This window comes from Geodermatophilus sp. SYSU D00879 (genome assembly GCF_054050375.1).
Genome location: NZ_JBJGZF010000004.1, coordinates 112,234 through 167,622, shown reverse-complemented (window position 1 = coordinate 167,622; position 55,389 = coordinate 112,234). Strand labels below are relative to the sequence as shown.

Genomic DNA, 55,389 nt, shown 5'->3' with positions numbered 1-55,389 from the left:
CCGCGGCCGGGCAGCGGCGTCCCGCCGGTTCGAGGAGGCCGTCGCCGGGGACTCGCCGCTGTACGCGCGGGTCGCCGTCGCGCTGGGCGGGTCCGACGAGGCGCTGCGCGCCGTCGGGACCCTGCCGGCGCGCCGGCGGAGCCCCGCCGTCGTCCTCGCCGCTCTGCACGACCTCGCCCTGGCCGGGCGCGCCCCGGTGCTCGCCGCGGCCTTCGCCGCCGGGGACGCCGACGCCGCCGCCGACGCGGCGGTCGACACCCTGTTACGGGCGACCGACGCGGTCGCCGCCGTCGCCGCGCGCCGGCCGGTGCGCGCCGACGAGACCGGGCACGGCGCCGTGCTGTACCCGCTGGTCGCCGAGGCGGCGCACCGGGTGGGCGCGGCCGCGGTCGGGCTGGTCGACCTGGACTGCGGGGCCGGGTTCGACCTGTTCCTCGACCGCGTCGGCATCACCTTCGGCGACGGGCGGACGCTGGGCGACCCGTCGTCCCCGGTGCAGACGGCGTGCCGGGTCGTGGGGGACCGGCCGGTCCCGGCGCGGGCGGTGCCCGGGGTCGTCGCCCGGATCGGCGTCGACCGCGACCCGGTGGACGTGACCGACCCCGCCGACGCCCGGTGGCTGCGCGCCTGCCTGCCGCCGGACCGGACCGGGCGGAGGGCGCTGCTCGAGGCGGAGATCGCGCTGGCGGCGACGGACCCTCCCCTGCTGCTGCGCGGCGACGCCGTCGAGGTGCTGCCCGACGCCCTCGCCCGGGTGCCCGCGGACGCGCTGCCGGTGGTCACGACGACCTGGGCGCTGTCGCGCCTCCCGCCCGAGGCCCGGCTGCGCTTCCTGCAGAGCCTCGGCGAGGCGGCGGCCGGCCGGGCGGTGGCGTGGGTGTCCGCGGAGGGGGTCGGCGTCGCGCCCGCCGTCCCGACGTTCGGCGACCGCCGCGCCTCCGGCCACAGCATCCTGGGCGTGGCCGTGTTCGACGGCTCGACCCTGCACGCCGAGGCCGTCGGCCGGTGCTGGTCGCGGGGCCGCATCCTGGCGTGGCTGGCGGACTCCTGACCCGGCGCGGTCAGCGCGGTCGCCGGGCGGTGAGCGCCACCTGGGGGTGCCCGGACGCGTCCGCCGGCAGCCGCAGCTCGGACACCGGCTCCAGCCCCGCGTCGGCGAGCATCGCGGGGACCTGCTCAGGCAGCCAGGTGCGTCGTCCAGGCCACCGGCACGCCGCCGTAGGCCTCGGTGCGCACCAGGTCCCCTTCCCCGACGCGCGTCCTCCAGGGTCGGCTCGGTGGCCGAGGCGACGTCGAACCGCAGCTCCGGGTGCAGCCGGCGGGCCTGCGCCACCATCCCCCGGCGACAGGTCCACCCCGGCGACGTCGACGCCCAGGCCCGCGAGGTGCGCCGTCACGTGCCCCGGGCCGCAGCCGACGTCCAGGACCGGCCCACGCTCCCGCACCGTCTCGGCGAACGCGGCCAGGACCACGCGCAACCACGGGCGCGCACCGAGCTCGCCGCCCGGACGACGTCGAGGTCCGCGGGCCGGGCGGTGCTACGTCGCACCCCGGGACCGCCCCGTCACGCCCAGTCGGCCGCGGTGAGACCGACGGCGTGGCCGGCGGGCCACTGGACCAGCTCGATCCGGTTGCCGTCGGGGTCCGTGATCCAGGTGGTCAGGAAGTCCGCCGAGCCGTCGGGCGACCCGGGCTCCGCGACGTCGATGCCCTTCGTCCGCAGGTCGGTGACCGTGACGTCCATGGAGTCCACCTGGACGACGAGGTGGCTGAGGCCGGTGCCCCGGTCCCGGCCGGCGTCGCCGGGGTAGAAGACGAGCTCGATGCTCACCACGTCGTCGCCGGGCAGCTTGAGCATCGTCAGCTGTCCGATCGGGGTCTCCGGCACCCGCCCGACAACCTCGTAACCGACGGCCGTGTAGAAGGCGACCGCCCGCTCGAGGTCGGCGACCCGGAGGCCGACGTGCAGGGTCCTCATCGGCCCGCTCCGCCGTCCTGGCCGGCCGACGGCCGCCGTACGCGGTAGCGCAGGTGCAGAACCCGGTGCTCGAGGTCGGTGTCCGAGGCGTCCAGTTCGCGGACCAGCTCGAGCTCGGTCCGCTCGGCGGGCAGGTGGTCGAACAGCCGCCGTCCTCGCCCGAGGAGCACGGGGACGACGTGCAATTCCATCTCGTCGAGCTCGCCCGCCCGGAGCAGCGCCTGGCCGGCCCCGGCGCCCAGGACCAGCACGTCGGCGTCGCCGGCGGCCGCGCGGGCCCGCGCGGCGCAGTCGCGGACGTCGGTGATGAACCGAACGCTGCCCGGCGGGGACTCCTCCGGCACCTGGTGGGTGAGCACGAAGACCGGGACGCCGTCGTGGTGGTCGCCGTTCCAGCGGTTCGCGTGCTCGTAGGTGCGGCGGCCCGCGATGACGGCCCGGGTCGCGGTCGCCTCGGCGACCACCTGACCGTTCGGCCCCGGGTCGAGGCGGTGGTCCAGCCAGTTGAACAGCCGGAACCCGCCGAGGCCCATCGGCTCCTCGGGGCCGTCCTCCGGCCCGACGACGAACCCGTCGAGGGACATCGTCATGTCCAGCCGGATCGCCGGCTCCGCGGTTCCCATGCAGTCCTGACGCACGACGGGCGCCGAACTCATCGGCGCTCCGCAGCACGCCGCCGTGACAGCCGGTCGCGCCGGCACGGTGGGCCCCGTGGGGATCGAACCCACAACCCGCGGATTAAAAGTCCCGATCAGGGCGTGCCGGGTAGTGCTACATGATGCCGTCCCTGCAGGTCAGGGGCGAACGTGCTGCCGCGCGATGCCACCTCTGTCCGCCCGCTGTCCAGCAGTCCGCGACCACACCGCGACCACGACCGGGGGCGCCTCGAGGGCCTGGTGCCTGTTCGTGTCGTCGCGGTCGACGTCGGTTGCGTGAATAGCGACTACGCGTGAGCCGGCTTGGACCTACCTGGCCGCCGACCTGTTGGCCAGGGTGGCCGTCACCCTGAGGGGACTGCCTTGGCCATCCTTGAGGCGCTCGAGGACGGGATACCTGTGGCGCTCGGATTTGAGGCGCCGCTGATGGTGCCGGTCAGCCCGGTTGGGCCAGTCAATGGGTGGACGACGCTCTAGGTCTACCGCACTCGGCCGGCCCTGTTGCAGGTCACCGCCTGCGGACACGGCTCCTCCTGGACCTCCATGTCGAACAGCACGATCCGGTTTCCCGCCCTCCTGCCCGCACGAAGGTCGAGAGACCGGGCCACGCCATCGACACGTCCTACTGGTCGTTGGGTTCTGGGGCTCCCCTGCCAACTGCTGAGCCATCTCCGTCCGCCTGCGCGGCGTCAAGAGCCTCATGGGCGCGTGCCAGCTCAATCTCACTACCCGACTCGACGATTTGCTTGAGACGGGCTTCAAGCTGGGCAGCGAGCACCGATCGCTCAGCCTTCTCACGCCCCCACAGATAGGCGCCGGCACCCATGGCTGAGCCCACCATCGCCCCACCCGACAGCAGCGCACCTATGGGGGACGCGGTTGCAGCGCGCATACCCGCCCGAGCACTGGCGAGCGTGACGGCTCTCAATACCGCCGAGGAGGCGCCTGCTGCTAGCGCGGCCTCCCACTCTGCAGCACGGCCAGCGAGGTCTTGCGGCTCCACGCCTAAGCCATTGGCGAGCTTGCGTAAGGTCCGCGCGCTCGGCGCCTTTCGGCCCTGCTCAATCTTCGCCAGCATCTCGAGGCTCACTCGATCTTCTGCCTTGTCCGCCGTGCGTTCGACGAGCTCTTGCCGACTAAGTCCCTGAGCCGATCGCAACGTTCGAACGACCGCTCCGATGCTTTGGCGCTCCGCATCGTCCATGGTCCAACACAGTACCAGCCTGGTACTTGACAAGGTCGTGGACGACAGGCACTCTTCGGTACCCGTCCAGTACCCAAGCAGTCCAAGGAGTCGTCCAGATGATCATGGAAGTCGTGATACCAGCCCGCCTCGCAGCTCAGTTCGCCTCAGGCGCGGTGACGCTGATGAACAGCTCGGCAGGGGCAACAACCGCGCTCGTTAACTCCTCCACAGGCACCATCGTCGGGACCGCGGCGCTCGTACCGGCCGGAGGGGGCGCTAGCGCCGCGGCCGGAGTGGCGGTGACTGCGGGCGCGGCAAGCATCGCGCCGCTGGCCTTCGCGGCGGCCGGAGTCGCAGTCGTTGGCACGGCCGCAGTGCTCGTCTACCGCAAGCGGACCCGAGATCGCGCCGAGCGGCACGCGCCTCTTGTCGACAGAGTCGTCCAGCTCCACCCGGAGGAAGCGCCGTCAGCCGGCATACGCCGGCTACCCCGCGCCGCCTAGCTGCCTTCCAGCCCCACACACTCTGGAGAAGTTGCCATGTCGCAGCTCTCGGACGCCCTGCACGAGGCCATCGTCACCGCCGCCAAGCCCTTCGTCGGAAGCATCGGCGCGGCCCTCATCGGCACCGCCATGGACATCATGGGGTCGATCGTCTCCAGCTCAAACGATTCGCCCACAGAGAAGTAGGCGGCCGTGACAAGGCGGCGGCCGGGGCGATCGTCGTCCCGGCCGCCGTTGTCTTGTTGCGGCTGGCTTGGAGCCGGGCGTCTTAACCCGTTGTCAGGTCGGCCACTGCCTCGACGGTGTCAAGCATCAGCCGGCCTGACCCGTCAAGGATGAGCCGAGCTCTCACACCAGCACGGTGGGCCCCGTGGGGATCGAACCCATAACCCGCGGACCCAAGCAAGGCGTACCGGGCGGTGACCTGTGATGCCATTGCTGTTCACGGATGCAGCGCCTGCCATCCGCTGCCGCCGCCTCTCTCTGGCTGGCGCGCGGTTCGCGACCACAGCGGGACCACATCAGGAGTACCTGTCCAGCATCTGCTGGCACGTGCGGCGCTCGGCGTTGGAGCTGAGCGGTGAACTTCGACGCGACACCCACAGCACCCGCCAGCGCCCAGAGGCCACGATTGCATTGAAGGAGGCCCAGGTGTCGTACATCGTCGAGGGCTACATCGACATGGTGAGTTACGCATTGCAAGTGGGATTGCCCGACTCCCTGCTCCCCCATTACAAACTCGCAGCCGGCTCTCCGAACGCCTTAGCCCTCCTACGGAAGCATGACGGCGAGCCTGTTCTGATCACCCCACTGGGCCCACCGTGTGGGGGGACTGCGCAACACCCCGGGGTGTCCTGGCGATCCTCACTGCCCACACGGAGATCACTAAGCTTTCGCGGGTCGGGGGCGGAAGGGTGCCCCGACTGTGCGGTCCTATTCGTCCAGATGTCATCTATTGATCCGGAGGAACGTTGCCGCCAGGTGCACCTTGGAGCGGTGCAACGTCATACGTCCCAACCACGGCGAAGGAGTCGACGCCGTGCTCGTCCCGCTCCCTGCGCGGACCAGCGAAGACACGGAACGCAGCAGGACAGCGCGCAGTACTAGCGCCGTGACCTGTCTTTGCCGGACTAAAAAAGCAGGCGGAGCTGCCCAAGTGCCACGGAATACCGGGCATACCGGGCGGACGCCTATCGCGCGTACGCGCGAGGGTCGGCTCCTGAAGCTCGCTCACAGTCCCAGTTTCGTTTGAGCGAACCCCGTTGTCTCCATACACGCGAATCCGGGCAAGGCCACGCCGAATCAGCCCATGTGCCTCCAAGCACGTGTGCGGGGCGCCACCTAGCTCACCCGCGCGTCATCGATGGCTTCAGCCGAGTGCATACCGCACTCGGTACGTGTCCTCCTCCTTCGTGAGGCGCTTGCTCTCCACGAGCGCAACGGGGTCGCGGAGCAGGTCGAGCCGGGCCGGGGCGGCGCCTCCGGCACCGCGACGTACGACGAGCACGGCGTACGCGTCGCCTTCAGTGCCGTCGGCGAATCGCTCGGCCATAGCCCATTCGTTCCGGCTCAGCAGAAAGCCGCCATCCGCGCTGCTCTTAACCTCGAGAGCGACCGCCCGCGGCCGGGCACCTTCCTCCGGCGGCAGCCAGCCCAGTAGGTCGTAGCCGAAGCCGTCCCCGTGCCGGCTCACGTGCAGCAGTCCCGCGAGATCGGCGACCAAGTCCTCCTCGTCAGCGTCGGGCGATGCTGCCGCCGCCCGGTGAGCCAGTGCGGCCTCGACCGCCGACCCCTGCGCATACCGGCACAGGAGCGCGATGACCTCGTCCAGCGCCTCCGCCCGTGCCGTCGGGGCCAGTGCTAGCAGTGGGCTGACGACGCCCGCGAACGCCCAGGCCTCAGCCTCGTCGCCGAGCTGCCTCTTGCGCCGGTCGACCGACACGTCGACGGTGACGCGCGCGACCGTGCGTGGCCCAGCCGGGCGCGCACGCCGCTCCGGCGGCGCCACGAGGCCCGCGGGCGCCACGGGCGCGAGACCGGCCTCGGCCAGGCGTACGACGCGGTCGCGCACTTGGCGCACCAGTTCCTTGACCGGCTGCGCGACCGCCGCCTGCACGTCGTCCGCCAGCTGCGTGGGGAGCCATCCCGCGAGCGCCTCCAGCAACTCGCCGCGGTCAGGCAAGGCGACGGTCACGCTGTCGACGAGCCGGTGCTCAAGCAGCTCCTGCGCGCCCGGGAGTCCGGGTAGCAGGTCCGGCAGGCAGGCGCGCAGGCCGCTGGGAAGCCTTATCGACGACGGGACGAGCTGCAGCACCGACTCGTGATGGGCCCGCGTTACGGCCCGGGTCTCGCTCGGCGTCGCGAGGGCCAGCGTGCCGACGAACGCGAGCTCGCGCCGCCAGGCCGCCGCCACCCGCTCGAGCACTCGTCGGCGCTCGTCGTCGACATAGAGGGCCTCCACGCGCCCGGCCAGTTCCTCCGGCCCGGAGGCTCCGGCCAGCCGCACGAGTTCTGCCCGCGGGTTGGCCGCAAGCGCGACCGGGTCGGGGTCCAGACCAGCCACCTGCAGCAGGTGTACGGCCCCGGCCAGCACCTGCGCCGGGTCGGGGTCGAGCACGAGGGCGAGTTCGGGCGGCGGGCCCAGGGCCTCGACTCCAGCGTGCGCGGTGTCCTCGGGCGTGCCGGCGACCGCCAGCACCGCCACTAACCAGCGCTCGTGTTGGTTCCTCCAGCCGCGCAGGTATTCAGCAGCAGCCCGCACGTTCAGACCGGGGTCGCCGTCCTCGCGCAGGACCTGATGCAGCGCCGGGAGGTCGACACCCTCGCCGTGCAGCAGGCGCAGGACCGGACCGCTATCGCTACGCGCCGCCTGCCCGCCGCCCGCCGCGGCCACCTGCTCGGCCACTTCCGAGGGCAACCCGGCTCCGCGCAAGTCCGCCGCCAGGTCCGGCCCCGGCTCGGCGGGGGCGCCGGGGAGGACGCGCAGCAGGGCTCGACGCCACGCGCGCTCGGCCCGCCGGTCCAGCTCGGTCACCGCCCCGAGCCGATTCCGCACCTCCTGCACGTTGTCGTGGCTAATGCTGAGGTCGTGCAGCACGCGCTCGCGCTCGGCGTCGTCATCGGCCAGCAGCAGTAGCTGGAAGGTCGCGGTGTACGCAGTGCTCTCGACCAGGGCGGCGAGGGGCCCGGCCAGGCGTGTCCGAAGCCGGCGCTGCCAGCCTGGGCCGGACAGGTCGTGGTAGAGCACCGGGCTCGACGTGGTGGCGCCTTCCAGGAACAGGTCCTGGACCGCCCCCTCCCCCAGGGTGTGGGCGTGCCCGGTCCCGATCGCCTCGACGTGCAGAACGAGGTCCGGCACCTGACGGACCACGAGGGCGCGCAGGCGTCGGGACCGGGTATCGAACTGGAGGCTGGTGGGCTCCAGGGTCTGAGCGCCCAGGCTGTGGTGGATGAGAACGGCTAACAGCTCGGGTAGCCGCTCGGCCAGGGCGTCCGACAACTCTGCCGTGACGTCGGTCCCGGGGTTGTCGCCCTCCCGTCGCACGGCGACCTCGAAGGCGGGCAGGTCGAGGGCGCGCGCGACCGCGGACTTGTCGCGCGCCAGAACGACGAACGGCACCACGCGGCTGAAATGCCGGCGGTAGGTCGAGTACCGGTCGTCGTCGTGCCTCGACTCGGCGGGCGGGCGGAGGACCAGGGTGTCGTCGAGCTCGCACAGGACGCCGACCTCCTGCAGCAGCGCCGCCCCGCCGTCGAGGTCCTTGAGGCGGCCGTACGCCAGGCGGTGCAGACCGACGAGCGCCTGCCGGCCGCTGCCGGGACCGGGCAGCGCGCCGCTCTCGACGCCGTCGCCTAGACCGCGCAGCAGGTCTGCCAGCCGCTCGAGGGGGCTGTGCTCCAGGTCGGTGATGCCGCACAGCCGGCGCAGCTCCCCCGATACCTCCGCGTCCCGGTGCAGCAGCGGCAAGAAGCGCAGAGGGCTGTTGGACATGCCGGCCTCGGAGGGCGGGTCCTCCGCCCACCACACCGCGGCGGGGCGGGAGCCGCCCGGCTGGGGCACGGCGGCGAGCTCGGCTGGCACCCATTCCGACTCCGCGAGCTGCAGGGCGAGCGTGCTTACCCCGCGGTCGTCGACCCCTGTTCTGTAAGTCTTCGTGTGCCATCGGCCGCCGTTGCTGCACCCGCGGCAGAAGGCCAGCGCCGTGGTGAGCCGGGCGTAGAGACCGGCTCCCGCGGACAGGAGCGCCGCCACGTCCCGCCGCCGGGCGACATCGGGCTGCTCTAGGGTCCAGAGGAAGCGGAAATCCTCGGACACCCGGACGTTGAGGTGGCCGCGGGCCGAGGGGGCACCCTCGAAGGCCCAGGGACCGTCGTCGACGCCGGGCCGGAGCTGATTGCGCAGGTCAGCCCAGGGCCGCTCGGCGTCACCCTGCCGCTCGTCGTGCGCTTGGACCGGGAGCACCTCCCACACGCCGAGCCTCAGCAGGAAGGCAAGTCGTTCGCGCTCGCGCGCCGGCCCGTCGAGCTCGACCGCGGCGCCGTCGGCGGCGTCGTCGTCCTGCAGCCCCGGCAGCGGTGGCAGGAGCGCCAGCACCTCCTGCGGTGGGCCCAGGAGGGCGCCGGCCTCCGGCGCGACCCTACCGAGGGCCCGGTACGCCGCGGCCCGTGCCGCCGTCGCGTGGTCGCCCGGCGCCCACTCCTCCAGCCAGTCCGCCCAGTCCTCACCCAGCGCGAGCGTCCCAGCGGGCCGCCAGGTGCCATCCCGCGCGGGCAGCCGTACGTCGGCCATCTGACGCTGGCGCCGCTGCTTGGCACGGTCGCTGTCGGCGAGGTCGCCCCGACCCGGCTGGCACCAGAACCACTGGGCGGGGTCGAGCACGCCCGCTAGCCGGCCGCCATTCGCCGTACCCGCCTCGTGGCCGCGGGCCCTCGCCAGGAGCGTCCAGAGGAAGGTGACGAGCTCGCCACCCTGAGCGTCCTGAACGGCCGACAGTCGGTCGAGAACGGTCTCTACCGTGAAAGGGCGGACGCCGAGCGGTTTGGCGCGGTCGCCGTCGGCCTCGCTGGCCAGTAGGCCGTCGCGCAGGAACACCACGTCCATCGCCTCGGGCGGCTGCAGGGGCGCGCCGCCCGCGCGAACGCGGCCCATGACCAGAGCGCTGCGGCGGCCCCGGACGCCCTCTTCGGGCGCGGGCAGCGGGTAAAGGCGCCGCCCTCCCGCGGGCTGCGGCACGGGGAGGAGCCGTGCCATCGGATCCCCGCGCAATGACGCGAGCAGGTCGTCGGCCCGACTGCGGTCGAGCACCTGCAGGAGAGTGATGAGATCCAGGAGGCCGCGGAACCCCGCGTCCTCGTCACCGGCCGGCCACGGCGGCGTTGGGCCGGGACGCAGCAATCGCCCGAGGTCAGCCCAGCCCTGCTCCTCGTCCGCAGGGCGGCGGGCGCGCAGCAGCGCCCGCCCGGCAGCGCTCAGCCAGGGGTGCGGCACCCGGCGCCTGGAGGAGCGCTCGACGTAGTCGGCCGGGAATGTGCGCAGCAGCGCATCATCGAGCCGGTCGTCCCAGGTGACGAGGCAGTCGGCGGGGCGAGCCCGGCGCGGGCCGTCACCGCCCGCGGCCAGCGGCACCCATGCGACGTCGTCGAGCCCGGCCAGCACCGCCTCGCGGGTGCGACGGGCCTGCGGGTCGTCGGGGGGCGTGGTGCCCGCGAAGCGCTCGACCAGGCTGACGAGATCGACAGCACCGGAGCTGGCGAGATCGTCCAGCGCACGCACGCAGAGGCCCGCCAGCGCGTCGAGAACCCCCGCGTTACAAGAGCCCTCGCCGTCGTAGAACCCGGTGCGCGCAGCGTCGACCTCGAAATATCCGTGCAGCAGCAACGGTATCCCGGAGGCGATCCGAGTCGGGAAGAACAGGTGGAAGGGGGAGCCGGTGTCACCCGCCAGCGGGGACACAACCGCGGGCGGCCCGTCCGTGGCCGGCTGTACTCGCACGCCGACGGCCGTCTCTCCAGCCAAGCCACCGTCCCCCTGGCGATACAGGAACCAGCTGCTACTGACCTCGCCGTCCCGCTCGATGACGACCCGCTCCCGCGACACCCCCCCGGGCAGCTCAGCGTGGGCCCCCCAAGACGGAGCCACAGTGCGCCGTGTGCCGGCCAGGCGGTCGTCGATGACGACCTCATCGAAGGTCCCCAACAGCAGCAGGACTTGGTCGGTCACGTCCTCCTCGAGGGCGCGGCGGACGACGGCGAGCCACTCGTCGGCGGGCCCGTCGCCGCTGTACGGCAGCCGAACGACGGTGGTGAAGCCCTCGGCCGCCAACTCGGCAACCAGCGGCGGGGGCTGCTCGACCCAGCGCGGGAAGCGCAGCACCGGAACCGCGTCAATTTCCCGGTGCATGTCGTCGACCTCGGCGAGGTGCCGCTCCCAGCCTGTCGACCGCCCCCGGATCTCGGCCAGGGCGGCAACTGCGTCGAAGCGGATGGCCAACCCCGGGCCCTGAGGGCCCAGATCCGAGTACAGCTCGGGCGTCGACGACACCTCCAACACCGACTTGAACCCGATGCCCTTGTGGCCGATCGCCTCGCCCTTGTCCTTGGTCGAACGGCCGAGGTGGCCGAGCGAGGTCAGTACCACCCGGGCCGGGAAAGCCGCCCCTCGGTTGGCCACGACCAAAGCGCGACCGTCAGCCTCGAGCACGATTCTCACGGGACCGCGCTCCCCTGGCCGTGCCTGCTGCCGCCACGCGTCCGCGGCGTTCTGCAGCAACTCGATGAGGAAGCGCCCGTGGTACTCGCGGCCTAGCAGTTGCTCGGCCCGAGCGAAGGAGCAGGTGACCTGCACGTCCTCTGCTGTCTCGTGCACCGCGCGTTGCCGGACGACTTCCTCGATCAGCCGTCGATCCGCCTTCGAGCTGTCAGCACTCACGCCCGGACCCTACGGACCGTTTCGTGGTCGGTTGTGCTCGCGCGACTACAGCGTGGCGTCGAGCTCCAGGCGCACATGCAGTTCACCGCGACACGCGAGCATGGACGCCGCGACCACACTGCGACCACAGGCATAGAAGCCGCAGGTCAAACGCCGTGCCTGCGGATACCTAATCCACCGGTACGACCCTCTCTGGGTGCAGGGCTGGCCGACTGGCCCGACGATGTCCACAGACTGGTCGTTGACGGAGTCAAGGTGGTAGCCGGCTTGCAGGCGGACCGGTGGCGCCACGCCCCGTATCAGTAGCGGCAAGTGGGCGAGGAGCAGGTGGCGGCTGCCTGAGCCGCCGACGATCAGCATGCCGAACGGCGTGATCGCTCCGACAGGACACGACTCTGGTGCCGCCGTCCGTCCTCGTTTCCTACCTCTGCGGCATGCTCGCTCGGATTACCCTTAGCGCTAGCATTCTGGCGGCCGGGCAGGCCCGCGATCCCGGACATGGACCGCGTTCTCGGCGCGCGCCGCGCTACTCCTCATGTGCGTGCTCGCTCTCCGCTATCGGGCGACGCGGATGGCTGCCTAGGGCTGGCCCGCAGGACCAGGCCGTATGGGCAGGCCAGAGCTACTTGGCTAGCGCCTCAAGGTCTAGTTCGACGTGCTTCCCGTCAGCGAGGTGCACTACGACGGTGACATGAGCGCCCATGGATTCGACGTACCGCCGGAGTGTGGACAGCAAGAGATCGTCAGCCTTCTCCGTCCGAGCGACAGCTGACTGTCCGACGTGCAGACGCTCAGCGACCTCTTCCTGGGTCAACGCAGCAGCCTTGCGCATCATTGCGAGGTTCATCGCGTAAACGCGGTCCTCTTGGGCCATCTCAGCCCGGACGGCCTCGACCTTGGCCGCCTTGTCAGCGTCAGCCAGAGCGTCGTCGATCTCCTGCGTAGCGTCGTGGAAGGTGACGTCCTCCATGTCGGCGGCCTCTGCGTGCAGCAGGTTACTCACGGCGCCTCCCTTCACTGTTGTTGCCTGAGGTAGTGATCGACCATTGCTTCGCCTTCTTTAGCTGCGCGGTCGTACCAGATGTCTCCGATGGGGTGCTTGTTGAAGCCCAGAAGCGCCAGCACCACCGTTTCGTTGTTGGGAAAGTAACAAATTATCCGGAGGGCGAGATTCTCGCGATACGGGTGCCTGACCCGCCACAGGGGATGTCGCCGCGCCTGCATCACCCGCTTCAGCGTGGCGGTCTCCTCCCCCGGCGGCCCCTTCATCTGCCGGAGCTGAGACTCCATCGCCAGGAGGAAGATCTCAGCCTGGGTCCCACACTCCGGATCGGCGATGGTCTGCTTCCGCCACTCCTGGTAGCGGTTGGTCTGGACCACGCGCACACCCGTGACTATCACCTCTAAGTGGTATGAGCGCAAGGTGATACTGCGGGCGTTGCCGAGTTGAGACCCAGGTCCCGCAGGGAGTGTGACGGCTTGCCAGCCCCAGCCAACTCCGACGTTGGTCTGCCGAGTGCCAGCGCTGGGCTCCTCCATTGGCCGACGCGCTACGCCCCACCCTCCTCGGGCTCAGGGCGGCGGCTCCGCGCCGCTGGTGTGACGGGATTACGAGTACCACGGCTGAGCGACACGGCTCGGTGCGGCAGGGAAACGCCGGCCGTCTGACCAGCCCACTCCTCGGCCAGCGATGGGCGCCAGCCCAGGAAGGCCATGCAGGAGGACAGCCCGCGGCCTCGTACGAGGGCTCGTCTGCCTTGCGCCATCGGCGCCAGGCGTCCCGGTGCCGCCCCGACCGAGGGGTGCCTGGCAGGAGCCGCAGGAGCCAGTCAAGGCGGCGTGGTAAGTCAGCGCCTCGACTTACTCTCCGAGCGTGGTCCTCCAAATCCTCTCGGTGATCGTCCCGCTGCTGATCGCGCTCGTCCCGCTGTTCAAGTGGCCGACGCTCCAGCGGCGCGTCCGTGCCGACGTCGCCTTGGTGAAGGAGCTGCCGAACGGCATGGGTAAGCAGTTCCGAGAGGCTGTCGAAGAGGAGCTGACCGAACTGGCCCACCGGACCAGGACGCGCCTCGGCCGCCGCGCCGAGTACTTGGGAATCTGTGTGCGACTGGGGACGATCGCTACCTTCCTCACTCTCAGCGTGCTCGCCTACTACACAGCAGGCGGTCACGGACTCAACTGGAGTTGGGGCGTCGTGTGGCGCACCTACGCCTCGCTGTTCGCCTACATGGTTCTAATTGCGATCGTCGTCGCCGTCTTACGAGCTCTCTGGCGCTTCACCGAAGGCTTCAGCTCGGTGATCAAGTACCGACACCAGCGGAAGAGAGCACGGGCGGAGGGGAAGACCATCCTCAGGATCGACACCGATGGCACCACCGCGTTCTTGGCCTCGTCCGAGGTGGACGAAAGCGTGCGGCAGTCCTGACTCATGACGGTCTACCCAGGGTCCCTTCGAGGGCGCTGGGCAGGCCTCTTTCCATGCTCAGCTGCTCAGCCAGGCAGCTGATGAACTCAACCTCGCCGGAGGATGCCAATCGGTTGGCGTCCGGTACAGCCGGCCAGTTGCCCAAATGGAGTCGCCATTCGAGATGGCGAGAGCCTGGCCTAGGCGGTACGACCGTGCGTCCTGCAACTCGCGAAGTTCACGACCGTAGGCATCAAGCGAGCTCCCCGACCTCAACGGCGAGGAGTCGCATCTGGCCACCGGGCCCCGGCGCGAACTTCGAGAAGTCCTGCCAAGTCAGCTTGTAGCTGCCGGACAGAGTGATCGGCTTTTCGCGACCGCGTCGGGTCCCCGGCCCTGCCCGCGGCCCCCAGGCGCGCTCTCCGGTCAGGACAGTGCCCTCGTGCACTCGGAAGGCGTCGGCCCCGGTGGGACGAAGGTGCGTGGGTGCTCGCCAGTCCAGATCGTCGTTGCTCCAGAGAAGGACCAGACCGTTCCATCCCGGCCGCGTTGCCACGAACCGCTCGACGCGGGAGACGTCCTTGACGAAGTCGTACCGGCGGATGTCGTGGGCCCCTTGGTTGGGTAGATCGAAGGCCTCGCCCTTGACGGTGCCCGACCAGCGCTTCTTCCAGTACTTGATCTCGATGGCGGTGGACCGGCCCAGGTCGGGGCGGGAGAGCAGCAGATCAAGTCGCTCGCGAACCAGTGGATCCGGGCGGGTCTCCAGACGGACCTCCACCTTGGGGTCGAGCAGGTGCGCCTGCCAAGCGAGGGCATGCTGGAGATCGGCTTCGGAATGGAACACATCACGCACCTGAGCGAGACCGGAGACGAGGTCGTCCAGGGACAAGCTTCCGGCGATCACCGCAGCCTCCGTTCATGCCGGCAGGTCTCCGCTTCCAGCCGAAGTCTTCTGGAAAGGAGCGGTCGACCCGATCGGCGGTAGTTCGCGCAGGACTTGGCCAACGGACGGCCGGGCCCTATCAGTTCTCAGTGTTACGCGGAAGAAGCGTTTCGAGTTCAGGGGTTCCGTAGGTAAGGAACACGATGTCGGTCTTGCTTTCGTCAGCGGTCTGCCGGTCGAACGTGACCGTGACGCAGCCACCGTCAGCCTCCTTGTACAGACGTGGCTCGGCAATTCCGGCATCGCAGTCGAAGGAGTACACCCCCGCTTCGGCGGGGAGTGTGAGGCGATAGGCGCGCGATTGGCTCGGGGCCTCGACAAACAAGGGGGCGGTCAGGGCGTTGGCGGTGAGGACGTGCTCAAGGGTGGCGAGGTCGGTTTCACCGCTCAGGACCGGCGGCTCCTCGATGCATGCTGCGCTCCCGGGAGCAGTCCCGAAATCGTCGGCCTGGACGGGACGGCTGGCGAGGTCGTCGACCTGGTCTCGCAGGCTCGCGACCTCGGCGCTGATGTCGTCGCTGGTCGTGTGAACGCCGAGGGCGAGTTGTTCGATGGCCTTCTCGACGTTGGCAAGGACCGGTGCGGCGTCGCCGACGATGTCGGTGAAGTCGCCGTAGTCCTCCGCGATGCCCCGGACGTCATGCCGCCTTTTTACACGCATGGCTATGGCCATGTCGCAGCGTGTGGCGAGACTCGCATGCCTTCAACTGATGCGAAGCTAACCGCGCTAGCCGCGCACGTCAGCTGGTAGTTAGAAGCTGCGCTCGCCGTTTCGTCGAGGTGCGTCCCTGTCGCCTTTGATCCTCAGATTAGGCATGGACTCGACCGTATCGTGCTACAAAAGAGGCGTGGCGACATCCAACACCTACCGCGGGGTCTTCCCGGTCGTCAGACAGGTCCGCGACGCACGCGTGTACATCGGGGTCCACCTCGCCCAGGTCAATGACCGGCTGACTTGCGTGGGCCTCGACATCCGCTCGCTGAACCTGGGCGACAGCATGCTGACGATCCCCTTCGACCTCGGGAACTCCACCTGGGAGGAGGTCGGCACCACGGTCCTGCGTGGGCTGCCTCTTCGCGACGTCCTGGACGACGCCCTGGAGCAATATCGAGAGCTCGTCGAGGGAGCGAACACCCGCGCACGTGAGCTGATCGGCGATGGACACAGCAGCGCCCAGGCGTCCGCCGAGTCCCGGCGTCGCGGTCGCCCGCCACAGCTCGGCGACGAGGTGCTCGAACAGGTGGTCGCTGCCGCCTACCGCTTGGGAGGTCACCGCCCCGTTCAGGCCGTTCAGGAGGCGCTGGAAGGAGCCGGCGCACTGCCGAGCCCCGTCAGCATCGATCAGGCTCGCAAGGCCGTCTTCCGGGCACGAGCACGCGGGTTCATCCCACCGGTCAGGACGCCCGACACCCACCCAGAGGACCACTCATGAGCTTTGCGCGACTCCCACGCTGTGGATGCCGCTACGAGCCCGAACGATCAGCGCAGGGGAGCTACGGGGCATGAACCGTCGAGGACGCGTGTACCGCCGCTGCTCCTGCCGGGACGAGAACGGCAAGCAGCTCGGCGGAGCCTGCCCACGACTGACCACCGACGGCAAGCACGGCACCTGGTACTTCGCCGTCGACCTGCCGGCGACGCCGGGCAGGCGCCGGACGATGCGGCGCGGCGGCTTCCCCACCAGGAGCGCCGCCGGGAAGGCCCTCGCCGACGTCACGAACCGTGCTGCGCAGGGCGTGCGCATCGATGACCGTGAGACCGTGGCCGCATTCCTCACCCGGTGGCTGCAGGTCAAGGCGGGCGAGGCCAAGCCGACGACGCTCCGCTCGTACCGAGCGCATGTCGAGAACGTCATCGTCCCGGCCCTCGGCCACGTGCCCATCGAGCGGCTCCGCGCCGAGCACGTCGAGCAACTCTTGGCCGACGCTGCCGCTGGCCGTAGCCCGGCCACCGTCCGCCGCATCCATGCGACGCTGCGGTCGGCGCTCAGCTACGGCGTGAAGACCCGGCGCCTGCCGTTCAACGTCGCCAGCAATGTCACACCGCCCACCGGAGCCCGGCCGGAGGTCCAGCCCTGGTCGGCCGCAGAGCTCGCCACCTTCCTCCGGCACGTCGAGACCGATCGCCTCGGCCCGCTGTTCGAGGTCATCGCCGCGTGCGGCCTCCGCCGAGGGGAAGCGCTCGGGCTGCGCTGGGCCGACCTCGATCTGGTCAACCGCACCGCCCGGATCCGGCAAACCGTCGTCGACGTCGGCGGTCGGCTCCAGTTCTCAACCCCGAAGACCTGCTCCTCCGAGGCCACCGTGCCGCTCACCGAGCGCGCCGTGCAGGCCCTGCTGCAGTGGCGCCTCGGACAGGACATCGACCGGCAGGCCTGGGGGAACGCCTACGAGGACCACGGCTTGGTCTTCGCCCGCGAGAACGGCGCTCCGCTACGCCCGGAGTACGTCACCCGCCGATTCGTCGCACTGAGCCAGGCCGCCGGCCTCCGCCAGGTCCGACTTCACGACCTCCGGCATGGCGCCGCATCACTGATGCTGGCCGCCGGCGTACCCATGGCGATCGTGTCGAAGATGCTCCGCCACTCTTCGATCGGGATCACTGTCGACACCTACGGCCACCTGTCCGAGGACACCGCGCGGACCGCGTCCGACGCCATGGCCGCGGCCCTTGAGCAGGCCTTCAACACCTCCGCCGCGGCGTCCGGCGACCACACTGCGACCACTCCGGGCCTGGTGGGCGATCCCACCACCCAGTCTGCGGAGAAACGCGCTGGTCGGCGCGGTGGGCCCCGTGGGGATCGAACCCACAACCCGCGGATTAAAAGTCCGCTGCTCTGCCAGTTGAGCTAGAGGCCCGGTGGGTGCAGACAACCCTCCAGACAACCCACGAGACAACGCGTGAGACAGCGGCGGCGCCTGCGGCCCGCTGCGAGGCTACCGCCGGCGTCGGGCGCCACCACGAGCAGCGCACGGCCGGCGGCCAGAGCCGCCTAGGGCTGCCCCACCAGCCGACGGGCCAACTCCCTCGCGTGGGCGCGGGCCCGGTCCGTCCGGGCGGCAGGGGTGTCGGCGGGCGCCGCCTCCGATGACGGCATGGCAGCCGTGTCCGATCCGGGCGGGCGGGTGGTCAGGCGGACGGCGAAGCCGCCCCTGGTCCGGAATGTCTCCAGCGTGTCGCAGGCCTCCCGGACCAGCCACAGCCCCGCCCCGGCAGGAGGGAAGCCGTTGCTCGGCGGGGTGTAGCCGGCCAGCGGGTCGTCGAACCCGTCCCCGCAGTCCGTGACCGTGCACTCGAGCCGGGTCGGCGTCGCCCACAGCCGGACGGCGACCGGCGGGCGACCGTGCCGCAAGGCGTTGAGGAGGACCTCGGCGACCGCCGCGGCGAAACGACTGCGCAGCTGCCCCGGCTGGCCCGAGTCGTCCAGGGCGGCGCGCACTCGCGCGCGCAGCTCCGGCAGCCGGGCGACATCGGCCAGGTCTGCCAACTGGAGCGTGGGCGGGAGATCCTCCGCTCGACCCGCCAGGGTGGTCGGGGTCCGGCGCAGGACGGTCGCGGGGTCCAGGTAGCGGGGACTGGGCACGGGCCCTGCGGGGGTCATCACCGCGGGATGGGTCTCCTCGATGCCTCCGCGGATCCCCTCGGACAGTTCGCGCCGGTCGTAGGCGCACACGCTCGACAGGGGCAGCGGTCCCAGTGCGACGTTGAGGACCGCCTCGCAGCGGTGCCACTCGTGCCATCCGTCGCCGGACTGATCGACCGGGATCTCGCCGAGCAGCCGCACGCCGGGAGCCCCGGCCACCAGCTGGCGGCGGACCACCCGGCGGAACGCGGCGATCGCGTGCGTGGTCCGGGTGTAGATCCCCTCCCGCGGCAGGACGAGGACGCGGTCGTCGTGGCCGAGGGCCTCGGCCAGCAGGGCGCTGTTCTCGTTCCGGCAGGCGAGCACGGCCGTCTCGCCGACGGCCAGCCCCTCGGCCAGGAACGGCACGACCGCGGACACCAGGTCCTCGGCGGAGCGGTAGAGGAGCGCGGCGTGCAGGTGGGCTGGTCCGGTGGTGGAGGTCATCGCTCGCCTCCCACCAGGTGCATGCCGGGCAGCTCGTCGACCTCCAGCATGCGCATCGTGAGCTCGACCGGCGGTTGGAGGGCGACGAGCAGGACGTGGCCGCCCGACGACCGGAAGCCACGGGTGGCGTCGTCGAGCCGCCAGCACGAACCGGCGTCGACGTAGCTGACCTCGCCCAGGTCCACCCACAGCACCCGCGACCGGTGACGGCTCGCGGCGCTCAGCACCGCCGTGAAGACCTCGGTGTTGGTGGCGTCGACCTCTCCGTGCAGGGCCAGCCCGTCCAGGTCCCGACTGGTGGAGAAGGTCGCCTGGTGCACGCCGGCCAGGTGCGTGGCCACCGCGTCGTCCAGCCACCTGCCGGTGGTGGCCGCCTCGGCGTACTGGCACATCGCGCTCATCGGCAGATCACCGACGAGCGCGTCGAGCCGTTGCTCGACACCGTGGACTTCACTGGGTGACAGGACACTCAGCGCCGCCCGCACCTCCGCCGAGATGCGCACCGACGTGAACCCCTCGGCCAGCGCGCGCTCCACGACCACGCGCTGACCCTCCGGCGGATAGAACTCCTCCGGCGGCAGCACCACGAGCTGCCCATCGCGGACGGCGGCGGCAACGTCCACACCGCGGGCCTCCAGCACCGGGACCAGCGCGTCCTCCGGCATGAGCGGGAGCTCGGTGTAGATGATCTTCTCGCCCAGCTCCAGCCCACGACGAACCCAGGCGGTCAGACCGGCCAACCGTTCGCCCTCGGTCCGGTGCAGCAGCAGGACATGCCCGTCCCACTCCGTGCCCGGAGCCTCCCGGACATCGCCCACAGGCCAACGCTACGCGCGAAGCACGCCGCTCAGGACGAGGACGGAAGTCACCGACGACCGCGCGGAGGGGCGCCGTTCCGGAAGTGGTGCCGTTGCGCTCCAGCGAGGACGGCTCCCGTCCCGACAGGCCGACGATCACGATGCGTCGGCGAGGCGGAGCAGCAGGTCCAGGGCGTCTTCTGCATCCACCAGAGGCCCGTGGGGATCAGCCCTTCGATCAGTGTTGTCCTCGGGGTCATCGCCGTGGTCGGGCGCCTGACCCCACCCACGCCACGGGCCTACGGCAGCCGGCGTCCTCGGTTCCGGGACTGTGCCGGCCGGGAGCCGGTCGCCCCGCCGAAGGGGCCGGCTCCAGCTCCCACGCCCGAGCCACTCCCCTCCGGCATGCCGAGTCGCCTCCTCGACGTCCCGGTCCGCGAACCCCCGAGCGGTCAGGTCTCCCTCGAGCGCGGGGACCGGGTCGGGGCTGAGCTCGGCGAGGTCGGCGGTCACTGGCGACCTCTCGCCAGGCCGTGACCCGACCTGCCTCGTGGCCAGGTCAGGGCAGGGCTCACCTCGCACAGCGGGCCGGCGGGTTCGACCGGCCGTCCCTCGATCCAGCCCCGCATCCCGGGCCGGCGGCGCATCTCCGCCCACCGCGCTGCCGGCGGGTGCCCGCTCGTCGACGCCCGGGTCTCACCCGCACCGGGTGAGGCCCACGATCCGCCGCTGTTCCAGGCTTGCCGTCCGGCGGCTCGCGGGACGACCGCCCGTCTGCCCGTCGTACGCGAGTACGAGGAAGGACGTCGCCATGAAGCTCGTCGTCGACCTGACCCGGTGCCAGGGCTACGCGCAGTGCGCCTTCCTGGCCCCGAGCGCCTTCACCATGCACGGCGCCGGCGAGGCCCTGCTCTACGACCCCGAACCCAGCGACGAGCTGCGCGAGCGGGTGCTGCGCGCGGCGGCGGCCTGCCCGGTGCAGGCCATCGTCCTCGACCGAGGCCCCGCCGAGGACGGCGCCGGGCGGGCCGCGGCAGCCGCGGCCCGCCGCGGGGACATGGACGAGGAGTTCCTGCGGACCGGGCGGATCGTGATCGTCGGGGCGTCGCTGGCCGGGACGCGGGCCGCCGGGGCGCTCCGCTACCAGGGGTTCACCGGCTCGCTCACCGTGATCGGCGACGAACCCGCCGAGCCCTACGACCGCCCGCCCCTGTCCAAGCAGGTGCTGAACGGCTCCGTGCCGGCCGGGCACACCGGGCTGCCGCGCCGCCGCGCCATTGACGCCGACTGGCGACTGGGTGTCGCCGCCACCGGGCTGGACCTGGCCGCCAAGCAGGTCCGGCTGGCCGACGGCTCGTCCGTCGGCTTCGACCGGCTGCTGATCACGACCGGAGTGCGGGCCCGGCCGTGGCCGGATCCGGCCGAGGCGGCGCTGGACGGGGTGACCGTGCTGCGGACCAGCCGGGACGGCGACCGGCTGCAGCGGCTGGTGGCGGCCCGGCCGAACCGGGTGCTGGTCATCGGAGCCGGGTTCACCGGCTCGGAGGTCGCCTCCGTCTGCCGGGAGCTCGACCTGCCGGTCACCGTGGCCGAGGCCGGCCCGGCTCCGCTGGTGGCCGCCCTGGGCGGCACGATCGGCGCGGTCGCGGCGGACCTGCAGCGCGAGGCCGGTGTGGACCTGCGCTGCGGCGTCATGGTCACCGCCCTGGAGGGCGAGAACGGCCGGCTGCGCCGCGCCCGGCTCTCCGACGGCAGCACGCTGGACGTCGACGTGGCGGTGGCCGCGCTGGGCGCCGTCCGCAACGTCGACTGGCTGGAGGGCTCCGGGCTGGCGGCCGGCCGGTGGGGCGTGGCCTGCGACGCCGGCTGCCGCGCCTTCGACGCCAACGGCCTGGTCACCGACGACGTCTTCGTCGCCGGCGACGTCGCCCGCACCCCGCAGCCGCTGTTCGGCTACCAGATGCTCGCCCTCGAACACTGGGGCAACGCGGTCGCCCAGGCCGAGGTCGCCGCCCACAACATGATCAGCGACGAGGCGCACCGCTGGCCGCACCTGGCCGTGCCGGTCTTCTGGTCCACCCAGTTCGGCGTGGAGATCAAGTCGATCGGCGTGCCGAACATCGCCGACCAGGTCGTCGTCACCCAGGGCTCGGTGGCCGATCGCCGGTTCGTCGCCGCCTACGGCCTGCGCGGCCGCCTGGTCGGCGCCGTCACCTTCGACCAGTCGAAGTGGCTGGAGTTCTACGGCCGGCAGATCGAGCGGGGGGCGCCCTTCCCGCCCGCGTCCCACACCGTCGACCAGCCCGGCGAGCTGCGGCCGTCCCCCGCCGGGTTCCCCACCCACCCGATCCCCACCCAGGGCGCCACCGTCGTGCTCACCGGCCACGACCCCGCCGAGCGGCGCGCCACCCTGCTGCCGAGCTGACCGGCGCTCGCCCACCCCCGAGTGCCCCGATCCCGCGCCCGAGAGAGGCCGCCCTCATGACCACGATCGCGCCGCCCACCAGCGTCTTCGCACAGATCCTGGACTACGCCAACCGCGCCGACCCGTACCCGCTCTACGCCGAGCTGCGCAAGACCCCGGTGGCCCGGCAGGACGACGGGAGCTACGTCGTCTCCACCTACCGGGAGATCGTGGACCTGCTGCACGACCCGCGGATCAGCTCCGTGCACCACACCAACGACGACGCGCCGGGCCGCCCGACGCCGTTCATCCGCACCGACCCGCCCGAGCACGACCGGCTGCGGCGCATCGTCAACCGCCACTTCGGCCCGCCGCACACCCCCGACCGGATCGACGGCATGGCCCCGGGCGTGCGCCGGCTCGCCACCCGGCTCCTCGACGGCCTCGCCGGCCAGTCGGAGGTGGACGTCGTGGAGCAGTTCGCCTATCCCCTCCCGGTGACGGTGATCTGCGAGCTGCTCGGGGTGCCCCGCGAGGACGAGCCCCGCTTCCAGGTCTGGGCCCAGGCCCTCGTGGACACGATCGACCCGGGCGCCCGGGACCCCGCCGAGCAGGAGCGCAAGCGAGCGCAGGCCCAGGGCGAGATGGGCCTCTACCTCGCCGGCCTGGTCGACGCCCACCGCAAGTCCCCCGACGCCAGCATGCTCTCCGCGCTGGCCACCGAGGACAGCCCCGACGGCCGCCTGACCGACATGGAACTGCTGGCCTCCGCCGTGCTGCTGCTCGTGGCCGGGCACGAGACGACGGTCAACCTGATCACCAACGGCGTGCTCACCCTCCTGCGCCACCCCGAGGTGCTCGGCCGGCTGCGCCACGACCCCGAGCTGGCCATCTGGCTGGTCGAGGAGCTGTTGCGCTACGAGCCGCCCGTGCAGTTCCTCCCGAACCGGAGCGCCCTGGACGACATCGAGATCGCCGGGACCACGATCCCGCGGGGCTCCCGGGTCGTCCTCGTCCTGGCCGCCGGCAGCCGCGATCCCGCCCACGTCCGCGATCCCGAGCGGTTCGACCCCGACCGGTTCGACCCCGACCGGTTCGGCCTCGCCCGTGACACCGACCAGCACCTCGGCCTCGGCGGCGGCGTCCACTACTGCTTCGGCGCGCCGCTGGCCCGGCTGGAGACCCAGATCGCCCTCGCCGAACTGGCCCGTCGGCTGGTGAACCCACAGCTCGTCGTCGACCCCCCGCCGTACCGGACGAGCCCGGTCCTGCGGGGCCCTCGCCACCTGCGGGTCACCATCGACGGCATCGCCCCCGCCACGGACGGGCCGACCGTGCCGCGCCCGCGGTAGGACCAGCCCGTCGCGGGCGGTGCGGAGCCCGAGACGACGCCGGAGCGGGCGGTCTCCGGCCTCCGGAGGTCAGCGCCGGCGGCGCAGGCCGTCGAGGAACCCCTTCCACAGCTGGGCGCCGAACGGTTGCTTCTGGCCCGTGTCCCCCATCGGCTGCGGCTTCGACGCCCTCCGCGGGGCCTGGCGGGTCCGGTTCAGACGGCGCTGGGGTGGCTGGGCCCGGCGTCGGGTTCCCTCCGGCATGGCGGCACCCTCTTCCATCCGCTGCCTGCCCGCGCGGGGCCGCGGGCGGTGCGGCACCGGCATCGTCCCGCCGGCCGGCGACCGCCGGAGCGGCTCCCACGACGACGCCGGGGCCGTCAGTGACGCCGTGACCGAGCGCGACCGCCCGATGACGGGGTGACGCGCCGGGGCGGCATCCTCTGCGGGCCGGCGGGCGGCAGGCCATCGTGGAGAGGCAGCCGCAGACCTGGGGGAGTTCATGACCGTGTCGACCGTCAACCGCGCGCCCCGCCCCAGTGGCCTGGCCGACGTCCTCGACGTGGTCCTGGACAAGGGGATCGTGCTCGACGCGTACGCACGTGTGGCGCTGCTGGGCATCGAGCTGGTGACCGTCGACGCGCGCGTCGTCATCGCCAGCGTGGACACCTACCTGCGGTTCGCGGAGGCGGTGAACCGGCTCGACCTGTACCCCGAGAGCGAGCCCAGGGGCCTGCCCGGGCTCTTCGAGGACACCCTCGAGGGCGGCGCCAAGATGGTCGTGAAGAAGAAGCTCAGCGGTCCCGCGGAGAAGATCGAGAACTTCGTCGAGAAGATCACCGGCCGCGGGAACGAGGAGCGCGAGCGGTAGGACGCCCGGGCCCGGCCGGGGCGACAATCGCAGGCACCGCGACCGTCGGGACCGGGGAGGGTGCCATGACGTCGCAGATCCCGGGACTTCCCGGCCGTGACCTGCTGCAGCCGCTGACCGAGGAGATCGGCGCGGCGGTGCACCGCGAGGTCGAGCGGGTCCGCAACGAGGTCACGCGCCCCTACCGCGACTCGCGGGAGGGCGCGCGCCTGCTCGGCGGCTCGGCCGTGCTCGGCTCGATGGCGGCCGGCGGCGCGACGGCGCTGCTCATCCGGTTGCTGGACCGCCGGCTGCCGCCGACGGCGTCGGCGGCGCTGGTCACCGCCGCGCTCGGCGCGGGCGCCGCCGCCCTGGCGCGGGCCGGCCGCGCGCGGATGCCCTGGGCGCCGGCGGGCGCGGCCCCTCGCCCCGGGACCTGACCGGAGGACGCGGCGCGACCGGCGGGTCTGACCGGCGCGCCGCGTCGTCGTGGCTCAGGCGTCGGCGCGCGCGGCCCGTGCCGGGGCCCTGCGCTCGTCCTCCTCACCCCTCCGGACGGCGGGGATCTCGCGCAGGCCGGGGCGGCGCCGCTGGTCGGGCTGGGCTCGTCGGGGAGTCGGGTCCTGCATCGTGCCCTCCGATCTCGTCGGCGCACGTCCGTGCACGCCGGGGGTTCCGAGGGCGCCGATCCTGTGGCGGCCGCCCGGACCACCCCTTGCGGACACGCCGGTCGCGCCCCGCCCTGCGGCGCTGCGCAGCAGCTTGCGGTCCCCCGGTGCACACCCCGTCACCGGTCGGCGGTCACCGCCCGTCGGCCTCCTCCACCGCCGCGGGCGCCGTCCGGAGCCGGGCCCGGTCCGCCCCGGCAGCGGCCGCCGGCGTGGCCAGGACCTCGGCGTGGGTCACAGCACGTCGAGCACCAGCAGCACGACCAGGGTCAGCACGGCGGACACGAGCAGGGAACCCAGGCAGCCCAGGCGGTTGGAGAAGAAGAGGAACACCGGGTCGAGGTGCCCACCGCGCGCCGTCGGCAACCGTGCGTCACCGTGAGGTGCCACTCGCCCGGGGACGTGCACCCGTTCAGGGGATCGTGGCACCGGGGGCCACTACCTACGGTCATCCCCAGCGCGCCGGTCACGACCGCGTGCGAGCACTCCGGCCCGGCCGTCCCGTTCCCCCCGGGACAGCCGGGCCGGTCCCTTCCCGGGGTCAACAGGCGGCGGCGACCAGCCCGAAGAGGACGTCGCGCTGCGCCTGGTCCAGCGGCAGGTCCGCGGGCACCTCGTCGTCGTCGCCCACCCGCAGCCCGAGCACGAACAGGTAGGGCTGCTTGACCTCCGCCAGCGCGTGCGGATCGCAGCGCGCCATCGTGAACTCGACCGGGACCTCCAGCGTCGGCTCCCCCGCCTCCAGGGTCCGCGGCAGGTCCGCCGCGACGTCGTAGAGCACGTTGCCCTCCAGCCGGGTCACGGTCACCGGGCGGTCGTCGTCGCCGGCCCGGGTCAGCACGAGCGACCCGGCGACGGCGTTCCCGTCCGACGCGAGCCCGGTGACGGTGACCCCCGCGACGGCGAGGACGGCGCGGACGGCGCACCGCTCGCCGTGGATGCGGCCGAGCGTCTCGGCGGCCAGCGGCACGCGCAGGGTCTCGGTGCGCCCGTCGGGCCGGACGACGGTCAGCCGCGCCGCGGCGGGCTCGGCGGCCCGGTCGCACACCACCTCGCCGTAGGGCGTGGGCAGGTCGATGGTGCGGCCGGGGGCGTAGGCGGCGGTGACCGCCCGGTCCGGCAGCGGCGCGAAGCCGGGCGAGTCGATCGCCACGGCGGTGACGGTGAACGGCTCGGTGCCGGTGTCGGTGACCCGGACCTGCACCTGCCCGCCGACCGCCGCGTCGGTGCGCAGCTCCACCGCCTCGGCCTCGATCCCGGGCACCGGCGGCGCGGCCGGCCCGGGAGCGGGCGTGGACGACGGCGACACCGGGGAGGCCGGCTCGGCGGCCGACGGGCCGGCGGAGCCGCACGCGGCGCACAGCAGCACGGCGAGCACCGCCGCCGTCCGCCGCATGCGGCGAGCGTAGGGCGGCGGGCTACTGGTGGCGGGAGGGCAGCCGCGCCATGACCCGGCCGGCCTCCATCCGCACCTCCAGCTTCTCCTGCGGGTTGGCCGCCGGCCCGCGCCGCGGCTCCCCGTTCTCCAGGTCGAACGCCGACCCGTGCCACGGGCAGACCAGGCACTCGTGCCCGCGCACCTCCTCGACGGCGCCCTCGTACAGCGGCCCGGCCAGGTGCGAGCAGGCGCCCACGAAGACGTCGACCCGCGCGCCCCGGCGGACGGCGGCCAGCGGCGCGGCCACCCCGCTGCCGCCCGCGGTGCGCAGCGCGGGCCGACCCTCGGGCAGGTCGTCGAGCGGGCCGAGGTCGATCCAGTCGGAGGTCAGCGCGCGGGCCGCCGTCGCCGCGTGCGAGGCGCCCGAGGACTGGGCGTAGGACATGTGCCCGCCGATCGCCGCGGACCCGGTGGCGATGCCCAGCCCGGCGTAGGCGAGCACCCGGCCGAGCGTGCCGCGCCCCTTGGCCCGGGCGACGAGGGAGCCCACGTACAGGCTCAGCGCGGCCACGTTGGAGACGGCGTGCAGCGCGCCCAGCCGGCGGACGCCGACCTCCTGCTCCGACCAGTCGGCCGCGCCGGACATCGCCGCGGGCACCGAGACGGCGACCCCGGTGGCGATCAGGACGGTGGCCGCCGGCCGCAGCGGCGGGACGGCGTCGAGCAGGCCGGCCGAGGTCCAGCTCCCGACGGGGACCTGCACGAGCACCGGGTGCAGCGGGTGACCGAGCCAGGTGCCGTGCAGCGCGTCCTTGAGCGCCGCCGGCCGCAGGACCGCCTGCACCGCCGCGCGGGCCTGCTCGATGGCCCGGTCGAAGGTGCTCACGTCCGCGAGTCGGTCGAGGATCCCCATCAGGCTCATGCGCGGGCTCCTACCCCCGCCGGGCCACCCTGACGCCACCGGCCACGGTGCTGACCAGCGAGGTCACGAGCAGTCCGGCGGCGAGCGCACCGGCCGCGTTGAGCAGCGCGTCCAGCGGCGACACGACCCGGCCGAGCGGCAGCAGCCACTGCAGCACCTCGATCGCCGCGCCCGCGGCGACGGCGGCGCCCGCGAGGAGGGCCGGCCGGCGCAGGGCCGGGAACCGGAGGACGGCCACCGCGGCGACCGGTGTCAGCAGCAGCAGGTTGCCCAGCAGCTGCCGGACGGTCGCGCGCGAGTCCAGGCCGGCGAGGTACCACTGCGCCTCGACGGCGGGCGAGCCCCAGGCCCAGCCCCCGTCGCCGGTGGGCAGCAGGGTGAGCGCGGCGACGGCGGCCAGCGCCACGGCGAGGACGGCGGACAGCAGCGACCTCATGACCCCGACCGTGACGCACGTCCCTGGCAGCCCCCTGGGAACCGCCTGCGGGGACCCGGAGTGAGCGGATGCACACCCGACACAGCGACCCGCAGGGAGTAATCCGGTCGCCCCGAGGCAACTGTCAGGAGGATCCTGCACAGTGATCCCCGACGACGCCGTGACCAGCGAGGAGGTGCGCCCGTGACCTGCCCGTCGCTGCTGCACCGTCCCGCGGTCGTCGACGTGGTCGCCGACCTCGCCGCGAGCCTGAACACCCTGGTGCGCTCCGACCGGGCCCTGGGTCAGTTCGCGCGGTTCGTGATGGTCGGCGGGTTCTCCAGCGCCGTCTACGCGCTGCTGTTCTGGCTGCTGCGCGACCTGGGCGGCGTGCAGGCCAACGTCGTCGGCTCGGCGCTGTCGTCGATGCTCGCCAACGAGATGCACCGGCGGCTGACCTTCCGCGCCGGTGAGCGGGTCGGCTGGTTCGCCGCGCAGTGGGAGGGCGGCGCGCTGGCGATCGCCGGCATGGTGGCCACCAGCCTGGCGCTGAGCTGGTTCAACGCCACGGTCAGCGAGCCCGCCGTCGTCGCCGAGCTGGCGGTCATCGCCCTGGTCACCGCGACCATCGGGACGCTGCGCTTCCTCGCGCTGCGCTGGGTCTTCCGCCCGCAGCCCGCCTGACCCCCTCACCCGGTCCCCCGCCGGGTGTTTGGCGCGCGCGTGTCGCGAGCACACAACCCGATAGTGGTTGAACGTGCAACCACGAGACCGCGTACGCGACACGAGAGCCGAGGGAACCGTGGCGAAGATCGCCGTCATCTACTACTCGTCCACCGGGAACGTGCACCAGCTCGCCGGCGCCCTGGCCGAGGGCGCCGAGGAGGCGGGCGCGGAGGTGCGCCTCCGCCGGGTCCCGGAACTGGCCCCCGAGGAGGCCATCGACAGCAACCCGCTGTGGCGGGCGCACGTCGACGCCACCGCGGGCGAGGTCCAGGAGGCCACGCCGGCCGACCTGGAGTGGGCCGACGGCTACGCGCTGGGCAGCCCCACCCGCTTCGGCACGCCCGCCTCGCAGATGAAGCAGTTCATCGACACGCTCGGCGGCCTGTGGTTCACCGGCAAGCTGGCCAACAAGGGCGCCACCGCGTTCACCAGCGCGCAGAACGTCCACGGCGGCAACGAGTCGACGATCCTCACGTTCTTCAACGTCTTCTCGCACTTCGGCGCGGTGATCGTGCCGCCCGGCTACACCGACCCGCTGCTCTTCGAGGCCGGCGGCAACCCCTACGGCGTCTCGAACGCCTCGGGCGGCAAGTCGGCCACCGCGTCCGACGCCGAGCTCGCCGCGGCCCGCTACCAGGGCCGCCGCCTGGCCGAGGTGACGGCGAAGCTGGCCGCCTGACCTGCACGGACACACCGCGACGGCCGGCCGGGACCCCTCCCGGCCGGCCGTCGCCGTCCCGAGCAGGGGCGTGGCCCCGGAACTAGCCTCGACGGGATGAGCGAGCCGACGACGCGGGCGCCCGGGCGCTGGAGGCGTCCGGCACGGGTCGCCGGGCGCTGGGCGGTCCGGCTCGCCGTCGCGGCCGCCGGCGCGCTGCTCGGCATCCTGCTGCTCGGCCGCGTCGAGGCGCCCATCGGCCCGTTCGACGCCGGCCTCGCCCTCACCCCCACCGGCGGCGGCGCGACCGTGGAGGTGCCGCCGCTCGGCACGCTGGAGGTCGACGCCTACGACGGCCCGCTCGGCCTGGACGTCCAGCTGCGCCGCGTCGACGAGTCCCGCATCCAGGAACTGGTGAGCGACCCGGCCCGGCTCGACGGCCTGGTCGACCGGGTCAGCGCCGACCTGCAGGACGCCGTCGTCCGGCTGGCCTGGACCACGGCCGCCGCCGGGGTGGGCGGCGCCGCCGTCGCCTCCCTGCTCCTCTACCGCCGCTGGCGCGAGCCGCTGGTCGCCGCGGGGGTCTCCGTGGTGCTGCTCGCCGGCACCGCCGGCCTGGGCGCGGCGACCTGGCGACCCGAGGCGCTGTCCCAGCCCACCTACACCGGCCTGCTGGTCAACGCGACCAGCCTGATCGGGAGCGCCGAGGACATCGTCGCCCGGTTCAGCGCCTACCGGGAGTCGCTGGAGGAGCTGGTCACCAACGTCGGCACCCTCTACTCCGCGCTGTCGGCACTGCCGGCCCCGGGCGGGCCCACCGACACCGTGGCGCTGCTGCACGTCTCCGACATCCACCTCAACCCGGCGGGCTTCGACCTGGTCGCGCAGGTGGCCGACCAGTTCGACGTCGACGCCGTCCTCGACACCGGCGACATCACCGACTGGGGCAGCGAGCCGGAGAACCGGCTGATCGGCTCCATCGGCGCGCTCGGCGTCCCCTACGTGTACGTCCGCGGCAACCACGACTCGGCGACCACCGCCGCGCTGGTCGCCTCCCAGCCCAACGCCACCGTCCTCGACGACTCCGCGACGGAGGTCGCCGGCCTGACCGTGGTCGGCGCCCGGGACCCCCGGTTCACCCCCGACAAGGACGCCTCCGGCGACGGCGAGTCGCTGGAGCAGACCGGCGAGGACCTCGCGGAGGTCGCCGAGGAGCAGGCGGAGACGCCGGCGATCGCGATGGTGCACGACCCCGGGCAGGCCGGGCCGCTGGACGGCGTCGTCCCGCTGGTCCTGGCCGGGCACACCCACGAGCGGGAGGTCGAGCCCCTCGACGGCGGGACGCTGCTCATGGTGCAGGGGTCGACCGGCGGCGCCGGCCTGCGCGGCCTGCAGGGCGAGTACCCCGAGCCGCTGACCTGCACCGTCCTCTACCTCGACCCGGACACCGGCGCGCTGGTCGCCTACGACGACATCACCCTGGGCGGCCTCGGCGAGACCGAGGCGACGATCGTGCGCACCGTCGTCCCGGAGCGGACCGCCGACGACGTCCCCGCCGACGGCACCGAGGACGGAGGCGGCACGGAGGACGGCGACGGGACACCGGCCTCCCCGACGGACTGAGCCGCCCGTCCTACGCTCGCGCCATGGCTCCGACTCCCCGCCTGGCCGCCGGTGTCCTCGCCGGGGCGCTCGCCCTGGTCCCCGTCGCCGGCTGCTCGTTCACCTCGAACGGCTTCTCCTGCTCCGGGTCGACCTGCACGATCACGCTCGACGGGGAGGGCAGCGAGGTCGAGGTCCTGGGGACGACGGTGACGCTGGGGAGCGTGCAGGACGGGCGGGCGTCGATCAGCGTCGCGGGGGCCAGCGTGTCCTGCGGGGAAGGCGAGTCCGTGAACGCCGGGAGCCTGTCGCTGGAGTGCACCAGCGTGTCCGGCGACACGGTGGAGCTCACGGCCAGCCTCGGCTGACCGCTCACCCGGCGTCGGCGACCTCGACGACCACCCGGGTCGGGTCCTCCAGCGCGTAGACCCGGAACGGCGCCTGCGAGCGGGTGCCGACGAAGGCGACCGTCGTCCCCTCGAAGGTGGCGTCGAAGACCACCTCGGTGACCGTGGCGGTGCCCTCGCCCGGCAGCGGGTCGGGGCCCGCGTACTCCTCGACGCCGGTGTCGTAGGGGTAGCCGGCGCCGGTGATCGTCACCTGCAGGACCGCGTCGCCGGCCACGGCGACCTCCTCGCCGCTGCCCTGCGAGCTCGCGACGTCGACGTAGCGGACGTCCCAGCCCGGCGTCCCCGTGCCGCCGGCCTCGAACACCACGCGGTCGAAGCCGTCGTGGTGGCCGGTGCGCACGTCGCGCACGGTCACCGACGCGTCGGCGGAGGCGTCGGCGGTGTCGGGCCGCGTGTCGGCGGGGGACGACGGCGCGGCGGTGCCGGCGTCCCCGTCGCCGGTCCCGGTCTGCGAGGCCGGACCACCGGCGGACGACGTCGCGGAGGAGGTCGCGGGGTACGACGCCGCGGTCGGGGACGCGCCCGCCGCCGGCCGCTCCTCCCCGCCGCAGCCGGTCAGCAGGAGCGCCGCGGCGAGCAGGGCGGGGACGGGGGCGGGGGCGCGGCGGGACACCCGCGGATCGTGACAGCCGGCCGGCCCCGGGCGGCCCCGCCACGCCTGGCCGAGGGGTGGTGTCAGGGGCCCTCCGGGGGCCGTGTATCGTTCTCCCTGCCCCCGGCGAACACGAGCCCCCATCGTCTAGCGGTCCAGGACGCCGCCCTTTCAAGGCGGTAGCACGGGTTCGAACCCCGTTGGGGGCACGGCACCACCAGCAGTACCAGCAAGGCCCTGTAGCGCAGTTGGTTAGCGCGCCGCCCTGTCACGGCGGAGGTCGCGGGTTCGAGTCCCGTCAGGGTCGCTTCCCCGGTGCAGCATCACCGGGAGGGGCAGGTAGCTCAGTCGGTACGAGCGCTCGCCTGAAAAGCGAGAGGTCGGCGGTTCGACCCCGCCCCTGCCCACACACTCTTCTCCCCCTCCGGAGCCCGGTGGTCGTCGAAGCCCGCGACCCGGCCCGGGTCGTCGGCCTCGCGGCCCGCCTGCTGGAGGTCCAGCACGCCGCCTACGCCGTCGAGGCGCGGCTCATCGGCGACGACCGCATCCCCGCCCTGCACGAGGACCTGGCCGCCCTGCGGGGCGCCGGCCTGTCCTGGCTGGTCGCCCGCGACGGCGCGACCGTCCTCGGCGCCCTCGGCCGGCGGGACACCGGGATCGGCGTCGACGTCGACCGGCTCGTCGTCGACCCCGCGCACGCGCGCCGCGGCACCGGGCTGGCCCTGGTCGCCGCCGTGCTGGAGCGGGCCGGGCGGCGCCCGGTCACCGTCTCCACCGGCCGCGCCAACACCCCGGCCCGCCGGCTCTACGCCCGGGCCGGGTTCACGGAGGTGGCCGAGCGCGAGGTGCTGCCCGGCCTGTGGGTGGTCGACCTGGCTGGACCCTGAGGCCTCAGACCCGGACGGCGCGGTCGGCCACCACCTGGTCGTAGACCTGCTCGTGGACGGCCCGCACCGCCGCGCGCTGCTCCGCCCGCCAGCCGCGGTCGGCCGGGCGGGGCATCGGCCGGGTCAGCGCCGCGCCGACCGCCACGCCGAGGGACACCGGGTCGAAGCCGCACTCCTCGTCGTTGCCGTAGCAGACGACGTCGGACCACTGGTCAGCGAACCACCCGCAGCGGGGCGCCACCACCCGTGTGCCGACGTCGCGGCACACCTCCAGGTCCCGCGAGTGCGTGCCGCAGCGCTGCGGCAGCACCGCCACGTGCAGCTCCTGCAGCTGCGCGGCCCAGCGGGCCGGGTCCCGGACGACCACCTCCAGCCCCTCGGCGCGGGCCAGGTCCGGGTCCAGGGCGAGCGACTGCCCGGGCTCGAGGAACACCCGCAGCCGCCCGCCGCCGGAGACCGCGCCCGACAGCGCGGCCCGGACCATCGCGACCGGGTCGGTGACCGTGGCCCCCGGGATGCCGAGCGCCAGTCCGACCAGGCCGCGCTCGGCGCCGGTGTCCGGGTCGGCCGCGGCGACCGAGGGGTGGGCGACGACGATCGCCGTCCGCCCGAAGCGCTCGGCGATCTCGTCCGCGGCGCCGGGGGTCAGCGTGAAGACGACCTCCGCGGTGGCCAGCAGCGCGGCCAGGTGGGCGTCGTGCCGGTGCCGTTCGGGCCGGGCGGGGTCGCGCAGTTGGTGCACGGTGACGACCAGCGGCACGCCGGTGCGGCGCAGCGCCTCGGTCCAGCTGACCACCTCGTCCTCGTGCAGGTGCCCGTAGCCGGTGTGCACGTGCACGACGTCGACCAGGCCGGCGTGCGCGGTGAGGTACGCCGGGTCCAGCCACGGGCTCGGGTCGTGGTCGGGACCCACCCGCACCGCGGAGGCGGGCAGCACGGCGTCGACGTAGGGATCGGCGTGCGGCACCGTCGCGACGCGGATCCGCGCGGGCGACGCGGACGTCGGTAGTGCGTGCATCACGCGGGCGGCCACTCCTCCTGCGGTCGAGCACTGCGACGGCAGGGGCGGTGCTCCTCGACGAACTCCGGAGAGTTCCGATACCCCAGGATGGTGCCGCACAACCGTGTGGGAACTCACCGGGTGGCCTGCGTCACCCCATGGGGCTCACCCGGTGCTGCTGCGGCCCTCCCGCGCGGCGGCGTACGCCGGGGCCCGGAACCGGGCCATCGGGCCGTCGGCGAGCAGCCCCGGCGGCGGGTTGCGGACGGCGTCGAAGCGCAGGTCGGGGTCGAGGCCCTCGGCCGGGTCCCCGAGGATCAGCCGGCCGAACGGCACCCACTCCCCCGCGCCGCGGGCGACCACCAGGCGGAACGTCGTCCCGGGGGCCGCCGCGGCGACCGGCGCCGGGTCCGACGGCAGGGCCTCCGGCCGGTCCGGGACCGCGGCCAGCCGCAGCGTCCCCGCGGCCGAGCGGTAGCCCATGATCGACGAGTAGGTGGTCGCGGCGTCGACGCGGGGCACCGGCAGGAGCCGCGTCCAGCGGCCCGAGCCGGTGCTCGACAGCAGCAGGTCCACGGGCCGGCCGCCGTCGGGGAGGCGGACCGCGAGACCCAGGAGGTCGGGCAGGGGGGCGGGCAGGCCCGCCCCCCGGGACAGCCGGACGACGGCGGGCTCGCGCGCCGGCTCGTCCAGCCACGGGACGCCCCAGGAGCCGGGGACGCCGGTCCGCTCCAGGACGGCCGCGACGACGGCGCCGCGGGGGTGCATCGGCTTGCCGCTGCGCCGGCGCGCCAGGGCGCCCAGCGGCACCGCGGCCAGTCGTCCGGCCAGTCTCGCGAGGTCGTGCACGCCGCTGCCCTACCCGCGCCCCCGGGCCGTGCACGTGTCGTTCGTCAACCGGCAGGACCTGCCGGTGGCCGGCCGGGATGTCCGTCGTTCCTTGCCTGTGACACGGAGCAGTCCGCCGCATACGGTCAGTCAGTGCTCACGACGCTCCTGGTCACCGGCGGGGTCCTCGCCGGGCTGCTCCTGCTGCTCGCCCTGATCGTCGCCCTGAGCTCCCGGCCGGCTCCCCGCACCGCCCCGCGGCCCGGTGAGCGCTCCGCCGGCTGGGTGGCCGACGCCGGCCGCCCGCACCCCGACGCGTGGTCGCCGATCACCACGACGACGGAGATCCGCCCGGTCCGCTGACCGGGCCCCTGGTCCGGCGTCCCGGCGGCTGCGGACAGCGCGCCGCCGGGACGACCCGCCCCCTCAGCGCCGCACCGGCTCCCACCGCGACTCGGCGCGCAGCACCGGCTTGAGCACCTTGCCGCCGGGGTTGCGGGGCAGCACCGCCGACCGCACGGACACGAACTGCGGCACCTTGAAGTCGGCCAGGTGCTCCCGGGCGTGCGCCAGGAACGCCTCGACGTCGAGCTCGGCGCCGGGCACCGGCACGACGACGGCGCCGACCTTCTCCCCCATCACCGGGTCGGGTACCCCGACAACGGCGACCTCGAAGACCCCCGGCGCAGCCGCCAGCGCGTTCTCCACCTCGACGCAGTACACGTTCTCGCCGCCGCGGTTGATCATGTCCTTGGCGCGGTCGACGACGTAGGTGAACCCGTCGTCGTCGATGCGCGCCAGGTCGCCGGAGTGCAGCCAGCCGTCGGTGAACGCCTGCGCGGTCGCCTCCGGCTTGTTCCAGTAGCCCTGGACGACGTTGGCGCCGCGGATGAGCAGCTCCCCGACGCCGGTGGCGGGGTCGACGCCCTCCAGCCGCAGGTCGACCACCGGGGCGGGGAAGCCGACCGAGTCGGCGTGCGTGCCGGCGTACTCGTGCGGCAGGAACGTCGAGATCGACGACGTCTCCGACAGCCCGAACCCGTTGCCCACCCGCGCCGCGGGGAACGCCTCCTTGATCCGCGCGACGAGCTCCGGCGCGATCGGCGCCCCGCCGTAGGTGGCGAACCGGACCCCGCTCACGTCGACGTCGGCGAAGGCCGGCTGGTTGACCGCCAGCCAGAACACCGCGGGCACCGAGGTGACGACCGCGATCCGCTCCTCCGGGATGACCTGCAGGAACCGGCCGACCTCGAACGCCGGCATGACCACCGCCGCCGCGCCGCCCTCCAGCGCCGGCAGCAGCTGGCTGTTGCAGCCGGTGACGTGGAACAGCGGCACGCTGACCAGGTTCCGCAGCGTCGGGTCGTGCCGACCCAGCCCGACCACCCGGCGCGCGTTCTCCGTGTTGGTCAGGAAGTTCTCGTGGCTGGTCATCGCGCCCTTGGGGAAGCCGGTCGTCCCCGAGGTGTAGAAGATCGCCGCGAGGTCGGACCGGGTGAGCCCCTCCTCCGCGTACGGCGCGCCGTCGGGCAGTGGCTCCCCCGGCGCCAGCACCACGCGCGCGCCGCTGTCGTCGACCACGTACTGCGCCTCGGGCTCGGTGAACCGGGTGTTCACCGGCACCGCGACGCCGCCGGCCAGCAGCGTGCCGAGGAACCCCAGGACCCAGTCGGCGCCGTTGCCCAGCCGGATCGCCACCCGGTCGCCGCGGCCGACGCCGGCCTCGCGCAGCCCGCCGGCGACCCGCGCCGCGCCGTCCCACAGCTGCCGGAAGGTCAGCCGGGGACCGTCGACCTCGACGACCGCCTCGCCGTCCGGGTCGCGCTCGACCGAGGCCCGCAGCATCGCGACGACGGACGCCGGCAGGTCGGTGTAGTGCTTGACGCCGGCCGCGTCGCGCTCGACCCCCGCCTCGTCGAAGGGGTGCAGCGCCATCTCAGTAGGTCCCGGTGTTCTCGAAGTACCGCCGCGGGACGTCCACCAGCATCGTGGTGATCTGCTCCTCGGTGACGCCGCGCTCGCGCACGTAGGGCAGCACGTCGTCGTGGATGTGCGTGTAGTGCCACTGCGGCAGGAGGTCCATGACGCCGGGCGCCAGCCAGTCGATGTAGCAGGAGGCGTCCTGCGAGAGCACCATCCGGTCGGCGTAGCCGCGGCGGCACATCTCGACCAGCGTGTCGGCGCGGGCCTCGAAGGTGGTGTCCAGGTTGATGCCGAACCGGTCCATGCCGAGGACGAAGCCCGCGTCGGCGAGCTCGGACAGGTGGTCGACGTCGGTGGTGTCCCCGCTGTGCCCGAGCACCACCCGGCCCGGGTCGACGCCCTCGTCCGCGAGGACCTTCTGCACCTCCAGGCCGGTGTGGCTGCCCGGGTGGGTGTGCACGGTGATCGGGGCGCCGGTGGCGCGGTGGGCCTTGGCGACGGCGCGCATGACCCGCTCCACGCCGGGGGTGAGGCCCTGGTGGTCGATGGCGCACTTGAGGAACGCCGCCCGGACCCCGGTGCCGGCGATCCCGTCGGTGATGTCGCCGACGAACATGTCGACCATCGGGTCGGGCACCTCGGCGCCGACGGCCGCGTCGAGCGCCGGGCCGCGGTAGTGGAAGAAGAACGGGACGTCGTCGTAGGTGTAGCAGCCGGTCGCGACGACGATGTTGAGGTCGACCTGCTCGGCGATCCGCTGGATGCGCGGGATGTAGCGGCCGAGGCCGATGACGGTGGGGTCGACGATGGTGCGCACGCCGGTCCCGGCCAGCTTCGTCAGCTTCCGCACCGCGTCGGCGACCCGGTCGTCCTCGCTGCCCCACTCGTCGGGGTAGTTCTGCTGGACGTCGGCGTTGAGCACGAACACGTGCTCGTGCATGAGCGTGGCGCCGAGCTCGGCGGTGTCGACGGGGCCGCGGACGGTCTGCACCTGGGGCAACGGGTCCTCCTCTAGGACGTCCCGGACGACGCCGTCCGGGCACCGGGACGCTACCGAGGACGTGACCTGCGTCGCACCCGGGTCACGCCCCGGTCATCAGCTCCGCGGCCCGCTCGCCGACCAGCACCGCGGTCGCCGCGGGCCCGCGGGAGGGCGCCTCCGGCAGCACCGACGTGTCGGCCACCCGCAGCCCCGCGACACCGCGCACCCGCAGGTGCTGGTCGACGACGGCGCCCGGGTCGCCGTCCGGCCCCATCCGGGCGCTGCCGGCCAGGTGCACCGCCGTCGTGAGGTGCGCGCGGACCCAGCCGTCGAGGGCGGCGTCGTCGGCGAGGACGTCGTCGGCCGGGCCGGGCCGGGCGGCGACGAGCGGGGCCAGCGCCCGGGTGCGCAGCAGGCCGTCGGCCAGGCGCACCGCCTCGCGCAGCCGCCGCCGGTCGGCCGCGGTCGCCAGGTACCGGTGCTCGATCCGCGGCGGCGCCGCCGGGTCGGCCGAGACCAGCGACAGCCGACCGCGGCTCTCCTCGCGGTACAGGCCGGCGGCCAGCGACAGCGTGCGGTCGTCCCCGCCGCCGCCGGGGACCACCCGCCCCCAGGGCCGCAGCCAGGGCAGCACCTCCAGGTCGCCGGGCACGGGCGAGTCCGAGGAGGTGGCGTTCAGCGACCCGTGCAGCGGCAGCGGCCAGTCGCCCTCGGGCAGCCCGGGAACGGGGACCCACGGCAGGTACACCAGCGGGTGGTCGGACAGGCCGGCGCCCACCCCGGGCAGGTCGGCGACGACGCCGAGGCCGTGCGCGCGCAGGTCCGCGGCCGGGCCGATCCCGGAGAGCAGCAGCAGGTGCGGCGAGCCGACGGCGCCCGCGGCCAGCACCACCTCGGCGGCGCGCACCGGGCCGGTGTCGGTGTCCACGCCCACCGCGCGGCCGCGCTCGACGAGCACCCGCCGCACCCGCACCCCGCCGCGGACGGTGAGCCGCGGCGACCCGCGCCGCGGGGACAGGTAGGCCATCGCCGCGTTGACCCGCAGGCCGCCGTCGACGGTGAACGGCACCGGCCCGTAGCCGGGCGGGCCGCCGGCGTTCTTGTCCGGCTCCTCCGGGACGCCGAGCTCCGCGGTCGCCGCGGCCAGCGCCTCCGTCAGCGGCGAGCCGCCGGAGGGCCGGGTGACCGGCAGCGGGCCGCCGCGGCCGTGCCCCGGCCGGTCGCCGTACTGGCGGTCGTCCTCGAGCCGGCGCCAGGCCGGCAGCGTGGCCGCGAGGCTCCACAGGTCGTTGCCCGCGGCGGCCCAGCCGGCGTGGTCGGCGGGGGTGGCGCGGACGAAGTAGCCGCCGTTGACGGCGCTGGACCCGCCGACCACCCGCCCGCGCGGCAGCGGCGCGGTCCTGCCCGGGGTCAGCTCCGTGGTGAACGACCAGTTCGCCGGGTGTCCCGGCACGGTGGCGCGCAGCGTGGCGGCGTCGCGCAGGTCGGGCGGGAGGTCGGCGGGCCGGGGGTGGTCGGCGCCGGCCTCGAGCAGCAGGACCGAGCGGCCGGCGTCGGCGAGGCGGGCGGCCAGCGCGCAGCCGGACGAGCCGGCGCCCACCACGACGACGTCCCAGCTCACAGGCCGAGGACCCCCGGCAGGTCCAGCCGCCGGACCTTGCCGGTGGAGGTGCGCGGCAGCTCCCCCACCGGGTGCAGGCTCTTGGGTCGCTTGGCCGGGGACAGCCGCTCGCGCGCCCAGGCGCCGAGGTCGGCGGGGTCCGCGGCGCCCACGTAGGCGGCGACCACCCGCTGCCCCCACTCCTCGTCGGGGACGCCGACCACCGCGCTCTCCACCACGTCCGGGTGCGCGTCGAGGACCGCCTCGACCTCGGCCGGGTAGACGTTCACCCCGCCGGAGATGACCAGGTCCTCGCGGCGGCCGTCGAGCCAGACGGTGCCGTCGGCGTCGACCCGGCCGAGGTCGCCGACGGTGACCCGGTCGCCGCGCCAGGCCGCCGCGGTCTTCTCCGGGGCGCGCCAGTACTCGAACCGCGCCCACCGCGGCACCGCGCACCACAGCTGGCCCCGCTCGTCGGTCTCCAGCCGCCGGCCCGGCCGCGCGCGCCCGACGCTGCCCGGGTGCGCCAGCCAGTCGTCGGTGGAGCAGACGGTGAACTGGGCCTCGGTGGAGCCGTAGAACTCCCAGACGCTGCCGGCCGGCAGCGCGTCGAGCACCGCCCGCTTGAGCGGCTCGGGGCAGGGCGCGCCGGCGTGCGCGAGGACGCGGAAGGAGGACCAGTCGACGTCGTCGCGGGCGAGCAGCCGGCGCAGGTGGGTGGGGACGCAGAACGTCGTCGTGGGGGCGAGCGTGCCGACCGCCGCAGCCGCGCGGGCGGCGTCGAACGGACCGGGCAGCAGCACCTCGCCGCCGGCCAGCAGCGTGTGCACGGCGAACCGCAGCGGCGCCGAGTGGTGCAGCGGCGAGAGCACCAGGTGCCGGTCGGCGGCGGTGAAGCCCCAGAGGTCGATCTCCTCGGCGGCCAGCGCGCGGGCGTCGCCGTCGTCGAGGGTGCCGGACCACACGCCCTTGCGCCGCCCGGTGGTGCCCGACGTGTAGTGCATCGGCCGGGCCAGCGGCACGTCGGCGAGCGCGGCCTCGTCCTCGCCGGTGAGCAGCGCGGTGGGGTCGCTGCCGGTGTCGAGCGCGGGGTCGGCGTCGTCGGCGAGGGCGGCCCACTCGGCGGCGGGCAGCGCCGGGTCGAGCACCACGGGGACGATCCCGGTGCGCAGCGCGCCGAGGACGACGGCCAGCAGCGCCGGGGAGGACGCCGCCGACACCAGCAGCCGGTCGCCGCGCCGCAGCCCGGCCGCCCGCAGCGCCGCCGCGGCCCGCCGCTGGTCGCGCTCGCTGTCGGCGGCCCGGACGACGGCGACCCCGCTCACGGCAGGCGCACCCGCTCGCCCTCGACGACGACGTGCCCCTCGGCGGCGAGCTTGGCCAGCGTGGCCCGGGTCGACTGGGCGGCCGCGGGCCACAGCGCCCGCGGCACCTCGGCGTAGACGTCGGCCACCACCGCGTCGACGGTGCCCGCCCCGCGGACCATCGCGGCCAGCAGCTGCGACTCCCGGAACGCGCGGTGGGCCAGGTAGAAGTCGAGGACGGCGCCCGGGTCCTCGGTCAGCTCCGGCCCGTGCCCGCAGTACAGCGCGCTCGGCCCGAGGTCGTGCACCCGCCGCAGCGACTCCAGGTAGGCGACGACGTCGCCCTCCGGGTGGGTGACCACCGACGTGCCGCGCCCCAGGACGTGGTCGCCGACCAGCACCGCCCCGGACTCCAGCCGGAAGGCCAGGTGGTCGGGGGTGTGCCCGGGCGTCGGGACGACGTCCAGCGCGGTGCCCGCCAGGCGCAGCCGCTCCCCCGGCTCGAGCACCCGACCGCCGGGCCCCGCGACGGCGGCGTCGGCGGCGGCGACCGGTGCGCCGAACCGGGTCCCCCACGGCCGCGCGGCCTCGGCGTGGTCGCCGTGGTGGTGGGTGACCAGGACGGCGGCGCAGCGCGCGTCGCGGGCGGCCAGCGCCTCCTCCACCGCGGCGAGGTGGGCGGGGTCGTCGGGGCCGGGGTCGACCACGACGGCCTGCCCGCTGCCCGGCGCGCCGACGAGGTAGGTGTTGGTGCCGTCGAGGGTCATGCCCGACGGGTTGGGGGCCAGCACGCGGGTGACCAGCGGCTCGAGGTCCGCCGTCCGCGGCAGCCCGCCGGGGGCGGGGAGGTCCCAGGTGACGCGTGGGTCGGCGGGGGCGCGCACGACCGCACGGTAGCCGCGCCCGCACGCGGACCGCCCGCCCGGCCGTTAGCCTCCGGGCATGCGATCGATCGCGCACCTGTCCCGCTCCGCCGTCGTGGCCGCGGCCGCGGCCGTCGTGCTCACCGCCTGCGGCGGCTCCGACGGGTCGGGCAGCGAGGAGGCCGCCGAGTCCACCGCCGCGAGCACCTCGAGCTCCGCTGAGTCCAGCGGCAGCCCCAGCAGCTCCTCCGGCGCCAGCGACGACCCCGCCGTCGCGGCGTTCTGCGAGCAGGCCGCGCAGTACGAGGAGCTCGGCAACCAGCTCTCGGCCGCGACGCCCGAGCAGCTGCCCGGCCTGCTGCAGCAGGCGGCCGCCGCGTTCGACTCGGTGCAGCCCCCGGCCGAGATCGCGAGCGACTGGCAGGTCGTCGGCGACGCCGTCCAGGCCTTCTCCGACACCGCCAACTCCGTCAACCTCACCACCCCCGACGGCCAGGCCCAGCTGCAGACCGCGGCCCAGGAGTTCGTGACCGTCGCGCAGGGCCCGGAGGCCACCAACGTCGCCCGGTTCGGCGAGCAGAACTGCGGCGCCGCCGCCCCCACGAGCTAGTCGGCAGCACGACGACGGCCCGCTCCCCGCTCGGGGGGCGGGCCGTCGTCGTGCTCGGCCCCTGCAGGGGTCCGCCGCGAGCCGGCGAGGGTGGGGACGGTGGTCCTCCGATCAGCAGCCGCTGATCGACACCCCGCGGGCACGCAACCACGGCACCGGGTCGACCTGGCCGCCGTGGAGGGCGCCCGAGGGGTGGACCTCGAAGTGCAGGTGCGGGCCGGTGGACTGGCCACGGTTGCCGACCTCGGCGATCAGCTCGCCCGCGACCACGCGCTCGCCGGTGCCGACGTACTCGACGTCGACGTGGCCGTACACCGTCACCGCGCCGTCGTCGCCGCGGATGTAGACGGCCAGGCCGAAGCCGGTCGCCGGGCCGTGCCGGACGACGACGCCGGAGGTGGCCGCGTAGATCGGCGTCCCGATCGGGGCGGCGATGTCCACGCCACCGTGCAGGACCCCCCAGCGGGCGCCGAAGCAGCTCGAGGTCCGGCCCGAGGTCGGCTTCACGTAGCCGGACCCGCTGACCTCGGAGGCGGCTGCCGTCGCGGTGCTCGACGTGTTCGACGTGCTCGACGCCGCCGCGGCGCGGGCGGCGGCGGCCGCGGCCGCGGCCTCCTCGGCGGCCCGGGCGGCGGCCGCGGCCGCGGCGGCCTCCTCCTCGGCCTTCTGCCGCTGCCACTCCTGGTAGGCGTCGCGGGCGCCCTGCAGCTCCAGCAGGTGGATCTGCGCCGCCTGCAGCTGCTGCTCCAGCGTGGCCTTGTTCGCCTCCGCCGCGGCGACGGCGGTCTGCTGCGCCGCCACCTGCGCGTCGGCCGCGGCCTTGGCGTCGGCGGCCTGCTGCTCGGCCGCGGCGGCGGCGTCCCGGGTGACCCGCGCGGCGGACTCGGCGTTGGCCTGCCGGACCCGCGCGACCTCGAACTCCTCGAGGACGTCGACCTGGGTGTCGGCGACGTACTCCAGCAGCGCGGCCCGCTGGACGAGCTCACCGGGGCCGGCGGAGTCCAGCAGCGCGGACGCGGTGGCCAGGGTGGGGTCGTTGACGTAGCTGTCGCGGGCGAACCCGGCGATGCGGCCGATCGCGGCGTCGACGGCGTCGGTCGCGGCCTGCAGGTCGGCGGCGGCCTGGGCGGCGGCCGCCTGGGCCTGGACGAGGGCCTCCTCCGCGGCGAGGTAGGCGGTGCCCGCGGCCTCGGCCAGCACGCCGAGCCGCTCGAGCTCGCTCTCGGCGGCGGCCACCTCGGCGGCGAGCCGGCCCACCTCGGCGGCGGCCGCCTCCTGGGCCGCCTGGGCGTCGGCGATCTGGCCGTCGCTCGGGTTCGGCGGCGGTGGTGGGACGGCGAGCGCGGGCCCGGCTGTGCCGAGCAGGACCGCGCAGGAGAGCAGGCCGACCAGGGCGGCGCGGACGCCGCCACGGCGGCCGCGGGTCCGGGCGGGACGGCACTGCGGCATCGGGCGCTCCCTGGGGAAGAGGGGGTGGTGCAGGTGCGGCGTCAGCGTCGTCCGGCGGACACGCGCCACAGTGGCAACACGCGGCACGGAAGTCACACCGTGACCGCACGACACAGTCACCGACATCCGTCACAGCACTTGTCGACATCCCGGGCGGCGGACTTGAGACCCCTCAGGGGTGACGGACGGCACTTCCGCACGTTCTAGGCTCGGCGGTCGTGGACGTCTTCGGCTCCGGCGCTGAACAGGTGGTCTTCTGCTCCGACCCGGCCTCGGGCCTGAGGGCGGTGATCGCCGTCCACTCGACGGCGCTGGGCCCCGCGCTCGGCGGCACCCGCTTCCACCCCTACGCCACCGAGGACGAGGCGGTCGCCGACGCGCTGCGCCTGGCCCGGGCGATGACCTACAAGAACAGCCTGGCCGGCCTCGACCTCGGCGGCGGCAAGGCGGTCGTCATCGGCGACCCGCGCACCGACAAGACCGAGGCGCTGCTGCGGGCCTACGGCCGGTTCGTCGAGGCCCTCGGCGGCCGGTACCTGACCGCGTGCGACGTCGGCACGACCAACGCCGACCTCGACCTCGTCGGCCGGGAGACCCGCTTCGCCCACGGCCGCTCCGAGGTGTACGGCGGCTGCGGGGACTCCTCGGTGCTCACCGCCTTCGGCGTCTTCCAGGGCATGCGCGCCGCCGCCCAGCACCGCTGGGGCGAGCCGACGCTGTCCGGGCGCACCGTCGCCGTCGCCGGCGTCGGCAAGGTCGGCGGCTGGCTGGTCGACCGGCTGGTCGCCGACGGCGCCGACGTCCTCGTCACCGACGTCGACCCCGCCGCGGTGCAGCGGGTCCTCACCCGGCACCCCGGCGTCGAGGCGGTCGCCGACACCGCGACCCTGGTGCGCTGCCCGGCCGACGTCTACGCGCCCTGCGCCCTCGGCGGCGCGCTCGACGACGCGACGGTCGCCGCCCTGCAGGCCGAGGTGGTCTGCGGCGGCGCGAACAACCAGCTCGCCCACGAGGGCATCCCGGACCAGCTGACCGCGCGCGGCATCCTCTACGCCCCCGACTACCTGGTGAACGCCGGCGGGGTCATCCAGGTCGAGGACGAGCGGCACGGCTTCTCCTTCGCCCGCGCCGAGGCCAAGGCGGCCGGCATCTTCGACGTCGCGCTGCGGGTGTTCGAGACCGCCGCGGCCGAGGGCGTCTCCCCCGCCGTCGCCGCCGACCGGCTGGCCGAGCAGCGGATCGCCTCCGTCGGGCGGCTGGCGACCATCCGGCTGCCCCGCTGACCTGCGCCGTCGGCCGGGACGTGGCGGGGACCACCGCCCCTCTCGGGGGACCGCGGGGGAGGACCCGTGCCCGCGCCTCCGTCGTGTCGTAGGCTGGGTCAAGACACAGTCACTCAGTCGGGGTCGCCACGCGGGCCGTCCAGCCCGTGAGCTGGACTCCCGTTCTCCGTCACGAGGGGGTCGAGCCGATGGGGCGCGGCCGAGCGAAGGCCAAGCAGACACGCGTGGCCCGTGAGCTCAAGTACAGCTCACCCAACACCGACCTCTCCGCGCTGCAGCGCGAGCTGGCCGGTTCTCCGTCTCCGTACACCTCGTCGCGTGCCGACAAGGACGACGACGAGGACGACGACGAGTACACCGACCGATGGGCGGACGACGACTCCGAGGACGACTGGGCAGCCAGTCGCTGAGGGTCGGCTCCCCGCCGGTCTGATCGACACGACACACCGCCGTCCCCCGCGGGGCGGCGGTGTGTGCCGTGGTCAGCGGTAGGAACCGACCAGCCGCGCGCCGGTCCCGCCGGCGCCGACGGTGCCGGCCACCCAGGCCGGCACCCCGCGGCCGGTCAGCAGGCCCACCGCCCGCTCGGCCGCGTCGGCGGCGACGACGGCGACCATGCCGACGCCGCAGTTGAACGCCCGCTCGGACTCCTCGCGCGGCACGCCGTGCTCCTCGAGCAGGGACACCGCGGCCGGCAGCGCCCAGGTGCCGCGGTCGAGCACCGCCTCCAGCCCGTCGGGCACCACCCGCGCGGTGTTGCCGGCGAGCCCGCCGCCGGTGACGTGCGCGAACGCGTGCACGCCGTCGACGCCGAGCTCCGCCACCAGCGCCAGGCAGTCGAGCGCGTAGATGCGGGTGGGCTCGAGCAGCGCGTCGCCCAGCGGCCGGTCCAGCCCGGCGGGGGTGGCGGCGAGGTCGAGCCCGGCGGCGGACACCACGCGGCGGACCAGCGAGTAGCCGTTGGAGTGGAACCCGCTTGAGGCCATCGCGACGACGACGTCGCCGTCGCGGACCCGCTCGGGCCCGAGCACCGCGTCGGCCTCGACGACGCCGACGGCGGTGGCGGCCAGGTCGTACTCGTCGGCGGCCATGAGGTCGCCGTGCTCGGCGGTCTCCCCGCCGACCAGCGAGGCCCCGGCCAGCTCGCAGCCGGCCGCGATGCCGGTGACGATCGCGGCGATCCTCTCGGGGACGACCTTGCCGCAGGCGACGTAGTCCTGGAGGAACAGCGGCTCGGCACCGCAGGCCACGAGGTCGTCGACGACCATGGCCACGAGGTCGATGCCGACGGTGTCGTGCCGGTCCAGCTGCCGCGCCAGGGCGATCTTGGTGCCGACGCCGTCTGTGGACGAGGCGATCAGCGGGCGCCGGTAGCGGGTCGTGTCGAGCGCGAACAGCCCGGCGAAGCCGCCCAGCCCGCCGACCACCTCGGGCCGGCGGGTCCGCTCGACCGCCGTCCGCATGAGGTCGACGGCCCGCTCGCCGGCGTCGATGTCGACGCCGGAGTCCGCGTAGGTGTACCCGCCGCTCACGGACGGCGCAGGGCGTCGTCGGCGCCGCCGGGCACCGCGGGGCTGCCGGCCTGCTGGCCGGTCCAGCCGGTGACCGCGCGCTCGGCGTCGTCGACCCGCGGCATGGGGGTGCGGGCCACGCCCGCGGGGAGACTGCCCTCGAGGACGTGCTTGCCGAGCACCCCGGACTCGCCGAGCGGGATCGGGTACTGGCCGGTGAAGCACGCGGTGCACAGCCGGTTGGCCGGCTGCTCGGTGGCGGCGACCAGACCCTGCTCGGAGACGTAGCCGAGGGAGTCGGCGTTGATGGAGGCGCGCACGCCGTCGACGTCGAGGCCGTTGGCGATCAGCTCGGCGCGGCTGGCGAAGTCGATGCCGTAGAAGCACGGCCACTTCACCGGCGGGCTGGAGATGCGCACGTGCACCTCGACCGCGCCGGCCTCGCGCAGCATGCGGATCAGCGCGCGCTGGGTGTTGCCGCGCACGATCGAGTCGTCGACGACGACCAGCCGCTTGCCGCGGATGACGTCGCGCAGCGGGTTGAGCTTGAGCCGGATGCCCAGCTGCCGGATGGTCTGCGACGGCTGGATGAACGTGCGGCCGACGTAGGAGTTCTTGACCAGCCCGAGCCCGTAGGGGATGCCGCTGGCCTCGGCGTAGCCGACGGCGGCGGGCGTGCCGGACTCCGGGACCGGGATGACCAGGTCGGCGTCGGCGGGCTGCTCCTTGGCCAGCCGGCGGCCGATCTCGACCCGGGCGGCGTGCACGCTGCGGCCGCCGATCGTGGTGTCGGGGCGGGCGAGGTAGACGTACTCGAAGACACAGCCCTTGGGCTCGGCCGGGGCGAAGTGCTGGCTGCGCAGGCCGTTCTCGTCGATGGCCAGCAGCTCGCCGGGCTCCACCTCGCGGACCACCGAGGCGCCGACGATGTCGAGGGCCGCCGTCTCGCTGGCCACCACCCAGCCGCGCTCGAGCCGGCCGAGGACCAAGGGGCGCACGCCCTGCGGGTCGCGGGCGGCGTAGAGGGTGTCCTCGTCCATGAAGGTGAGGCTGAACGCGCCGCGCAGCTGCGGGAGCACCTCCATCGCCGCGGCCTCGATGCTCATGTCGGGCCGGGCGGCGATCAGCGAGGTGACCAGGTCGGAGTCGGTGCTGGCGGTGAACGCGCCGGGCACGCCGGCGTCCGCGGCCCGGCTGGCCAGCTCCGCGGTGTTGACCAGGTTGCCGTTGTGGCACAGGGCCAGGCCGGTGCCCGCGTCGGTGGTGCGGAACGTCGGCTGGGCGTTCTCCCAGGTGGACGCGCCGGTGGTCGAGTACCGGGTGTGCCCGACGGCGAGGTGGCCGCGCAGGCTGCCCAGGGTGGACTCGTCGAACACCTGGCTGACCAGGCCGAGGTCCTTGTAGACGACCACCGACGCGCCGTCGGAGACCGCGATGCCCGCCGCCTCCTGACCGCGGTGCTGGAGGGCGTACAGGCCGAAGTAGGTCAGCTTCGCGACCTCCTCCCCCGGTGCCCAGACGCCGAAGACGCCACAGGCGTCCTGGGGGCCGGGAGCATGGGGGTCGAGGTCGTGCGTCAGCCGTCCGTCACCGCGAGGCACACCGACGAGCGTACCGGCGCCCCGGGGGGTACCTCCTGTCCGAGCCGTGATCGTGACCACCCGGCTGCGGGTCCCCGCAGGTCCGGCGTGCGCCATGGGCGCGCGGAACCCCGGCCGGGGTCCGGCGCGTTGACGGACGGTCCACCTGAGAGGAACCGACATGAGCAGCGACCGGCCCGACCCGAACGACTTCCTGGAGATGGCCCAGCGGATGCTGCGCGGGCTGTTCGACCCCTCGCGCGGCGGCGACAGCGGCGAGGACGAGGACCCGTGGCGGCGGGCGACCGACCGCGACACGCGGCAGCGCCGGCACGAGCCCAGCGCCGAGGAGCGGCGGGAGAACCTCACGTTCGCCCTCGCCACGCGCGCCGTCGAGGCGCTGGAGGATCTGGCGCTCAACGTCGCCGCGATCCGCCAGCGCCTGGAGCGGTCGGGCACGCCGGAGGCCCCGGCGGCGGGGTCCGGCAGCGACGGGACCGCGGCCGGGGGTGACGCCGGCCCGGCGTGACGCCGGGCCGGCGCCCCTACCGGACGGTGCCGATCTCGGCGGAGATGCGGGTGTCCTCGCCGTGCCCGGTGTGCACCACCGTGTCGCCGTGCAGGGTCAGCAGCTTGCTGCGGATCGACCGCACGATCGTCGGGTGGTCGCTGAAGCTGCGGCCGGTGGCGCCGGGGCCGCCGTGGAACAGCGTGTCGCCGGTGAAGACGGCGGCGAGGTCCGGCGCGTGCAGGCAGGTGCTGCCCGGCGAGTGACCGGGGGTGTGCAGCGCGGTCAGCGACGTGCCGGCGACCCGGAAGCGGGTGCCCTCGGCCAGCGCCTCGTCGGGCTCGGCGCTCTCGTGGACCATCTCCCACAGCACCCGGTCGGCGGGGTGGAACCAGACCGGCGCGCCGGTGGCCTCGCGCAGGTCGACCGCGGCGGTGATGTGGTCGTTGTGCCCGTGGGTGAGCACGATCGCCGTCACCTTCCGCCCGCCGACCGCCTCGACGATCGGCTCGGCGCGGTGCGGGGCGTCGATCACCAGCACCTCGTCGTCGTCGCCGACCAGCCAGACGTTGTTGTCGACGTCGAAGTCCTGCCCGTCGAGGCTGAACACCCCGGAGACGACGGCCCTCTCGATGCGGGCGGCCATCAGAAGACCACCACCGACCGCAGCACCTCGCCCTTGTGCATCTTCTCGAAGGCGGCCTCGACGTCGTCGATGCCGATGGTCTCGGAGACGAAGTCCTCGAGCGGGAAGCGGCCCTGCCGGTAGAGGTCGACCAGCATCGGGAAGTCCCGCGACGGCAGGCAGTCGCCGTACCAGGAGGACTTCAGCGCCCCGCCGCGGCCGAACAGCTCGATCATCGGCAGGGTGAGCTGCATGTCCGGGGTCGGGACGCCGACCAGCACGACCCGCCCGGCCAGGTCGCGGGCGTAGAAGGCCTGCTCGAACACCTCCGGGCGGCCGACGGCGTCGATGGCGACGTCGACGCCGAACCCGCCGGTGAGGCCCTTGATCGCCTCGACGGCGTCGGTCTGCCGGGAGTTGACGGTGTGGGTGGCGCCGAACCCCTCGGCCCACTCCAGCTTCCGGTCGTCGACGTCGACGGCGACGATCGTCGTCGCGCCGGCCAGCCGCGCCCCGGCGATCGCGGCGTCCCCGACGCCGCCGCAGCCGAAGACGGCGACGGACTCGCCGCGCTGCACCGCCCCGGTGTTGATCGCCGCGCCGACGCCGGCCATGACGCCGCAGCCGATCAGCCCGGCGGCGGTGGCCGGGGCCTCCGGGTCGACCTTGGTGCACTGCCCGGAGGCGACCAGGGTCTTCTCCACGAACGCGCCGATGCCCAGCGCCGGGGACAGCTCCGTGCCGTCCTCGAGGGTCATCCTCTGCGTGGCGTTGTGGGTGTTGAAGCAGTACTGCAGCTGGCCCTTGAGGCAGGCGCGGCACTGCCCGCACACCGCCCGCCAGTTGAGGACGACGAAGTCGCCCACGGCCACGTCGGTGACGCCCTCGCCGACGGCGGCGACGGTCCCGGCCGCCTCGTGACCGAGCAGGAACGGGAAGTCGTCGTTGATGCCGCCCTCGCGGTAATGCAGGTCGGTGTGGCAGACCCCGCAGGCCGCGACGTCGACCACCGCCTCGCCCGGCCCCGGGTCGGGCACCAGGACCGTCTCGACGCTGACCGGTGCTCCCTTGCTGCGGGCGACGACGCCCCTCACCTCGTAGGCCATGCCGGGAGCCTATGGGCGGTCCCGCGGGGTCCGCGCCCGCTGCTCCCGCTGGCCGGGAACCCCGTCCCGACGGGCAGGTTCCCGAACCCGGCCGTAGCGTTCCCCACAGTCGTCGTCCCTCTGGAGGTCCCCCCGTGGCGCTACCCGGCTTCCTGCGCCGTGAGCGCATCGTCGCCCGTCCCGGCTTCAACCGGTGGCTCATCCCGCCGGCGGCGCTGGCGGTGCACCTGTGCATCGGGCAGGCCTACGCCACCAGCGTCTACAAGACCGCGCTGGTCGAGGACTTCGGGACCACCCAGACGGCGATCGGCATCGTCTTCTCCATCGCCATCGTGATGCTGGGCCTGTCGGCCGCCCTGTTCGGCACCTGGGTGGACCGCAACGGCCCGCGCGCGGCGATGTTCGTGTCGGCGTGCTTCTGGGTCACCGGCTTCCTCGTCGGCGGCCTGGGCATCGAGACCCGCCAGCTGTGGCTGCTCTACCTCGGCTACGGCGTCATCGGCGGCATCGGGCTGGGCATCGGCTACATCTCGCCGGTCTCCACGCTGATCAAGTGGTTCCCCGACCGGCCGGGCCTGGCCACCGGCATGGCGATCATGGGCTTCGGCGGCGGCGCGCTCATCGCCTCGCCGCTGTCCCGGCAGCTGATGAGCTGGTACGACCCGGGCTACGACGGCACCGCGGGCACGGTGCCCAACGGCGGCGCCGTCGCCGCGCTGTTCTTCACCTTCGCCGCGGTCTACCTCGTCTTCATGATGTTCGGCGCGTTCATCGTCCGGGTGCCGGCCGAGGGCTGGAAGCCGGCCGGCTTCGACCCGTCGACGGTCAAGCAGAAGGCGCTGGTCACCACCGAGAGCGTCTCGGCCAACAACGCGATCAAGACGCCACAGTTCTGGCTGCTGTGGACCGTGCTGTTCTGCAACGTCACCGCGGGCATCGGGATCCTCGAGCAGGCCGCGCCGATGATCCAGGACTTCTTCCGCTCCGGGGACACCTCGACCGTCGCCGCGACCGCCGCCGCCGGCTTCGTCGGCGTCCTGTCGCTGTTCAACATGGCCGGCCGGTTCGTGTGGTCCACGACGTCGGACTTCATCGGCCGCAAGCCGATCTACATGGTGTACCTGGGCGTCGGCCTGGTCCTGTACGTCGCGCTGGCCACCGTCGGCAGCAGCGCCACCTGGGTGTTCGTGCTGCTCGCCGCGGTGATCATCTCCTTCTACGGCGGCGGGTTCGCGACCGTCCCGGCCTACCTGCGCGACCTGTTCGGCACCTACCAGGTGGGCGCCATCCACGGCCGGCTGCTCACCGCGTGGTCGGCGGCCGGCGTGGCCGGGCCGCTGATCGTCAACAGCGTCCTCGACACCCAGGGCGAGCCGGGCAGCCTCGTGGCGGCCAACTACCGGCCGGCGCTGTTCATCATGGTCGGCCTGCTCGCCGTCGGGTTCGTCGCGAACCTGCTGGTGCGGCCGGTGGCCAGCAAGTGGCACGAGCCCCACCGCGACGCCGCCCCGGCCGCCCCCTCGACCCCGGAACGGAGCGCCGCCCGATGAGCACGCCGCTGTCGAAGACGACCTCGTCCGACGGGCAGCAGCCCGTGCACACGCCCACCGGGCTGATCGCCTTCGCGTGGACGCTGGTCGGCGTCCCGCTGGCCTATGGCCTGTACCAGACGGTCAAGACCGCGCTGACGCTCTTCACCGGCTGAGCGGCCGCAGCGGCAGGTGGGCCGAGAGGTCGGCCCGGTTGCCGCTGGCGCTGACCCGGCCCTCGGCGAGGGCCTCGGCCCAGCCGAGCTCGCCGGTGGCCAGCCGCAGCCAGGTGGCCGCGTCGGTCTCGACGACGTTCGGCGGCGTGCCGCGGGTGTGCCGCGGCCCGGGCACCAGCTGGACGGCGACGTGCGGCGGCACCCGCAGCTCCACCGAGCGGCCGGGCACCTGCTGGGCCAGCCACCGCGCGGTGGTCTTCACGGCCGCGCCCAGCACCGACCGCGCGGGCTGCCCGGCTCCCCCGGCCAGCCAGGGGCGGACGGCGTCGACGGCGGCGCGCAGCTCCTCGGCGGGGATCGGCTGCTGCGCGGGCATCAGCTGGTGGGGACGGTGCCCGCCGGGACGCTGCCCACGGTCGCCTCCGGGGTGCCGAACAGCGCCGGGAGGGTCGCCGTCCACGCCGCGCGGAGCTCGGCCAGCGGCAGCTCGCCGACGCCCTCGACGGTGAGCGCGTCGCCGCCGGTGGTGCCGAGCTCGGTGACCGCGACGCCGGCCCACTCGGCGGTGGTGCGCACCGCCTCGGGGTCGGTGGTGGTGACGACGGCGCGGGCGCCGGACTCGCTGAACAGCGCGGTGAACGCGTCGTCGCCGAGCCGCAGCGTGGCGCCGGTGCCGTAGCGGAGCGCGGACTCGGCCAGCGCCTGCGCGAGGCCGCCGTCGGCGAGGTCGTGCGCGGAGGCCACCAGGCCCTCGCGGCCCAGGGCCCCGAGCAGCTCGCCGAGGGTGCGCTCGGCCTCGAGGTCGACGGCCGGCGGGCGGCCGCCGAGGTGGCCGTGGACGACGCCGGCCCAGGCCGACCCGCCGAACTCCGGCCGGGTCTCGCCGAGCAGCAGCACGGTCTCGCCGCCGGCCCGCCAGCCGGTGGGGATGCGCGTGCGGACGTCGTCGTGCACGCCCAGGACGCCGATGACCGGCGTCGGGTTGATGGCGACGTCGCCGGTCTGGTTGTAGAGGCTCACGTTGCCGCCGGTGACCGGCAGGCCGAGGTCGCGGCAGGCGTCGGCCAGGCCGCGGACGGCCTCGGCGAACTGCCACATGACCTCGGGCTCCTCCGGGGAGCCGAAGTTCAGGCAGTTGGTGACCGCCAGCGGCCGGGCGCCGGTGACGGCGACGTTGCGGTAGGCCTCGGCGAGGTTGAGCTGGGCGCCGGTGTAGGGGTCGAGCCGGGCGAAGCGGGCGTTGCCGTCCAGCGCCAGGGCGATGCCGCGGTGGGTGTCCTCGTCGATGCGGACCACGCCGGCGTCGTCGGGCTGGGCGAGCACCGTGTTGCCGCGGACGTAGCGGTCGTACTGCTCGGTGACCCAGGTCTTGTCCGCGCCGTCGGGGCTGGCGACGACGGCCAGCCAGTGCGCGGTGAGCTCCTCCGGCGTGGCCGGGCGGGGCAGCGCGGCCGGGTCGTCGGCCTGCAGGGCGTCGAGGTCGGCGGGGCGCTGCATCGGCCGCTCGTAGACCGGGCCCTCGTGCGCGACGGTGCGCGGCGGGACGTCGACGATGCGCTCGCCGTGCCAGTCGACGGTGAGCCGGTCGCCGTCGGTGACCTCACCGATGACGGTGGCGAGGACGTCCCACTTGCGGCAGACGGCGAGGAGGGCGTCGACCTTGTCCGGTTCGACGATCGCGCACATGCGCTCCTGCGACTCGCTCATGAGGATCTCGGCGGGCGTCAGGGTGCTGTCGCGCAGCGGGACGCGGTCGAGGTCGACGTGCATGCCGCCGGTGCCGGCGCTGGCCAGCTCGGAGGTGGCGCAGGACAGCCCGGCGCCGCCGAGGTCCTGGATGCCGGTGACCAGGTCGGCGGCGAAGATCTCGAGGCAGGCCTCGATGAGCAGCTTCTCGGTGAACGGGTCACCGACCTGCACGCTCGGGCGCTTGGCCGGGCCCTCCTGGTCGAAGGTCTCGCTGGCGAGCACGCTCACGCCGCCGATGCCGTCGCCGCCGGTGCGGGCGCCGAACAGGACGACCTTGTTGCCGACGCCCTCGGCCTTCGCCAGGCGGACGTCCTCGTGCTTCATGACGCCGACGCACAGCGCGTTGACCAGCGGGTTGCCGGCGTAGCACTCGTCGAACAGCAGCTCGCCGCCGATGTTGGGGAGGCCCAGGCAGTTGCCGTAGCCGCCGACGCCGGCGACGACGCCGGGCAGCACGCGGGCGGTGTCGGGGGCCTCGGCGCGGCCGAACCGCAGCGAGTCCATGACGGCGACCGGGCGGGCGCCCATGGTGAGGATGTCGCGGACGATGCCGCCGACCCCGGTGGCCGCGCCCTGGTACGGCTCGACGTAGCTCGGGTGGTTGTGCGACTCGACCTTGAAGGTCACCGCGTAGCCGTCGCCGACGTCGACCACGCCGGCGTTCTCGCCGATGCCGACCAGCAGGTGCTCGCTGCGCGGCAGGTCACCGAACCGGCGCAGGTGCACCTTCGAGCTCTTGTAGGAGCAGTGCTCGCTCCACATGACCGAGTACATGGCCAGCTCGGCGGTGGTGGGCCGGCGGCCGAGGATGTCGCGGATCCGCGCGTACTCGTCGCTCTTCAGGCCGAGCTCGGCGAAGGGCTGCTCGACGTCCGGGGTGCTCTCCGCGAGCGCGACGGTGTCGAGCCGGTTGGCCAGCGGGCCGGGGCCCGTGTCGAGGTCGGAGAGACCCTGCGTCATGCGCTGACGACCGCCTTCAGGACGCTGGTGAAGAAGCCGAGGCCGTCGGTCGACGGCCCGGTGAGGTCCTCGACGGCGTGCTCGGGGTGGGGCATGAGCCCGACGACCCGGCCGTCCTCGCTGGTGACCCCCGCGACGTCGCGGAGGCTGCCGTTCGGGTTCCCGCCCACGTACCGGACGGCGACCCGGCCCTCGCCCTCGAGCCGCTCGAGCTCGGCCGGCGCGGCGACGTAGCGCCCCTCGCCGTTCTTGACCGGGACGACGATCTCCTGGCCCGGCGCGTACGCCGACGTCCACGCGGTGTCGGCCCGCTCGATCCGGAGCCGCTGGTCGCGGTTGCGGAAGTGCAGGTGGCTGTTGCGGGTGAGCGCGCCGGGCAGCAGGCCCGCCTCGCAGAGCACCTGGAAGCCGTTGCAGATGCCGAGGACCGGCATGCCCTGCCGCGCCCGGTCGACGACGTCCTGCATGAGCGGCGCGCGGGCGGCGATGGCGCCGGCGCGCAGGTAGTCGCCGTAGGAGAAGCCGCCGGGCAGGACGACGGCGTCGACGTCCTTCAGGTCGTGGTCGGCGTGCCAGAGGACGACGGGCTCGGCGCCGGCCAGCCGCACCGCCCGGGCGGCGTCGACGTCGTCGAGGGAGCCGGGGAAGGTGATGATCCCGATGCGCACGGCTCAGGCTCCCGGCAGGTGCAGCTCGACGTCCTCGATGACGGGGTTGGCCAGCAGCGTCTCGGCGATCTGCTTCAGCTCCGCCTCGTCCGGGGTGCCCTCGACGTCGAGGACGAAGTGCTTGCCCTGACGGACCCCGGTGACCTGGGTGTGGCCGAGGCGGCCGAGTGCGCCGAGCACCGCCTGCCCCTGCGGGTCGGAGATCTCCGGCTTGAGGACGACGTCGACGACCACCTGCGGCACGGCTCCCGAGCGTACCGGGCGCGCGCGTGCACCCGTCCGTCCCCGCGAGATCGGCGCTCTCGTGGCCATCGGCGGCTGATCGCCACGAGACCGCCGATCTCGTCAGCGCAGGGCCCGGCGGATCTCCGTGACGACGTCGTCCGGCCTGCCGAGGACGTCCGCGGAGGTGAACCGGAGGACCGTCCACCCGGCGGCGACGAGCCGGTTCTGCCGGCGCAGGTCGCCGACGAAGACGTCCCGGTCACGGTGGACGTCGCCGTCGAACTCGACGAGCACCCGCCGGTCGGGCCACGCCAGGTCGGCCCGGCCGAGCTGTCGCCCGGCGCCGTCGCGGACGACGTGCTGCAGGGCCGGGTCGGGGAGGCCGGCGGCGTGCAGCAGCCACCGCAGCACCGACTCCATCGGGGACTCGGCGCGGGGGTCGGCGACCGGGAGGACGGCGCGGGCGCGGGCCGACCCTCGGCCGGCCGGCTGCCGGGCCAACTGGCGCTCGAGGTCGGCCCGGGCGACCCAGCGGTCGAGCAGTTGGTCGGTCACGGCGAGCAGCGCCGGCGGCTGAAGGACCCCGGCGAGGTCCCGCC

53 protein-coding genes, 4 tRNA genes and 2 pseudogenes (2 of these 59 cut by a window edge) are annotated in these 55,389 nt (G+C 74.0%); 24 read left to right on the top strand and 35 right to left on the bottom strand.

Translation table 11 applies throughout. The features are described 5' to 3' along the window. Positions 1–1,051, top strand: partial view of a DUF2332 domain-containing protein gene (locus ACI79B_RS08055; RefSeq protein WP_456927522.1) — the 3' portion only. Its footprint begins 44 nt before the window's first position; the window shows 1,051 of its 1,095 coding nt (coding positions 45–1,095); its start codon lies beyond the left edge, outside the window; the stop codon is at positions 1,049–1,051. Between the two features lie 298 nt (positions 1,052–1,349). Here the strand turns inward: ACI79B_RS08055 and ACI79B_RS08050 are convergent. The 4 genes and pseudogenes from ACI79B_RS08050 to ACI79B_RS08035 form a co-directional block, all read right to left on the bottom strand. Next, positions 1,350–1,472: pseudogene (locus ACI79B_RS08050) on the bottom strand (methyltransferase domain-containing protein); the annotation flags it as partial. Positions 1,473–1,564: 92 nt separating this feature from the next. Further along, on the bottom strand, positions 1,565–1,978 hold the full coding sequence (locus ACI79B_RS08045) for a VOC family protein (RefSeq protein WP_456927521.1): 414 nt from the start codon (positions 1,976–1,978) through the stop codon (positions 1,565–1,567). After that, entirely contained in the window at positions 1,975–2,601 is a 627-nt protein-coding gene (locus ACI79B_RS08040) for a dihydrofolate reductase family protein (protein WP_456927520.1), read from the bottom strand. Before ACI79B_RS08040 ends, ACI79B_RS08045 begins: the two co-directional genes overlap by 4 nt. A 655-nt stretch (positions 2,602–3,256) precedes the next feature. Further along, entirely contained in the window at positions 3,257–3,838 is a 582-nt protein-coding gene (locus tag ACI79B_RS08035) for a helix-turn-helix domain-containing protein (protein ID WP_456927519.1), read from the bottom strand. A 521-nt stretch (positions 3,839–4,359) separates the two neighbouring features. Between ACI79B_RS08035 and ACI79B_RS08030 the strand changes: the two genes are divergently transcribed. Then, positions 4,360–4,509 carry a hypothetical protein gene (locus ACI79B_RS08030; RefSeq protein ID WP_456927518.1) on the top strand — a complete coding sequence of 50 codons (150 nt, stop codon included), beginning with the start codon at positions 4,360–4,362 and terminating at the stop codon, positions 4,507–4,509. A 1,183-nt stretch (positions 4,510–5,692) separates the two neighbouring features. Here ACI79B_RS08030 and ACI79B_RS08025 read toward each other — a convergent pair. From ACI79B_RS08025 to ACI79B_RS08010, 4 genes are all read right to left on the bottom strand, one after another. Next, positions 5,693–11,251 (bottom strand): sacsin N-terminal ATP-binding-like domain-containing protein, encoded by a 5,559-nt coding sequence (locus ACI79B_RS08025; RefSeq protein WP_457000099.1) that lies wholly within the window; start codon positions 11,249–11,251, stop codon positions 5,693–5,695. 45 nt (positions 11,252–11,296) lie between these two features. Next, entirely contained in the window at positions 11,297–11,611 is a 315-nt protein-coding gene (locus tag ACI79B_RS08020; protein WP_456927516.1) for a hypothetical protein, read from the bottom strand. 262 nt (positions 11,612–11,873) lie between these two features. Then, entirely contained in the window at positions 11,874–12,254 is a 381-nt protein-coding gene (locus tag ACI79B_RS08015; protein ID WP_456927515.1) for a helix-turn-helix domain-containing protein, read from the bottom strand. 11 nt (positions 12,255–12,265) lie between these two features. Continuing rightward, positions 12,266–12,631: a hypothetical protein gene (locus ACI79B_RS08010; protein ID WP_457000098.1), complete on the bottom strand. Its 366-nt coding sequence runs from the start codon at positions 12,629–12,631 to the stop codon at positions 12,266–12,268. Between the two features lie 493 nt (positions 12,632–13,124). Between ACI79B_RS08010 and ACI79B_RS08005 the strand changes: the two genes are divergently transcribed. Further along, positions 13,125–13,676 (top strand): hypothetical protein, encoded by a 552-nt coding sequence (locus ACI79B_RS08005; protein ID WP_456927513.1) that lies wholly within the window; start codon positions 13,125–13,127, stop codon positions 13,674–13,676. A 232-nt stretch (positions 13,677–13,908) separates the two neighbouring features. On the opposite strand, the gene ACI79B_RS08000 is transcribed toward ACI79B_RS08005, so the two are convergent. Both ACI79B_RS08000 and ACI79B_RS07995 read right to left on the bottom strand, forming a co-directional pair. Then, entirely contained in the window at positions 13,909–14,562 is a 654-nt protein-coding gene (locus ACI79B_RS08000; RefSeq protein ID WP_456927512.1) for a hypothetical protein, read from the bottom strand. Positions 14,563–14,680: 118 nt separating this feature from the next. Continuing rightward, a complete protein-coding gene (locus ACI79B_RS07995) occupies positions 14,681–15,274 on the bottom strand; it encodes a hypothetical protein (protein WP_456927511.1) in 594 nt (197 codons plus the stop codon). 175 nt (positions 15,275–15,449) lie between these two features. On the opposite strand from ACI79B_RS07995, the gene ACI79B_RS07990 reads away from it, so the two are divergent. After that, positions 15,450–16,034, top strand: coding sequence for a hypothetical protein (locus ACI79B_RS07990; protein ID WP_456927510.1), 585 nt, complete (start codon positions 15,450–15,452; stop codon positions 16,032–16,034). Positions 16,035–16,059: 25 nt separating this feature from the next. Further along, positions 16,060–17,169, top strand: a pseudogene (locus ACI79B_RS07985) (tyrosine-type recombinase/integrase); the annotation flags it as partial. Positions 17,170–17,387: 218 nt separating this feature from the next. Here the strand turns inward: ACI79B_RS07985 and ACI79B_RS07980 are convergent. From ACI79B_RS07980 to ACI79B_RS07970, 3 genes are all read right to left on the bottom strand, one after another. Beyond that, a tRNA-Lys gene (locus tag ACI79B_RS07980) sits at positions 17,388–17,460 on the bottom strand. Positions 17,461–17,594: 134 nt separating this feature from the next. Continuing rightward, complete coding sequence (locus ACI79B_RS07975) at positions 17,595–18,671, bottom strand: anti-sigma factor RsbA family regulatory protein (RefSeq protein ID WP_456927509.1); 1,077 nt, start codon at positions 18,669–18,671, stop codon at positions 17,595–17,597. Further along, the gene (locus ACI79B_RS07970) at positions 18,668–19,489 is read right to left on the bottom strand and encodes an MEDS domain-containing protein (RefSeq protein ID WP_456927508.1); all 822 of its coding nucleotides are present in this window, start codon (positions 19,487–19,489) and stop codon (positions 18,668–18,670) included. The genes ACI79B_RS07975 and ACI79B_RS07970 overlap by 4 nt, the downstream gene beginning before the upstream one ends. A 790-nt stretch (positions 19,490–20,279) precedes the next feature. Here ACI79B_RS07970 and ACI79B_RS07965 point away from each other — a divergent pair. The 4 genes from ACI79B_RS07965 to ACI79B_RS07950 all read left to right on the top strand — a co-directional run bounded on the left by ACI79B_RS07965 (position 20,280) and on the right by ACI79B_RS07950 (position 24,493). After that, a complete protein-coding gene (locus ACI79B_RS07965; protein ID WP_456927507.1) occupies positions 20,280–21,893 on the top strand; it encodes an FAD-dependent oxidoreductase in 1,614 nt (537 codons plus the stop codon). Between the two features lie 56 nt (positions 21,894–21,949). Then, positions 21,950–23,224, top strand: a complete 1,275-nt coding sequence (locus ACI79B_RS07960; RefSeq protein ID WP_456927506.1) for a cytochrome P450 — start codon at positions 21,950–21,952, stop codon at positions 23,222–23,224. Positions 23,225–23,705: 481 nt separating this feature from the next. Then, a complete protein-coding gene (gene gvpJ / locus ACI79B_RS07955) occupies positions 23,706–24,074 on the top strand; it encodes a gas vesicle protein GvpJ (RefSeq protein WP_456927505.1) in 369 nt (122 codons plus the stop codon). Between the two features lie 65 nt (positions 24,075–24,139). After that, positions 24,140–24,493, top strand: coding sequence for a phage holin family protein (locus tag ACI79B_RS07950; RefSeq protein WP_456927504.1), 354 nt, complete (start codon positions 24,140–24,142; stop codon positions 24,491–24,493). 462 nt (positions 24,494–24,955) lie between these two features. Here the strand turns inward: ACI79B_RS07950 and ACI79B_RS07945 are convergent, their stop codons facing one another. The 4 genes from ACI79B_RS07945 to ACI79B_RS07930 all read right to left on the bottom strand — a co-directional run bounded on the left by ACI79B_RS07945 (position 24,956) and on the right by ACI79B_RS07930 (position 27,457). Next, entirely contained in the window at positions 24,956–25,087 is a 132-nt protein-coding gene (locus ACI79B_RS07945) for a hypothetical protein (protein ID WP_456927503.1), read from the bottom strand. 175 nt (positions 25,088–25,262) lie between these two features. Further along, the gene (locus ACI79B_RS07940) at positions 25,263–26,117 is read right to left on the bottom strand and encodes a hypothetical protein (RefSeq protein WP_456927502.1); all 855 of its coding nucleotides are present in this window, start codon (positions 26,115–26,117) and stop codon (positions 25,263–25,265) included. Positions 26,118–26,139: 22 nt separating this feature from the next. Continuing rightward, the gene (locus ACI79B_RS07935; RefSeq protein WP_456927501.1) at positions 26,140–27,021 is read right to left on the bottom strand and encodes a Rieske 2Fe-2S domain-containing protein; all 882 of its coding nucleotides are present in this window, start codon (positions 27,019–27,021) and stop codon (positions 26,140–26,142) included. 10 nt (positions 27,022–27,031) lie between these two features. Beyond that, positions 27,032–27,457: a VanZ family protein gene (locus ACI79B_RS07930; protein ID WP_456927500.1), complete on the bottom strand. Its 426-nt coding sequence runs from the start codon at positions 27,455–27,457 to the stop codon at positions 27,032–27,034. Positions 27,458–27,640: 183 nt separating this feature from the next. Between ACI79B_RS07930 and ACI79B_RS07925 the strand changes: the two genes are divergently transcribed. The 4 genes from ACI79B_RS07925 to ACI79B_RS07910 all read left to right on the top strand — a co-directional run bounded on the left by ACI79B_RS07925 (position 27,641) and on the right by ACI79B_RS07910 (position 30,790). Continuing rightward, positions 27,641–28,120, top strand: a complete 480-nt coding sequence (locus ACI79B_RS07925) for a GtrA family protein (RefSeq protein ID WP_456927499.1) — start codon at positions 27,641–27,643, stop codon at positions 28,118–28,120. Positions 28,121–28,238: 118 nt separating this feature from the next. After that, positions 28,239–28,841: an NAD(P)H:quinone oxidoreductase gene (wrbA, locus tag ACI79B_RS07920; RefSeq protein ID WP_456927498.1), complete on the top strand. Its 603-nt coding sequence runs from the start codon at positions 28,239–28,241 to the stop codon at positions 28,839–28,841. Positions 28,842–28,937: 96 nt separating this feature from the next. Continuing rightward, positions 28,938–30,443: a metallophosphoesterase family protein gene (locus tag ACI79B_RS07915; RefSeq protein ID WP_456927497.1), complete on the top strand. Its 1,506-nt coding sequence runs from the start codon at positions 28,938–28,940 to the stop codon at positions 30,441–30,443. Positions 30,444–30,466: 23 nt separating this feature from the next. Beyond that, positions 30,467–30,790, top strand: coding sequence for a hypothetical protein (locus ACI79B_RS07910; protein ID WP_456927495.1), 324 nt, complete (start codon positions 30,467–30,469; stop codon positions 30,788–30,790). Between the two features lie 4 nt (positions 30,791–30,794). Here ACI79B_RS07910 and ACI79B_RS07905 read toward each other — a convergent pair whose 3' ends face one another. Further along, the gene (locus ACI79B_RS07905; protein ID WP_456927494.1) at positions 30,795–31,445 is read right to left on the bottom strand and encodes an AMIN-like domain-containing (lipo)protein; all 651 of its coding nucleotides are present in this window, start codon (positions 31,443–31,445) and stop codon (positions 30,795–30,797) included. 115 nt (positions 31,446–31,560) lie between these two features. Here ACI79B_RS07905 and ACI79B_RS07900 point away from each other — a divergent pair. The 4 genes from ACI79B_RS07900 to ACI79B_RS07885 all read left to right on the top strand — a co-directional run bounded on the left by ACI79B_RS07900 (position 31,561) and on the right by ACI79B_RS07885 (position 32,311). Beyond that, positions 31,561–31,633 (top strand) — tRNA-Glu (locus ACI79B_RS07900). A 24-nt stretch (positions 31,634–31,657) separates the two neighbouring features. Continuing rightward, a tRNA-Asp gene (locus ACI79B_RS07895) sits at positions 31,658–31,731 on the top strand. 26 nt (positions 31,732–31,757) lie between these two features. Continuing rightward, a tRNA-Phe gene (locus ACI79B_RS07890) sits at positions 31,758–31,831 on the top strand. A 27-nt stretch (positions 31,832–31,858) separates the two neighbouring features. Then, a complete protein-coding gene (locus ACI79B_RS07885) occupies positions 31,859–32,311 on the top strand; it encodes a GNAT family N-acetyltransferase (protein WP_456927493.1) in 453 nt (150 codons plus the stop codon). A 4-nt stretch (positions 32,312–32,315) separates the two neighbouring features. On the opposite strand, the gene ACI79B_RS07880 is transcribed toward ACI79B_RS07885, so the two are convergent. After that, the gene (locus ACI79B_RS07880; protein WP_456927593.1) at positions 32,316–33,329 is read right to left on the bottom strand and encodes a hypothetical protein; all 1,014 of its coding nucleotides are present in this window, start codon (positions 33,327–33,329) and stop codon (positions 32,316–32,318) included. A 147-nt stretch (positions 33,330–33,476) separates the two neighbouring features. Next, positions 33,477–34,160, bottom strand: a complete 684-nt coding sequence (locus ACI79B_RS07875; RefSeq protein ID WP_456927492.1) for a phosphodiesterase — start codon at positions 34,158–34,160, stop codon at positions 33,477–33,479. Positions 34,161–34,292: 132 nt separating this feature from the next. Here ACI79B_RS07875 and ACI79B_RS07870 point away from each other — a divergent pair, with 132 nt between their 5' ends. Next, positions 34,293–34,502, top strand: a complete 210-nt coding sequence (locus ACI79B_RS07870) for a hypothetical protein (RefSeq protein WP_456927491.1) — start codon at positions 34,293–34,295, stop codon at positions 34,500–34,502. Positions 34,503–34,565: 63 nt separating this feature from the next. On the opposite strand, the gene ACI79B_RS07865 is transcribed toward ACI79B_RS07870, so the two are convergent. The 5 genes from ACI79B_RS07865 to ACI79B_RS07845 form a co-directional block, all read right to left on the bottom strand. Next, positions 34,566–36,074 carry a class I adenylate-forming enzyme family protein gene (locus tag ACI79B_RS07865; protein ID WP_456927490.1) on the bottom strand — a complete coding sequence of 503 codons (1,509 nt, stop codon included), beginning with the start codon at positions 36,072–36,074 and terminating at the stop codon, positions 34,566–34,568. A 1-nt stretch (position 36,075) separates the two neighbouring features. Continuing rightward, on the bottom strand, positions 36,076–37,053 hold the full coding sequence (locus tag ACI79B_RS07860) for a phosphotriesterase family protein (protein ID WP_456927592.1): 978 nt from the start codon (positions 37,051–37,053) through the stop codon (positions 36,076–36,078). Positions 37,054–37,144: 91 nt separating this feature from the next. Continuing rightward, the gene (gene mftG / locus ACI79B_RS07855) at positions 37,145–38,665 is read right to left on the bottom strand and encodes a mycofactocin dehydrogenase MftG (protein ID WP_456927489.1); all 1,521 of its coding nucleotides are present in this window, start codon (positions 38,663–38,665) and stop codon (positions 37,145–37,147) included. Then, the gene (locus tag ACI79B_RS07850; protein WP_456927488.1) at positions 38,662–39,969 is read right to left on the bottom strand and encodes a class I adenylate-forming enzyme family protein; all 1,308 of its coding nucleotides are present in this window, start codon (positions 39,967–39,969) and stop codon (positions 38,662–38,664) included. The genes mftG and ACI79B_RS07850 overlap by 4 nt, the downstream gene beginning before the upstream one ends. Further along, positions 39,966–40,832, bottom strand: a complete 867-nt coding sequence (locus ACI79B_RS07845) for an MBL fold metallo-hydrolase (protein WP_456927486.1) — start codon at positions 40,830–40,832, stop codon at positions 39,966–39,968. The genes ACI79B_RS07850 and ACI79B_RS07845 overlap by 4 nt, the downstream gene beginning before the upstream one ends. A gap of 58 nt (positions 40,833–40,890) precedes the next feature. Here ACI79B_RS07845 and ACI79B_RS07840 point away from each other — a divergent pair, with 58 nt between their 5' ends. Further along, entirely contained in the window at positions 40,891–41,421 is a 531-nt protein-coding gene (locus tag ACI79B_RS07840) for a hypothetical protein (protein WP_456927485.1), read from the top strand. A gap of 111 nt (positions 41,422–41,532) precedes the next feature. On the opposite strand, the gene ACI79B_RS07835 is transcribed toward ACI79B_RS07840, so the two are convergent. Beyond that, entirely contained in the window at positions 41,533–42,870 is a 1,338-nt protein-coding gene (locus ACI79B_RS07835) for a M23 family metallopeptidase (RefSeq protein WP_456927484.1), read from the bottom strand. A gap of 218 nt (positions 42,871–43,088) precedes the next feature. Here ACI79B_RS07835 and ACI79B_RS07830 point away from each other — a divergent pair, with 218 nt between their 5' ends. Continuing rightward, entirely contained in the window at positions 43,089–44,153 is a 1,065-nt protein-coding gene (locus tag ACI79B_RS07830) for a Glu/Leu/Phe/Val family dehydrogenase (protein ID WP_456927483.1), read from the top strand. A gap of 188 nt (positions 44,154–44,341) precedes the next feature. Continuing rightward, positions 44,342–44,563 carry a DUF3073 domain-containing protein gene (locus tag ACI79B_RS07825; RefSeq protein WP_456927482.1) on the top strand — a complete coding sequence of 74 codons (222 nt, stop codon included), beginning with the start codon at positions 44,342–44,344 and terminating at the stop codon, positions 44,561–44,563. Between the two features lie 72 nt (positions 44,564–44,635). Here ACI79B_RS07825 and purM read toward each other — a convergent pair whose 3' ends face one another. Beyond that, on the bottom strand, positions 44,636–45,685 hold the full coding sequence (gene purM, locus ACI79B_RS07820) for a phosphoribosylformylglycinamidine cyclo-ligase (protein WP_456927481.1): 1,050 nt from the start codon (positions 45,683–45,685) through the stop codon (positions 44,636–44,638). Next, positions 45,682–47,265, bottom strand: a complete 1,584-nt coding sequence (purF, locus tag ACI79B_RS07815) for an amidophosphoribosyltransferase (RefSeq protein WP_456927480.1) — start codon at positions 47,263–47,265, stop codon at positions 45,682–45,684. The genes purM and purF overlap by 4 nt, the downstream gene beginning before the upstream one ends. A gap of 160 nt (positions 47,266–47,425) precedes the next feature. Here purF and ACI79B_RS07810 point away from each other — a divergent pair, with 160 nt between their 5' ends. After that, positions 47,426–47,773, top strand: a complete 348-nt coding sequence (locus tag ACI79B_RS07810; RefSeq protein WP_456927479.1) for a hypothetical protein — start codon at positions 47,426–47,428, stop codon at positions 47,771–47,773. Positions 47,774–47,789: 16 nt separating this feature from the next. On the opposite strand, the gene ACI79B_RS07805 is transcribed toward ACI79B_RS07810, so the two are convergent. Both ACI79B_RS07805 and ACI79B_RS07800 read right to left on the bottom strand, forming a co-directional pair. After that, a complete protein-coding gene (locus tag ACI79B_RS07805) occupies positions 47,790–48,398 on the bottom strand; it encodes an MBL fold metallo-hydrolase (RefSeq protein ID WP_456927478.1) in 609 nt (202 codons plus the stop codon). Beyond that, positions 48,398–49,483 carry an S-(hydroxymethyl)mycothiol dehydrogenase gene (locus ACI79B_RS07800; protein ID WP_456927477.1) on the bottom strand — a complete coding sequence of 362 codons (1,086 nt, stop codon included), beginning with the start codon at positions 49,481–49,483 and terminating at the stop codon, positions 48,398–48,400. Before ACI79B_RS07800 ends, ACI79B_RS07805 begins: the two co-directional genes overlap by 1 nt. Positions 49,484–49,617: 134 nt before the next feature. On the opposite strand from ACI79B_RS07800, the gene ACI79B_RS07795 reads away from it, so the two are divergent. Both ACI79B_RS07795 and ACI79B_RS07790 read left to right on the top strand, forming a co-directional pair. Beyond that, positions 49,618–51,033, top strand: a complete 1,416-nt coding sequence (locus ACI79B_RS07795) for an OFA family MFS transporter (protein ID WP_456927476.1) — start codon at positions 49,618–49,620, stop codon at positions 51,031–51,033. Beyond that, positions 51,030–51,188 (top strand): MFS transporter small subunit, encoded by a 159-nt coding sequence (locus tag ACI79B_RS07790; protein WP_456927475.1) that lies wholly within the window; start codon positions 51,030–51,032, stop codon positions 51,186–51,188. Before ACI79B_RS07795 ends, ACI79B_RS07790 begins: the two co-directional genes overlap by 4 nt. On the opposite strand, the gene ACI79B_RS07785 is transcribed toward ACI79B_RS07790, so the two are convergent. The 5 genes from ACI79B_RS07785 to ACI79B_RS07765 form a co-directional block, all read right to left on the bottom strand. Further along, positions 51,178–51,564, bottom strand: coding sequence for a sterol carrier family protein (locus ACI79B_RS07785; protein WP_456927474.1), 387 nt, complete (start codon positions 51,562–51,564; stop codon positions 51,178–51,180). The two genes, ACI79B_RS07790 and ACI79B_RS07785, sit on opposite strands and share 11 nt — an antisense overlap. Then, positions 51,564–53,897 carry a phosphoribosylformylglycinamidine synthase subunit PurL gene (purL, locus tag ACI79B_RS07780; protein ID WP_456927473.1) on the bottom strand — a complete coding sequence of 778 codons (2,334 nt, stop codon included), beginning with the start codon at positions 53,895–53,897 and terminating at the stop codon, positions 51,564–51,566. Before purL ends, ACI79B_RS07785 begins: the two co-directional genes overlap by 1 nt. After that, the gene (gene purQ, locus ACI79B_RS07775; RefSeq protein WP_456927472.1) at positions 53,894–54,565 is read right to left on the bottom strand and encodes a phosphoribosylformylglycinamidine synthase subunit PurQ; all 672 of its coding nucleotides are present in this window, start codon (positions 54,563–54,565) and stop codon (positions 53,894–53,896) included. Before purQ ends, purL begins: the two co-directional genes overlap by 4 nt. Before the next feature lie 3 nt (positions 54,566–54,568). Further along, positions 54,569–54,808, bottom strand: coding sequence for a phosphoribosylformylglycinamidine synthase subunit PurS (gene purS, locus ACI79B_RS07770; protein WP_387992145.1), 240 nt, complete (start codon positions 54,806–54,808; stop codon positions 54,569–54,571). A 102-nt stretch (positions 54,809–54,910) separates the two neighbouring features. Beyond that, a protein-coding gene (locus tag ACI79B_RS07765; protein WP_456927471.1) for an endonuclease domain-containing protein crosses the window boundary here: on the bottom strand, positions 54,911–55,389 show its 3' portion. It continues 400 nt past the right edge of the window; only the last 479 of its 879 coding nucleotides appear in the window; its start codon lies off the right edge, out of view — the gene reads right to left on this strand; its stop codon occupies positions 54,911–54,913.

Bases quoted from the DNA above. Each gene is read 5' to 3' on its own strand.
- ACI79B_RS08045 (WP_456927521.1), bottom strand. From the start codon at position 1,978: ATGAGGACCCTGCACGTCGGCCTCCGGGTCGCCGACCTCGAGCGGGCG.
- ACI79B_RS08040 (WP_456927520.1), bottom strand. From the start codon at position 2,601: ATGGGAACCGCGGAGCCGGCGATCCGGCTGGACATGACGATGTCCCTC.
- ACI79B_RS08035 (WP_456927519.1), bottom strand. From the start codon at position 3,838: ATGGACGATGCGGAGCGCCAAAGCATCGGAGCGGTCGTTCGAACGTTG.
- ACI79B_RS08030 (WP_456927518.1), top strand. From the start codon at position 4,360: ATGTCGCAGCTCTCGGACGCCCTGCACGAGGCCATCGTCACCGCCGCC.
- ACI79B_RS08020 (WP_456927516.1), bottom strand. From the start codon at position 11,611: ATGCTGATCGTCGGCGGCTCAGGCAGCCGCCACCTGCTCCTCGCCCAC.
- ACI79B_RS07995 (WP_456927511.1), bottom strand. From the start codon at position 15,274: ATGGCCATAGCCATGCGTGTAAAAAGGCGGCATGACGTCCGGGGCATC.
- ACI79B_RS07975 (WP_456927509.1), bottom strand. From the start codon at position 18,671: ATGACCTCCACCACCGGACCAGCCCACCTGCACGCCGCGCTCCTCTAC.
- ACI79B_RS07965 (WP_456927507.1), top strand. From the start codon at position 20,280: ATGAAGCTCGTCGTCGACCTGACCCGGTGCCAGGGCTACGCGCAGTGC.
- ACI79B_RS07960 (WP_456927506.1), top strand. From the start codon at position 21,950: ATGACCACGATCGCGCCGCCCACCAGCGTCTTCGCACAGATCCTGGAC.
- gvpJ (WP_456927505.1), top strand. From the start codon at position 23,706: ATGACCGTGTCGACCGTCAACCGCGCGCCCCGCCCCAGTGGCCTGGCC.
- ACI79B_RS07950 (WP_456927504.1), top strand. From the start codon at position 24,140: ATGACGTCGCAGATCCCGGGACTTCCCGGCCGTGACCTGCTGCAGCCG.
- ACI79B_RS07940 (WP_456927502.1), bottom strand. From the start codon at position 26,117: ATGCGGCGGACGGCGGCGGTGCTCGCCGTGCTGCTGTGCGCCGCGTGC.
- ACI79B_RS07935 (WP_456927501.1), bottom strand. From the start codon at position 27,021: ATGAGCCTGATGGGGATCCTCGACCGACTCGCGGACGTGAGCACCTTC.
- ACI79B_RS07930 (WP_456927500.1), bottom strand. From the start codon at position 27,457: ATGAGGTCGCTGCTGTCCGCCGTCCTCGCCGTGGCGCTGGCCGCCGTC.
- ACI79B_RS07915 (WP_456927497.1), top strand. From the start codon at position 28,938: ATGAGCGAGCCGACGACGCGGGCGCCCGGGCGCTGGAGGCGTCCGGCA.
- ACI79B_RS07910 (WP_456927495.1), top strand. From the start codon at position 30,467: ATGGCTCCGACTCCCCGCCTGGCCGCCGGTGTCCTCGCCGGGGCGCTC.
- ACI79B_RS07880 (WP_456927593.1), bottom strand. From the start codon at position 33,329: ATGCACGCACTACCGACGTCCGCGTCGCCCGCGCGGATCCGCGTCGCG.
- ACI79B_RS07865 (WP_456927490.1), bottom strand. From the start codon at position 36,074: ATGGCGCTGCACCCCTTCGACGAGGCGGGGGTCGAGCGCGACGCGGCC.
- ACI79B_RS07840 (WP_456927485.1), top strand. From the start codon at position 40,891: ATGCGATCGATCGCGCACCTGTCCCGCTCCGCCGTCGTGGCCGCGGCC.
- ACI79B_RS07835 (WP_456927484.1), bottom strand. From the start codon at position 42,870: ATGCCGCAGTGCCGTCCCGCCCGGACCCGCGGCCGCCGTGGCGGCGTC.
- ACI79B_RS07825 (WP_456927482.1), top strand. From the start codon at position 44,342: ATGGGGCGCGGCCGAGCGAAGGCCAAGCAGACACGCGTGGCCCGTGAG.
- ACI79B_RS07810 (WP_456927479.1), top strand. From the start codon at position 47,426: ATGAGCAGCGACCGGCCCGACCCGAACGACTTCCTGGAGATGGCCCAG.
- ACI79B_RS07805 (WP_456927478.1), bottom strand. From the start codon at position 48,398: ATGGCCGCCCGCATCGAGAGGGCCGTCGTCTCCGGGGTGTTCAGCCTC.
- ACI79B_RS07800 (WP_456927477.1), bottom strand. From the start codon at position 49,483: ATGGCCTACGAGGTGAGGGGCGTCGTCGCCCGCAGCAAGGGAGCACCG.
- ACI79B_RS07790 (WP_456927475.1), top strand. From the start codon at position 51,030: ATGAGCACGCCGCTGTCGAAGACGACCTCGTCCGACGGGCAGCAGCCC.
- ACI79B_RS07785 (WP_456927474.1), bottom strand. From the start codon at position 51,564: ATGCCCGCGCAGCAGCCGATCCCCGCCGAGGAGCTGCGCGCCGCCGTC.
- purL (WP_456927473.1), bottom strand. From the start codon at position 53,897: ATGACGCAGGGTCTCTCCGACCTCGACACGGGCCCCGGCCCGCTGGCC.